Here is a 57,671-nt window from a genome sequence, read left to right as displayed (position 1 = left end):
GCCATGGAACCAGTTATTCAAGAGGTTTTTATTATCGAACAGCATTCCGGGATGTTGATAGGCAGCTACTCCCGGGTGACCTCTGTAGATCAGGATATGGTGGCGGGAATGCTTACCGCAATTAAAAGTTTCGCAAAGGATACTTTTTCCATTGAAGATCAGGAACTTGAGACCATTGAATATGAAAATTATAAAATTGTAATAAAGAATTTCCCCAGATTTTATATTGCAGTTGTAATTTCGGGAATTGTTTCTAAGGTTTTTTTGAACCGACTGGATGATCTTATTTTGGACTTTGTGGACAAAGTGATCAACCAACGCTCTCCAAAAGCCGAAGCAGATTTTATTGAAGAAGAATTTTCTGAGAATTTAAATGACTATTTCATTAAGTTAAACCAGTATGATAAGTAAAAAAGTAGTTTTGATAGGGAAATACGGTGTGGGAAAAACTTCACTCATACAACAGTTTGTACACCAGCGTTTTTCGGAAAAATACCTGACTACCATTGGGGTAAAAATTGACAAAAAAACGGTAAATATTGACGGTACCGAATTGAACATGTTAATCTGGGATATTGCCGGAGAATCTACTAATACCAAAATACCGAAGTCCTATCATTTAGGGGCTCATGGCGCCATTTATGTGTTTGACCTGACCAGGCCATCCACTTATGAGAATATTGTCTCAGAATTGAATAACCTGAAAAAGCTGATTTCTAACGTGCCAATTCAACTAGTGGGCAACAAATCCGACCTACTGGACGAAAAAAATATCCACCAAATTATCAATTCACTACCTTTAGAAATATCCTTTTTAACCAGTGCAAAAACAGGAAAAAATGTGGAATCCATGTTCAGTGCATTGGGAAAAGCTTTACTGAAATGACACTAAAAGAAATAAAGCATCAGTACATCCAATCAAAATCCCAGTTCATCCTTTTCGATGATCAGGGGAAATGTCTGGATTCCTGTGATACTTTATTTCAAATTTCAAAATTAGAAGGTAGTATTTTCTCGCATATTCCTTTTCTTGAAAGTATGGTTGAGGCTTTTCCAACCCTCCCACTTGATGAGGAATTCGATTTCCCCTGTATCAACCTGACTTTAAATGGCATAGAAGGTTATTATGACATCATTCTGAAAAGAATAACTTATGAGAATGATATCGCCAATCTATGTATTTTACAGGATTTCACTCATCATTATGAGCACCTGATTGTGTTGCAACAAGAAAGAAATGAATCTGCCATAAAATCAGAATTTCTGGAAATCAGGGAGCGTGTTTTGAGCCTGGAAAAAGATTTACTAACCTTCCAGAATGAGGAACTCAAACGCATTCAGGAATTTAAAACCACATTTTTTGCTCAGATAAGCCATGAATTAAGAACTCCTTTGAATGGAATTGTTGGCCTGGTCCATTTGCTTGGCTTTCCCTACAACAATACTAAAAAGGAAGAATACCTTCAGGCACTTTCGGCTACTTCTCAGCACCTGGTGGCTATAGTGAATAATATTCTCGATTTATCAAAAATTGAATCCGGAAAGCTTCAATTTGAAGCAGTCGATTTTAATTTGCCTGATTTGGTAAAAGATGTCTGCCAGTCATTTGTATTTTCAGCTCAGGAGAAAAATATATTGCTAGGCCATGAAATTGCAGAACACATTCCTTCTCATTTGAAAGGAGATGAAACCAAGCTGAAGCAGGTTTTATTTAATCTGCTGGGTAATGCCTTAAAATTCACTGATAATGGAACGGTAACATTAAGTATTACCGGGCAGGAAAATGAAGGGAAATGGATGCTGCATTTTATAGTAAAAGATTCTGGAATTGGTATAGAACAGGACAAGCTGGAAAAAATTTTTCAGCCCTTTGAACAGGCGGAAAAAAACACCAGCCGGCTTTATGGAGGTACAGGGTTGGGACTCAGTATTGTAAAACAGCTCATTGAGCTTCAGCATGGGAATATTCATATTAATAGCCAGAAAGGATTGGGAACTGAAATTCACTTTTCAATTCCCTATGACCTGGGCAAGCATGAAGAATCTATTGATTTAATGCATGAAAAAAAATATTTTTTGAATCATGTATTAGTTGCAGAAGACGATTTATTGAGTCAGAAAATTGTAAAGGAATTGCTTCAAAACTGGGGATATAAGGTAGATGTAGTGGCTGATGGACGGGATGTATTGGAAAAAATAAAACACAGCACTTATGATTTGCTTATTATTGACCATCAGATGCCTGTTTTAAATGGAATGGAAACTATAAAAATCATTCGGGAATCTGAATATTTTAACAAACTTCCAATCTTTTTACTTTCTGGCCAGGATATCAATAACAAAATTTTACTGACTGATTGGCAGGTAGAGATATTAAGAAAACCTTTAAACCCTGATGACTTAAATAAATTAATTGGAAAATTAAGTGAACCTGCCGATTTTGAAGTGGTGAACCTGAAATACCTTGAAACCATTACTCAAAATAATAAGATCATTATAAAGGAATTGGTGGAAATATTTATTAACAAAGTGCCTGTAGAACTTGAGGAAATGGGTGAGGCATTGAAAAAGCAGGAAAGGGAAAAATTGCGACTACTAATACATAAAACAAAACCTAATTATAAATATGTAGGACTTAATCAGGCATTTTCCGCTTTGGAAAAATGGGAAGGTGCTATTGAAAAAGACCTGCCGGTGAATAATGAGACTGAATTATTACAAACTATTACCAAAACTGTAAAGGCTGCAATTGCACAATTGTACTCCAAAAACCTAAATTTGGGGATAAAAGAACTGAAACATACCTGAAATGGGCAAAAAACTAACCTGTATAATAGTAGATGATGATCTCATGTCATTGAAAATTATGGAAACCCTAGTGGCCAGAAATACCTCTCTGGACCTGGTAGGGAAATTTGAAAATGCCATTGAAGCGGCCAACATGCTTGCCAACCAGCCGGTAGACCTGATTTTTCTGGATGTGGAAATGCCGGAGATGACCGGACTTGAATTTATCAAAACATTAAATGCTCCCCCACAAATCATTCTCACCACCAGTAAGGAAAAATATGCACTTGAAGCCTTCGAGTATGAAGTAACAGATTATTTACTGAAGCCGATTGAAAATTATGCAAGGTTTCTTAAAGCTGTTCAAAGGGCACAAAAAAATATAGAAGAACAAAATTCAGCTAAGGAAGAAGGAGATAGTCTTTACGTGAAAGTAGAGTCCTTATTGGAGAATATCAAGTTTGTGGATATCGATTTTATTGAAGCCGCTGGGGATTACGTGAAAATTCACACCAGTAAAAGGATGTTGTTAGTTTATACCACCCTTAGAGCAGTGGAGAAAAAGCTTCCTGAAAGTCAGTTCATGCGGATACATCGTTCGTTTATCATCAGGCTCGATCGAATAGAAAATATTGACATTTCCAACCTTCAGATTGGCCGGAGAATAATTCCCATCAGTAATACGTACAAAAATAGTTTGATGGAGAGAATTAAGACTTTGTAAAGAATTTACCCAAACCAGGTCATAAAAAAATCCGTGACAGATAATTGCCACGGATTTTTTGTTGATTTATTTTCAATTTAATCATTGGAAACAATGGCTATTCGGCCATCAATTACCAACTTCTTATTTGAACTTTCTTTTTCATTTTTTTCATTGCTGGTGTCCTCTGTCAACACAACAATTCTGTTTTTTACACGGTCCGGATCTTTCATTTTTTATTAGTTTATGTTTTGCTGATTAAAATAAAGTGAAATTGATTACCAGGAATAAATAAAGGCAATCTTTTACATAAAGACTATCTTAAAGGCAAAAATGTTTTGAATCATTTAGATTTATTTGTAAATCTTTCCATCCCGAGTAAAACCATTAGATAGAATTACTTACCAGCCTCATATTTTGCTTTATACTTTTTATAAAGCCGCTGTTGCATGGCATTTAATTCCACATTTCTTCCCGAAATAAAAGCTTTTTCCACCAGATTTCCCCTCATATCGAGGGCATCACCTCCGGAAATAAAAAGGGTGGCATTTTTTCCACTTTCAATTGAACCAAACTGTTCACTGATCCCTAAAATCTCAGCGGTATTTAAGGAAATCATTTTCAGCGCCTCTTCCTTGGAAAGTCCATAACCAGCAGCAGTTCCAGCGAAAAATGGCAAATTTCTGGAATTGGTTACGCTATTGTAGGTGAGCCCGACTTTTATTCCCTCTTTGTGCAAAAGATAGGGTAATTTATAAGGCATATCCACATCTTCCTCAGGCCTGTTAGGCAACCTGTGCACATCAGAAAGCAAAACCGGGATATTATTTTCCTTTATGATATCCTTTACCAAAAGCGCCTCTTCTCCCCCAACAATTGCTATTTTCTGAATACCATATTTTTTTGTAAACTGGATACTTTCTATTATTCCTTTGGCATCATCCACATGAATGTGCAAAGCCTTTTTCCCATCCAGCAAACCCAACATGGCCTCCAGCTTAAGATTTTCCTTTTTGGCAGATTGACTGGCGTAAGATTGGGCATCGGAAAATAGCTCATTCAATTCCTTCAACTGTTCTTCATACTTGTCATTTTTCACCCTTTTCACTGAAAAATCGGAATAATCAAATTCGTATTTGTACCTGCCGGGCCAATTCAAATGTACAGCATCATCCATTTTAATTACAGCATCTTCCCAGTTCCAGGCATCCAGCCCAACAATTGAAGAAGTTCCGGGAATCCTTCCTCCCACAGGAGTGGTTTGTGCCAATAAAATCCCGTTAAACCGCATAGTGGGAATTATCTCAGAATCAGTATTATAGGCAATTATTGACCGTACATTTGGATTTAAGTTACCAATTTCATTTTGATCAACCGTAGCGTTTACAGCTCCAATTTCCACCAATCCAAGTGTAGTATTAGGAATAATAAAACCAGGGTAAATATGTTTTCCGCTGGCATCTATCACTTCATAGGAGGACTGATCAGCTGAAAAACCAGCAGCTTCGCCTACATAGGTAATTTTCCCCTCCGCAAAAGCCACAGCCCCATTTTCAAATACTTCACCATTTCCCACATGGATGGTTCCCCCTGTTATTAAAATTGGGTTTCCCTGAGCATCAGCAGGAGCTGGTACCTGTGCCATCCCCCAATGAATTGAGCATAACAATAAGGTTATAAAATTTATGAATACTTTCATCTTTAAATGTTTTTAATTTAGAAGTAAAATTTCTTGTGTTGGGAGCGTGTTTAAACTTTATCCTTTAGGCTGCATCACCATGAAAAATAAAACTTAAACAAGCTCTAATGAATTTGCCCAAAGTGCAAATCATCACAATGCCAGAATTGATGCACAGTTGGCTCTACAGATTGGGTTTTTGCTCCATTCTTCTTCGCCTCCTGCATTTTTTGAATCAGCCTTGCTCTTTCCATGGCAATTTCTTCTCTCTTCTTTTCATCTTCCTCTATATCATAATAAATAATACCATCTACCATAGTTTTTTCCGGTTTGGCATAGATGGATAGCGGATGGTCATTCCAAAGTACCAAATCAGCATCCTTGCCCACATTCACACTTCCCATTCTGTCATCCAGGTGAAGCAATTTGGCCGGGTTCAAAGTCACCATTTTCAAAGCATCCTCTTCTGACATACCACCGTATTTTACTGATTTGGCAGCCTCCTGATTAAGTCTTCTGGCCATTTCTGCATCATCAGAATTGATGGCTACAGTTACTCCGGCCATTGCCATAAGCATAGGATTGTAGGGAATGGCATATCTCACTTCAAATTTATAAGCCCACCAGTCGGCAAAAGTGGACCCTCCTGCGCCATGTTCTGCCATTTTATCAGCCACTTTATAGCCTTCCAGAATATGCGTGAAGGTATTGACATTAAAATCAAATTTTTCGGCCACCTTCATCAACATATTAATTTCGGATTGCACATAGGAATGGCAGGTAATAAATCTGTCTTTGTTGATAATTTCTGCCATGGTTTCCAGCATCAGATCCCTTCTTGGAGGGGTAGCATTTGCTTTTGCTGAAGAGGATAAACTATTATAAGCCGCCCATTCTGCATCATAAGTTTTAGCTCGGGTGAATCCATCCATAAAAACTTGTTCCACTCCCATCCTGGTTTGGGGATACCTTACAGAATTACTATTGGAAGAGCGTTTTACATTTTCTCCCAAAGCGAATTTGATGTATTTATCCGCATCTTTAATCAGCATATCATTGGGAGCAGCGCCCCAACGGAATTTTACCAAAGCAGACTGTCCGCCCACCGGATTGGCAGAACCATGAAGTAATTGTGCTGCAGTCACTCCGCCAGCCAGTTGCCTGTAGATATTAATATCATCAGAATCAATCACATCTTCCATACGCACCATTCCCGAATTCGTAGCTACATCATTTACATTATTCAGGGCAATATGGGTATGTTCATCAATAATTCCCGGAGTCAGGTGTTTTCCGGTTCCATCAATCTCCACTGCATTTTTTATTGAAAGGTTCTTCCCTATTTTTTTAATTTTCCCATCTTCTACATACACATCTGTTCCCTCCAAAATTCCATCAGTTTCATTCGTCCAGACAGTGGCATTTTTAATCAGGTAATTTTTTGCAGTTGGTTTTTCTTCATTTCCATAAGGAAGAAATGGGAACAATACTTTTGCAACTTCATCTGCTTCTTTTTCCTCTTCTTTCTTTTCTTCCTCCTCTTTTTCTAATTCTTCTTTATATTCAGCAGTCCATTCCACCCAGGCGCCATCTGGCAACTGGCCTTTACCCTTAAAGTTCTTACCATCCCTCCAGCCCGATAATCGTATATAAGCTTTTTCCTCCTTATTTGGGGTAAAACTTAAAGTAAGCAGTGTTTCTTCGAACTCGGCAGTCGCATCTATTTTTGTACTATCATTAATTACAATTTTAAAAGTGTGTTTATCCGGTTTTCCTGAGATTTCCAGGTTGAAAGTACTGTCCCCAGCTTCAAGTGAATATTTCCCGGAAAGGTCAATTTCATTTTTCTTTTTAATGATAAATTGTTTGCCATTTACCCAGTTTTCCATCAGTTCACTTTCTTCCTCAAACAAATCATCAGAGAAGATGAGGAAGTTGGCCATTTTACCATTTTCCAGGCTGCCTAATGAAGAACCAGCTTCAATAAATTGAGCGGGATTAAAGGAAACGGCTTTTAAAGCGGTAGTTTTTGACAAGCCATTTTTTACAGCCTTTCTCAGGTTCGCAAGGAAATCACTTTTGTTACTTAAGCCATCTGCTGTTAAGGAAAAGTCAATTCCTGCTTTTTCCAATGCTGCAAGGTTGCCAGGAGCCAGTTCCCAATGCATCATATCTGCCAGTTTTATGTTCTGGGTTTCGAATGGATCTTCTACTTCATAAGCATCCGGAAAATTTAATGGCACAATCAACCTGGCATTAGTCGCTTTTATTTCCGCAATTCTTTTGTATTCTTCTCCTCCTCCAATAATGATATATTGCACGCCAAACTCATCCCCAATCTTATCCGCCAGCAAGACTGACTGCCAGTCTTTTGCATCAAAAATCTGTGGCAATTTCTGAGAAGCATTCCAGGCTTCCAGGGAATTATCAAAAAAGCTTTGATTTTTGTTAGAGGAATACCATTTTGCATCCAGATAAGTCTGCCTCAGTACTGCCACACATCCCATTAAAGAAATAGGATAGGATTGTGGGGAGCTGCCTTTTTTAAAGGAATAATGTGCAGCCACATTGGATTGGAGAAGTGCCTCATTTTCCAGTTCATCCAGCAAATTAATTAAGGCGGAAGTTCCCCTGGCAAGCCCATCTCTTTTGGAGGCAAGCACAGTTCCAAAGCCCGCTTTTCGCAAATCTCCTGCTTCCTTGCCGGCAATGTTAAAATCTTCGGCAGCATTGTAACTGGATTTAATCGCATCATTCACATTAAATGCTCCTTTAGTCTGTGGAGAGACCACTTCAGGTGATCCAAAACTAAAAGGTTTCCCTTTTGGTACTTCAGACAAACCATAATCACTGTGCAAATCAATAAAGGCCGGATAAATAAATTTTCCATTTAAATCGATCTCCCTGGCTCCTTTCGGAACAGAAAGGTTTGTGCCAATGGCTTTTACAACCCCATCTTCTATAAGCAGGGAAGCATTTTCCAGTTTGGTTTGGTAATCTTTAAAAATAGTGGCATTTTTTAAAAAGTAGATTTCGGGGCGATTGTCTCTCACATTGTTAACCGGATAAATATCCTCCTGGGCCCAAAGGCCTGAACAATGCAAAAGAACTAGCACGCAAATGGTGTAGATTCTTTTCATGAAATGTTTAAATTGTGTGTAGTTTTATTTTGGGGTGAATTTTATAAAAAAATCGGTAAACTACCTCACTTTTTGTGCAAATGGTTGAAATAATTGTACAAAGGCAAAATCTTATGGCTAATTCTTTAGAATTAAGTGTTTAGAAATCCTCTATCCATTTATTTTTTGCTTATATTTATTACTTCACCTATTAGATCTTTGATTCAATAAATTTGGTCGATTTAAGAGTTAAGTTAAACTTTAACCAACTCTAAAAGAGGATTCTGTTTATGATCAAAAGATTAAATTCTTATACCAATTCAGAATTACAGCCTTATGGAAGAACACATGAATATTGCCGAAAAAAAATCGGTTGAAAATGATAATGAAAAACTGGAATCTTTAATAGAAAAATTCTATCACAAAGAAAAAGCTTTAAAAGATAAAACTTACCTCAGGCAACCACATGGAGACTCCTGGACAACTTATACCTGGGGAGAAGTGGGTAGGCAGGCGCGTTGTATTGCTTCGGCTTTAAAAGCAATGGACCTACCGCCTAAAAGTAATATAGGGATTATTTCAAAAAACTGTGCCCACTGGATCATGAATGATCTGGCCATTATGATGAGTGGACATATTTCTGTGCCGTTTTATCCCAATTTAAATGCCAGCCAGCTGGAGCATGTATTAGAACACGGGCAAATTCAGGTACTTTTTGTGGGTAAGCTGGATAACTGGGATTTGATGAAACCTGGGGTTTTGGGAGATATAAAATGTATTTCCTATCCCAACAGTCCGGCCACTGAATACGAAAACTGGGATGATCTTATCGAAAAACATGAACCCTTAAAGGGAAATCCTGTTCCGGACATTAAAGATATCCTAACCATCATTTATACTTCTGGAACAACCGGGAGGCCAAAAGGGGTAATGGTTACTAATGAGCATAATTCCAGGGTGATGAAATCTGTGGAAAAGATTATTCCCCTTTATGAAAATGAGCAGCGCTTTTTCTCTTACCTGCCACTTTGCCATGTGGCTGAAAGAGGTGTGGTAGAAACCTGTAGCATTTACTCTGGAGGCACTATTTCCTTTGTGGAATCTATTGATACATTCGTAAAAAACCTACAGGATACTCAGCCAACTATTTTCTTTGCAGTTCCCAGAATCTGGACTAAATTCCAATTGGGGGTTTTAGAAAAAATGCCACAAAAGAAACTGGATTTATTAATGAAAATCCCTGTTCTTTCAGGAATAATAAAAAAGAAAATCCTGACCAAACTTGGGTTGGGAAAGGTGATCATGGCTTTTACAGCAGCTGCCCCTACCCCCGTTTCGCTTCATCTTTGGTATCAGAAATTGGGACTAAAATTATTGGAACTTTATGGCATGACAGAAAACATGGGCGCCTGCTCCGTAATGCCTCCCAAAGCTTTTAAACTGGAAACCATTGGCATTCCCTATCCGGGAGTTGAGGTAAAAATTGATAAAGACACAAATGAAATTCTGATGAAATCTGACTGGATAATGAAAGGCTATTACAGAGAACCTGAAATGACCGCAGATGTTTTGAAAAATGGTTACCTGCACACAGGAGACATGGGGGAATTGGATGAAGAGGGTTACCTGAAAATTACCGGAAGAGTGAAAGACATGTTTAAAACAGCCAAAGGAGAATACGTAGTTCCCGGCCCGATAGAATGGGATTTTAGTGCAGATGCCTATATCGAGCAGATTTGTGTAATGGGTACAGGACTCCCTCAGCCTATTGCACTGATACAACTTTCAGAAGTGGGAAAAACAGCCGATAAATCGGCTGTGGAGCATAGTTTTCTATCCTTATTGTCCCTGATAAATGTCAAACTGGTGGATTACCAGAAAGTAAAGAAAATCGTGATTACCAAAGATGAATGGAGCATTGAAAATGATATCATCACACCTACGATGAAAATTAAGCGAAATAAGATTGATGCTTTGTATCTGGATAAAGCTGAGAAGTGGTACAATCGGGAAGATGTTGTGATTTGGGAATAATTCAACATTAACCTGAAAACTGTAATTAGAAATTTCCTTAAAGGCCATGTGCACCATCTTGCAATACAAAAACCAATTGATGTCCATTATTTCCCCTGGCTATCTGCAAGATTTGTTGCCTATTTAAATATTTATTAACAGCTTCAATCTGAAAGGTTTACGTCAAAAAAACACTTTTTTATTAAAAATTTTAAAATAATTCTGGAAATAATACAAGCTTATCCGCTTTTTTATTTCCAGAATTAAATTTTTAAATTAAACTAAATTCCAAATTAGTTAATACAAAATATTGTAATTATATATTTTTATTTCACTCCCCCTTTGTTAAACCTGAGTTAAACAAATCCTAATCAACTCAATATCAAGCGAATACAACAAGTAAAGCACACTTAGAAGCAATAAAGCACTGATGTAATATTCGGCAAGGTTTATGAATGTTTTTAATTATCGATTCTGGTAACTTGCATTAGTTATTCCAGAAAAGAGTATTGAATTTATCATAACCTTTTAACCTAACCTAAAATCATTTAAAATATAATTAAACAACCAGGTAGTCCATTTTTTTGACTTTTAAGGAGTTTAACCTCCTTATCACTTTAACAATTTTTATTAGCTTCTACATGTTCAATTTACACTAAGAATGCCCGGGATTTAGTTCCGGGCTTTTTCTTTTTAAGTAATGATAAAATAATAACATCCACTTTCTACTTGTTCTTTTTGCCCCATACATCTTTGTTTTTTCGTTGCTTAACGCAGCTATGCGCCTCAAAAACGCATCTTCTTGAGTAAAAATAATGGCGTATAAATGCGGGTTTAATTTTTCAACATTACTAAATTACTTACAGACATAAGTGGCCAATACTTTCTGCACATCGTAGATATCTACTTTTTTGCTAAATTTTTTCTCCAAAGGAACAGGATCACTGCCAATCCATATTTTCAGTTCAGCGTCCAGATCGAAGTGACCGGAGGTTTCAATCGAAAACCGGGCAATACTTTTATAAGGAATACTCAAATATTCCATTTTTCTTCCCGTAACGCCTTGTTTATCTACAAGAATTAACCGTTTGTTGGTAAAAATAAAAGTGTCCCGAATAAGTTTAAAGCCAATTTCTACCTCTTCAGTATCCGCAAAAAGTCTCCCGTAATCCTCCTGAATCTCTTCAGGATCCATATATCCGGCATTACCCATTAAACTGGAAAAAAGTCCCATGATTTCTGTTTTTTGGTTTGATTCAATGAATTAATAATCCAGAGGTATGAAGCCAATAAATCATGTGAGATTTCTGGAAAAATATCCAGTTTCTAACTTTCTGCTTCTAGCTTCCAGCCTCTAAAAAAGATTCAAGTTATTAATTTCCCTTCAATTCCACTGTAATTTTCCCCCTATTATTTTCAAAAACATAGGCGGGAATTTTTATCTCAATTCGCTTTAAGCCTTCAATTTTTTTGTCGTAATACAAAGGAGGTGGGTCTAAAGCCACTACAGAAACCTGCAAATCACCAGGGGAAACGATTTTTAAATTTAGAGTCTTTCCGTCCTGAGTGAGAACTGCTCCTTCTGGTTGAGTAGCCACTTCTGCCTGAGTCATCATGGCCCAGGTGACAAATTCATTATTTTCCTCCAGTTCAAAATCATCTTCAATCACTAAAGTCTGATCATCTTTTTTTACAAACTTTCTGGATACCGATTTCAATTGTCCTTTGAAAACCGGTGTTAAATCAAGAATAGCAGTTTTTTCATCTTGATCAGAAGCAAATTCCGTAAACTCGGCAAATCCATCCACCACATGCAATTTATTGTCTACGGTGAGGGTGCTATGACAATAATTATTTTTGGTTACCAAAGACCATCTTTGGCTGTTCTGACTTCTATCCCATAAATTACGGGCCCCCATAATTTGCTCCAGTTCATTGTAACCCTGATTTCCCGGATCAACTGACCAACGCACCCCATTTAATTCAAATATGAAAGAACCAGCGTCCATATTACCATGATTCACGCTTCCAGCTCCCCCTTTTATCCCTAGAAAAAAGGCATCTTTGGATTCACTCCCTGAGCGAATAATGGCAATCGGATTATGTCCATCTGCTTGCCAGGCCAGTGGTAAAGCACTTTTCTTTTCCTCTTCGAATAATGCAAGCCAAATTAATATCGCTCCTCCTAACCTCGAAATTTTTCCCTTGGCCGCAATTTCTTCTTTGGTTTGTTTGATGTATGCCTCTCTATCCAGGTAAAGCGCATCTCCGGTTTTTTGGGCAAACCAGGCTAGATGTCCTCTTGTACTCAGTTTCATATGCGTGTTGTCTCCAGCATCAGAATAATTAAAATAGGCTCCGGAAGGTCCTATTACCAATAATCTATAATCTGCACTTTCCATAAACCCAGAGGCTTGTGAAAGTCTAAAATCAGTTCCAAACGCACTTTCATACATACCCAGGCCAATTAATGAAAAACTTGTGCCGTAATCCCAATAACTTGGACCTTCAGGATAAGCCCCATCCGGAACATAAGCGCTCAATGCCAGAGGAAGTTTTTCAACTGCTCTGGAAATAGCCTTGGCACTTAAGGCAGGATCAACATCCGCCAGCATAATTGCTGCTGCTGAAATTCCCCCATGGCATACCTGATTCCAGTTCATTTTAGCATTCACCCAACCCGTATGGCCTTCTTCAAAACTCACTTTCAGAGCTTTATCCATTAAAGCTTTTTTAGCGGTTTTCACCAATTCATCCGACAGGTAACCATCCCCCCAATCAATTCCTAAGGAAACAGCCAAAGCCATTTCTCCCACATCCAGAAAGTGAGAGGGATTCCAGTCGGAAAAACCACAAACAGCTATAATTTCTTGTTCTAACCTATCCACATATTTCTGATCTGGTTCCAGCCTGTTGACCATCGCCAGTGCCCCAATTCTTCTCAAGGCTTCCCTGGAAACGCCTAACAAACGTCTTCCAATCTGGTCTCTTTCTAAAGGAGGTAACTCCAGCACTTCATCTGCACTCTGTTTCAAAAACTGAAAATAGGTTTGGACCAATTCATCATTTTTTAGTTTTGATTTGATCTTTTTCTCAATGGATTTCGTGAGAATCAGTTTGGGAGAGGATTTCCTGATATTTCGTTTCAGCCAGGCCTGAGTTACAGGATTGTCTGGTTTAAAAAACTCTTCGTGTTCTTGTGCAGACAGGATTCCTGTATAAAAAACACAAAGGAACAGCCATAAGATTGTTTGTTTCATTTTTAATTCAATTTTCATATTTTGAGTAAACCACTATTAGTTTTTGATGAGAAAAAATATTTGGAATCGAAATTCAGCTGGCAAACTACCTGAATTTTCCAATCAATTTCAGTTTTACTTCATTCCCTGAATTACCAAAAAGAAATCTCTAATTGCAAATCAAAAGAGGCTTTTGTAGAATGGAAATCTACCAAATGGGAAATTTTGGGAGTAAGCAGGTATAAAAAAACCGATCGAAATTTTCAATCGGTTTTTCAATTCTTATCGATTACCCTTATTAGGTAATTTTTTAATCATTTTGTGTAAGACTTTATTTTTCCGTTTCCGCTCCAGGTAGACTTTCTTATCCTGACTGGCGTTGAGATAGTCCATTTCCCGTTGGAGTTTTAGGAAGCTGTTGTATCTTGCCACATCCATTTCTCCCTTTTCCAGGGCCGCTAAAACAGCACACCCTTTTTCCACCGTATGGGTGCAATCCTGAAATTTACATGCAGCAGCCAAATCTTCAATTTCAGCAAAAGTTTGCTCAAATCCTTCTTCAGCATTCCATAATTGCAACTCTCTCATTCCTGGAGTATCAATCAAAATCCCTCCGTTTTCCAACAAAATCATTTCCCTTCTGGTAGTGGTATGCCTTCCCCTGGAGTCATCCTCTCTTACTTCCTGAGTTTCCATGATTTCTTCACCGGCTATCCAGTTAATTAAAGTAGATTTCCCCACCCCGGAAGATCCTGTAAAAGCAATGGTTTTTCCCGGATGTACCAGGTTTTTCACTTCCTCCAAGCCTTTTTCGCTGACTACACTCACCGCAAAAACTTTAGTATTCGGAGCTACCTTCCCTATTATTTTTAACTTTTCTTCCACATTTTCACAAAGATCTGCCTTACTCAGGATAACCACAGGTTCCGCCCCACTTTCCCTTGCCAACATTAAATATCGTTCTAATCTTCTGGGGTTGAAATTATGATCCAATCCCTGCACCAGAAAAATAAGGTCAAGATTAGTGGCAATAATTTGTTCTGTAGTGGTACTTCCTGGCAATTTTCGGGAAAATTTGGTTTTCCTTTCCAATACCTCATGAATGATCGCCTTTTTTTCACCATCAAATGGAATAATTAATACCCAGTCGCCAACTTTTGGTAAATCAGAAGGATCATCGGCAGTAAATTGAATTTTCCCAGAAAGTTCTCCCTGCAATTCCCCATTTGGTGAAAAAAGTATATAATTATTTTTGTTTTGAATGGCCACCCTGGCTATTTCAAATCCCTTATTTTCTTCATTAATCTGTTGTTGAAAAAAATTATTCCAACCTAAATTATTCAATGAATATGTATCCATTTTTTTGATTTTTTATAACAGTACAGCAATTCCCCTGTGATAAAAAAGATGCCTAAATAAAGCCTCCGTTTTGGCGAACCAGCATCATCAAAACTTCCTAAGTCTGATCCAAGCAAAGGCTACATCAAAGGCCTTGAATTGCAAAGCATCAGGAATTCATAAGGAATTGCATGCTAAAATTTTAAATATAGAAATTAGTATTCAGCAGAAATACTGAACAAAAACAGGAATTGCGCAATGAAGTTGAATGAGATTATTCAATTTTCATTGCCAAAGCACCATCTCTGGCTTAGAAGGGCGATATGAAATAAAATGTGTTATAAAAAAATGTAATGTATTAATGCAAAGATGAGGGAAGTATGTGGCATTTGCAAATCATTTTTCGGTCATTATCCCGCCAGAATAAAATCCCGGCCCTCCACATAATTCCTGCTATTTAAAAAGTTTCTGATTTCATCCCCTGCCCCACGGTTAGCCACATAAGAGATAATAAATACTTTCCCAGGGGAGGTAATATGCTTAAAAGAAATGCATTTTTTTGTGGAAGTTTTGTCTGCTTTTAAATCTATGAAATACAAGACATTAATACCCAGTTCTTCCAGGAATTTCAGTCTGGCTCTTGATTTTTTTCCGGCTCCCCAAATCACCACATTTGGGAAAAAAGGATTCACTTTTTTGAGGTATTGGAATAGATATCTTGATTTAATTTTAAAAAATGACTCGGTGGAATAACGTGGATCAGTTCTTGTCAGGCGGGTTTCCAGGTCATTCCATTCCATTAATTCTTCTTTCAGCTTGGCTACTTTCACTCCATTTTCCATCCAACGGAGGAACATTTCATAATCTTCGGGGAAATCCCCCTCCTTATAAATTCCATTGTCCTCAGCAACCTTCCTGGGGAACATGATACTGGGATTCACTATGGGAAATTCAATAAACCGGGATAACCCAATGTCTTTTGGTTCCAAAATGGCATTTGACCAGTCTACAAAAAACTGAAATCCTTCCTGATTTCCCTTATATTTCACCCTGGTGGCCAGCAAGCCCACTTCAGGATTTTTTTTCAGGAAATGATATTGTTTAAGTAGTCTATCCGGATGGGCCGTATCATCGGAATCCATTCTGGCAATGTAGGGAGATTGTGCTGCAGCAAAGCCTTTGGCAAAGGCAAATACTACCCCTTTTCTTTTTTCCTGAAGCAACTGAATTCTATGGTCTTTTTCCTGAAAATTTCTGGCAATTTCCCAACTCCTGTCTTCTGAAGCATTATCAACCAGGATAAGTTTAAAATCTGAAAAAGTTTGACTCAACACACTTTCTATTGCCTTTGCTATGGTTGGTTCGGCATTAAAAAAAGGGAGGATAACGGAAATCTCTGCCAATTCACACAGGTTTGATTATTCGTAGGAAACTCTTCTTAGGATACTTCTTCCCAAAGTGATTTCATCGGTAAATTCCAATTCACCACCAATTGGCACACCCCTGGCAATTGAGGTAATTTTCACATCAAAATTTTTCAGCTTTTTGGTGAGGTAAAAAGATGTGGTATCCGCTTCCATTGTGGAATTCAAAGCCAGAATAACTTCCTTCACCTCATTTCCAGCCATTCTTTCCAGCAATGAATCAATATTCAGGTCCGATGGCCCAATGCCTTCAATAGGAGAAATTACACCCCCCAACACATGATAGAGACCATAATACTGTGAAGTGTTTTCAATGGCCATTACATCTGATGAACTTTCCACAATGCAAATCATGGATTTATCCCGGACGGTGCTGGAACAAATAGCACATATATCATCATCAGATATGTTATGACAATGTTTGCAATATTTAATTTCTGCCCTTAATTTAAATAAAGCTTTGGCAAGCAACTCGGTGGTTTGTTCTTCTTCCTTTAACAAGTGAAGGACTAACCTGAGGGCAGTCTTTTTACCAATTCCAGGCAATTTGGAAATCTCGGTTACTGCATCTTCTACAAGCCTGGAGGGGAAATTCATGTGCTCAAAAAATTAGAATGTGGAATTTTAAAAATTTACTTTGGAGCTTTAAAACCATGAGGAAGTTCCAAAATCTAATCTACAAAAAAAGACCAAGTTTCTCATAATTCAAAACCTGGTCATTATATTTATTGAAAGGAGAATTCAGACCACCTCAGCGCTTATTCCCCGGTCACAAATCGAGTTTCTCATGGGAGCCAGTTCATCAAAATCACCTGTTTTCACGGCACATTTTCCTTTATAATGAATAATTAAAGTGCATTGTTCAGCCTGCTCAAGCGTATGATTACATACCTCTATCAAAGTATTGATCACATGCTCGAAAGTATTTACATCATCATTATAGACGATCAGAGTATGTTCTTTCTCGGAATCAATATCAGTCTCTTCAATTTCGAGAACTTCCGGTGTTTCCTCTAAATTAAGTCTCATAACAAGCCAACTATTTTGTGCTAATTTAGTTTTCCTTTTTAACCCAACTGACGGGGTAGAAGTTTCAAATACAAATATAAGGACCAGGGACGATTACTCCTGACTATTGATTAAACAAGTTGTCGAGTGCAGTAAGATCCAGCATCGTTATAATTTTTTCTCCGTCTACATTATAATTCGGATTGGAAGTAGAAAATAGTTGTTCAATCAATGCATCCCTTTCCATGCTATCCAGGTATTGCCCTACTTTTATACTTACCCTTTTTGCCAATGCTTTTGCAATACTTTCTGTAGTATTGAGCCCCAACTCAGCCTTGTTTATTTTAATTTGTTCAATTAATTTTTCAACTAATTCCTTCTCATTTGGTTTATTTATTTCAGAAGGAATCCCGTTTAAGATAATGGCATTCTGGCCAAATTCCTCGAAATCGAAACCCAATTTTAAAACCTCTTCCTTTATTTCCCCCAGCAAGGTAAAGTCAACAGGATTGAGCTCCACAGTAACCGGGAAAACCAGTTTTTGAGAAACACCAGAGCTATTTTCAAGATCCCCTAAAAATCGCTCGAATAAAATTCTTTCATGGGCGGCCTGCTGATGAATCAGCATGATTCCTGATTTTACCTGAGCCAGAATATATTTATTTCTTACCTGAATGGTTTTTTGTTTCTTTACTTTTTCCTCAGGAACAGGATTTTCCACCGATTGTTCGGATTGCATTTCATTGGCTGCACTACTGAAGGTTATCTCCATGGATTTTTGCTCTTCGTCTTTGATATGCTCCTGATCAAACTGCCTCATCCATTTTTCTGAATCATTGGAAGGCATCAAGCTATCCCAATGCTGCTGGTTAGATTCCCTTCTTTTGTGTTCGGGATCATCAAGCGGATTTTCCGGACTTTTATAATCATTTTCGGTATAACTACTTTTCTGATTTCCTATGTTATCCGGGTATTGTGCAAAATTTACATTATAGTCAAAATCCAGAGAGGGCGATACCCCCTGGCTGGCTAAAGCCTGCCGCACAGCCGCCCTTACTACAGCATAAATTGTCCGTTCGTCATCAAACTTTACCTCCGTCTTGGTAGGATGTACATTGATATCCACATGGACCGGGTCTATGTAAATTTTAAGTACATAAAATGGGAAATTTCCTTCAGGAAGCAGTCCTTCAAAAGCATTCATCACCGCATGATGAAGATAGGGATGCTTGATGAACCGGTCATTTACAAAAAAGAATTGTTCCCCTCTGGTCTTTTTCGAAAATTCTGGTTTCCCGATATAGCCATTCACTTGCACATGTTGCACATCCTCCTTGCAAGCAATCAGTTGTGTTTGGTAATTCTTTCCAAAGATGGAAACAATTCGCTTGGCCAGCTTTCCTTCTTTAAGGGAATAAACCTCCAAATCATCCTGATAAAGGGCCATGTTTATTTTGGGATGAGCTAGAGCCACCCGCTGAAATTCATCAAAAATATGCTTGGTTTCTACCGGGTTGGATTTCAGGAAATTCCTCCTTGCAGGCACATTAAAAAACAGGTTTTTCACCGCAATGGAGGTTCCATCATTGCAGGCCACTGGTTCCTGAGTTTTGATTTCTGACCCCTCAATTAAAATTCTGGTCCCAATTTCCTCTTCTTTGGTTTTGGATTTCAGATCAACCTGCGCTACAGCAGCTATGGAAGCCATGGCTTCTCCACGAAAGCCAAAAGTCATTATTTTAAATAAATCCTCCGTTGTTTCAATTTTAGAGGTGGCATGCCTTTCAAAACACATTCTTGCATCCCTTTCCGACATACCAATTCCATCATCACTAACCTGAACCAGGGACTTACCTGCATCCTTAATGATTAGAGTTATATGTTCACTCTTCGCATCAATGGCATTTTCGATCAATTCCTTCACCACAGAGGCAGGCCGCTGAACGACCTCTCCGGCAGCGATCTGATTTGCCAATGATTCAGGAAGTAGTTTTATAACATCCTGCATAGGTTAAAGCTCCTGTTTATTAATATTTTCTCTTCTTAGTGCCTGCACATTTTCTAAATATTAAGCAACCACACCTCAATATCAATCCATTGAATGCCACTCCGAATGGCAAATGAAGTGGTTGTCATTGCAGTCCTAACACTTACTAATTTAATAAAAAAACTGCTACCTGAATAATTCTCTTTCACAATTCTGCTAATTAAAAATCATCCAGGTATTTGTCTGTAAAACTATTGCAATTTTTTGTATTTTATCCTTTTAGGCGTAAGATCTCCCAGCTGGGCTCTTCTTTTTTCTTCGTATTCGGTGAAATTTCCTTCAAAGAAACTCACCTGAGAATCGCCTTCAAAAGCCAGAATGTGGGTGGAAATTCTATCCAGGAACCAACGGTCGTGAGAAATCACCACAGCACAGCCTCCAAAACTTTCCAAAGCATCTTCCAGCGCCCTTAATGTATTTACATCCAGGTCATTTGTAGGTTCATCCAATAACAATAAATTGGCATTCTGCTTGAGCGTCATGGCCAGGTGCACTCGATTCCTTTCCCCTCCCGATAAAACTCCAATCTTTTTCTGCTGGTCATTTCCAGAGAAATTAAATCGACTTACATATGCTCTTGAATTAACCTCCCTGTTTCCAAGATTTATCAATTCATTTCCTTCAGAAATAGTCTCCCACACTGTTTTATTTGGATCAAGATTTACATGTTCCTGATCTACATAAGCAATCTCTACGGTAGAGCCTATGGTAAAACTCCCTTTGTCGGGCTGATCTCTTCCGGTAATCAGGTTAAATAAGGTGGTTTTTCCCGCACCGTTTGGCCCGATCACGCCAACAATACCCCCCTGAGGAAGGGAAAAAGTAAGGTCTTCATATAATAATTTATCTCCGAAGGATTTGGAGACTCCTTTCGCCTCAATTACCTGAGAACCCAACCGTGGACCAGCCGGAATAAACAATTCCATCTTTTCCTCTCTGGCTTTGGCTTCCTCACCAAGTAATTTTTCATAAGAATTGATTCTGGCTTTTTGTTTGGCTTGTCGTGCTTTAGGCGCCATTTTTATCCAATCCAATTCCCGTTGTAAAGTTTTCTGTCTTTTGGATTCAGTTTTTTCCTCACTAGCCAATCGATTTTGTTTTTGTTCCAGCCAGGAAGAATAATTACCTTTCCAGGGAATACCTTCTCCCCTGTCCAGTTCTAAAATCCAGCCAGCTACATTGTCCAGGAAATACCGGTCGTGTGTCACCGCAATCACAGTACCCTTATACTGCTGGAGATGTTGTTCCAACCAATAAACTGATTCGGCATCCAGGTGGTTGGTAGGCTCATCCAAAAGTAAGACATCAGGTTCCTGAAGTAGTAACCGGCAAAGGGCCACTCTCCTTTTTTCCCCACCTGATAAATTTCCTACAATAGCATCTTCTGGAGGACACCTCAGAGCATCCATCGCTTTTTCCAGCCGATTATCCAGTTCCCAGGCATTTAAATTATCCAATTGTTCCTGAACAACCCCCTGTCTTTCAATGAGTTTATTCATCTCATCATCTGACATAGGGTTGGCAAATGCCATGTTGATCTCATCAAATTCTTTTAGGAGCGAAACTACTTCGTGTACGCCTTCTTCCACAATTTCTCTTACCGTTTTTTCTTTGTCCAATGCAGGCTCCTGCTCCAGATAACCCACAGAGTATCCCGGAGAGAAAACGACCTCACCAAGACAGTCTTTGTCGATTCCGGCTATAATTTTTAAAAGGGAGGATTTTCCTGAGCCATTCAATCCAAGAATTCCGATTTTAGCTCCATAAAAAAAGGACAGATGAATATCCTTTAATACTTGTTTTTTGGGAGGGTAAATTTTACTTACCCTGTTCATTGAAAAAATTATAGTCTCATTTCCCATCGATATAGGTATTTCTTTGTCTTATATTGATTTAAAAAAAGGGAAATTAAAATCTGTTTTTAAAGAAATTTTCCTGAATTATAGCCAAATTCACAGGAATTCAGCAATTTACTTATTCGGGCTTTTAAATTTTCAGATTTATTTCCTACAAGAATTGCGAATTTACACATTAATGTTAAAATTTACATTACCATTTTTTTAGTGGGAATACCGAATTATGGTTATTTTTAAATCTTTTAATTTATTAGCCTTATAGGGTTTCAATAAAATTTTGATAAGTGTTCATTAAAAGATAATATTACATTTTGATAAATGTTCTTGAATATTTATTAAATTTCGTTTTTGTAACTATCTTAAATAATTAGAGCACTAACTTTTAACCAAACAGACAAATCAATAATAACAATGTCAAGTACAGAAAAGAAAGAATATCCCGAAATCTCAGAATTCGGGTATATTAAAGACGACAAGGTATACCTCAAAGGCTATTTTGAATTTAAGGACAGAGAAATTGGAGTTGTCCGGGAAAGTGAGGAAGAAAGTATAAAATACTTTGTGAATCGCTTCGAAATGGTAAAGAAAAAAGTGGAGGCTGTAAAAGAATCCATCGCTACCTCAGAAAACAAAGGTTCTTTTTTAATGAAGTTGATTCATATGAGAACCTACCTGGCACAGTACAACGGTTTAGGTAATTTCATATCCCTTTATGACGAAATCAATGACATGGAAGATGATATCCGTGTATATATTGAGCAAAACAGGGAAAAGAACTATGAAATTAAATCAGCACTGCTTACAGAAGCTAAAAGCCTGAAAGGCAGCACTGACTGGAGAAACACAGGAGACAAGTTCAAGGAGTTAAAATTGAAATGGATAAAAACCGGAAGTGCACACAAAGAAGTGGACGACCAGCTTACCAAAGATTTTAACGATGCACTCGAATACTTCTTTGAAAACCGAAGATCCTATTTTGCAGAGCAAGCCAGAATTACTGAAGAGAAAATGGCCAAGTTCAGGCAATTGAACTACCAAATCCAGGCTATTTTGAAAGCTGGAGGAGATCCCAAGGACATTCAAAGGGTAAAAAACATTCAGAAAGAATGGAAAGCACTAGGACGGATTTCGCATAAAAACTTCAGGTATACGAGTAATAATTTCAGGAAAAATATGGATGCCTATTTTAATGGGTTGAAATATAAAGCTGCTACTCAAAACAAATCTGTAATTGAAATTAAGCGGGATTTATATAAAGAAATTGAAGACATTTTGAATGAAAGGCGACCATTCCAAATGAATGAGGTGAAACAAATTCAAATGAAATGGAAACAACTGGGCAAACAACCAAATCTTGATGATAAGGAAATAAACTTAAAATTCAGGATTGCTTGTAATGAATTGTTTGAAGGGCATTTTCTTGAAAAATCCACTAAATATTTCCATCCCGATTATTTCAAGAAGTCTCCAAAAGAGCAGGTTGAATTGAAAATTAACGTGCTAAATGAGTCCATTAAAAAGGATGAAAAAGAGTTGGAAGATTACCAGAAAAAACATGCATTTGAACTGGCTCAGGGCACTCGAACCAGTGCAAATTCAGCAATTTTTCAAGAAAGGAATAATTTTGTAAATAAATTAAAGACCAAGGGCCGTATTCTTTCAAAACTGGAAGAAAAGTATGAAAGACTTTAATTGGACCTGATTTATAGAGACAAAAAAAATCCCGGCAAGCCGGGATTTTTTTTGTCTCTATATTTTTAAGCTACACGCTATTTTTCTATTCATTAAAAGACCCCATTTTAGAAAATTTCTCGATTCTTTTTTCAATTCTTTTCTCAGGAGTAAGCTTCATTAGTTTCTTGGTTTCCTTCACAATTAAATCCTTCACCCTACCGATAATTAAATTAAAATCCTTGTGAGCACCGCCAAGAGGTTCTTCAACAATATCATCAATTAAATTTAATTTTTTCATATCGTTTGCAGTAAGCTTTAAGGCTTCTGCAGCCTGTTCTTTCTGATCCCAACTTCTCCAAAGAATTGATGAACAAGACTCGGGAGAAATCACCGAATACCAGGTATTTTCCAACATCACCACTTTATCACCAATGGCAATTCCCAATGCACCACCCGAAGCACCTTCTCCAATAATGATACAAATCACAGGAACCTTTAGCATAAACATTTCTTTCAGGTTTCTGGCAATTGCCTCAGCCTGTCCTCTTTCTTCTGCTTCAATTCCGGGATAAGCTCCGATGGTATCAATAAAACAAACAATTGGCTTATCAAATTTTTCGGCCAACTTCATCAATCTCAGTGCTTTTCTATAACCTGAAGGATTTGGCATCCCGAAGTTTCGCATTTGCCTTTGCTTGGTATTCCTCCCCTTTTGCTGACCGATAAGCATAAAGCTCATTCCGTCAATAGATCCAAAACCACCCACCATTGCTTTGTCATCCTTCACATTTCTATCTCCATGCAATTCAATAAAATCGGTAGTCATTTCATAGATATAATCCAGCGCATAAGGCCGGTCAGGATGACGAGAAAGCTGAACAATTTGCCATCTGGTCAGGTGCTTAAAGGTATCCACCTTAAGTTTTTCTATTTTTTCTTCCAAAGCCTTAATTTCGGTCGTTACGTCCACTTCATTATTTTCAGCCAAAGCCTTCATATCAGAAAGTTTCTCTTCCAACTCTACAATTGGCTTTTCAAATTCTAAGATCGTTGCCATTTTATATTTTAATGCTTCTAAATGTTTCTTTAATACCAGAAGGATAAATTCACTTCCAATTGTTATAGAATCTGTACAAAGGCAGCAAAGTTAAAGATTAATTCAAATTTGCCTGCCAAATTTAATGAAAAGTTGGTATTTAGCTAATACAATTCTAAATGGATTACCAAATTAACTTTAGAGGTTGATTAAGTATTAAGTCAACTCTTAGGCCTGCAGCTGGGCCAGTAATACCACCAAAATGATACTCACCACCAGACCAATTAATACTTTCCCAAAATCAGAAGCAACAAGCCTCAATACCGAGCTGGTTTTATTAATGGACAACTGATAGGAAATGGCAAATTCTCTACCCGCCAGAAGCCCTACAAAAACCCAGGTAGTACTCATGGGCAGGTTACTCAATTCTTTAAAAAAGAGTAAAATAATTCCATAAATAAAATCAATAATGGTGGCTGATCTAATGTCAGTGGTGTTGGTTTTGGAAGTTACAATCTTTTGAATATTTCCCCCTCTGTTGTAAAAAATATAGGCCAAAAGCCCCATCAGTAAGATAAGTGCAGGGACAAAATACTGAAGGGTCAACTCCTCCTTTCTGGGTAAAAAAACAAATATATTGGCCAGGTCCTGAATAAGCCACTGGGTCCATAAAAAACCTGTTGAAATCCATTGCAAAACAGTCCATTTGGTATCCGCTTCACTGGGCTTGCTTTCAATAAAATATTTCTCAATTGATTTACTAATCACAAAGTAAACAAGCAAACCTACCCCCATAGCCACCAGATAACCTGTTACGGATTTCAACAGCATTTTTCCAATAATTGCAGAAGAGGAAAAAACACTGAGGATTAAAAATGTGGTACTTACAGGAATCCCAAATCGGGTTATAATTAAAAGGATTAGCGGAGGTAAAACGTAATACCATCTGAAGGGGTCGGGAAGTGATATTTTATCCAGCCTTCCATAGGAGACATCACCATTTTCAAAGAACCAACCGTAAATTAATACCAAGGCTAAAATAGACCCGGTATACAACCACAAAACCCACCATGATTTGTCCCTGTTTGAGCTTAAAAAAGTTCCCAGTGTCTGGATTACATCATTAGCCACTACGGAATATGCAGCAAATGTAAATCCGGCAATCATCAAGATAATTTCCATCTAAGTTTAAAGGATATGCTTTAGAAAAAATTCAATTATTGAGTTGAAAAATATTCCCTTAGTCATTTTCACCCGCAAAGTATGTAAATTGAATGATGATTAAACAATATTGGAATTATTATTTACCCTAAATCACCAAAATTTAATAATTAATTATCTTTGCGCTTATGTTGGCGAAAAATTTAAAACAAGTAGATATAAGAAAAGTGGATTTGGAATCCCTTTCAAAGTTTCTGGTGGATAACGGGGAGAAGGCTTTTAAAGCAAAACAAGTGATGGAATGGCTATGGAAAAAATCTGCCACCTCCTTCGACCAAATGACGAATCTTTCTCTCAGTACGAGAGAACTCCTTGCCCAGCATTATGTAATTAATCCTGTAAGTGTTGATAATACCCAAATTAGTAATGATGGCACTATAAAATCAGCATTCAGGCTTTATGACAGCCATTTGGTAGAGGGTGTTTTAATTCCCACCACCTCCAGGATGACTGCCTGCATTTCTTCGCAAGTGGGCTGTTCACTTACCTGTAAATTTTGTGCTACCGGCTACATGGACAGAAAGCGAAATCTTGATCCGGGTGAAATTTATGATCAGGTTGTGCAAATCAAAAAGCAATCTGAGGAGAATTTTAATCAGCCATTAACCAATATTGTTTACATGGGGATGGGAGAACCCTTACTCAATTATAAAAATGTATTGGAATCTGTAGAACTGATTACGTCTCCCAAGGGATTAGGCATGTCTCCTAAAAGAATAACTGTTTCCACCGCAGGAATTGCAAAAATGATCAAAAAACTGGCTGATGATCAGGTAAAATTTAACCTTGCCTTGTCCCTTCATGCGGCCAATGACATTAAGCGAAACCAGATTATGCCAATTAATGAGCAAAACTCCCTGGAAGCACTGAGAGATGCCTTAAAGTATTACTATGCAGCCACTAAAAACACCGTAACCTATGAGTATATTGTATTCAATAATTTTAATGATAATTTAAGCGATGCTGAGGAGCTTTATCAGTTTACCAGGCATTTACCCTGCAAAGTAAACATCATTGAATACAACCCTATCTCTGAGGCAGATTTCACCAACACCGGGGAGGATAAACTGGATAAATTCAGCAATTATCTTTCAAAAAAAGGAGTGAATGTAAGAGTGAGAAGAAGCCGTGGAAAAGATATTGATGCCGCATGCGGGCAATTGGCTAATAAAAATAAATAATACAAAAGCCGGTTTCTGAATATTCAAAAACCGGCTTTCCTTTTTCTTATAATTTAATTTCTCCCTATTTCTGTTCTATCAGTAAATGAGTGAAATAATAAGCCCCATTTCCACTTTTTTTCATGGCAATTCCACCATGAGTAAACTTTGGATTTTCAATATTTTTTCGATGGCCCTCACTATCCATCCATTGGTCAAATACTTTTTCAGCCGGTTTATTGCTAAAGTTGTAAGCTACATTTTCCCCAACAGTCCCGATCGACAGTTTTTCCCTGATTAAGCTTACCCTTTCAGAAAATCCATCATGGCCAAAATCAGTTTCCCCACTTGCCATACTTTCTGAATGAGTTTTTGCCTGGATATAAACCAAATCATTATGGGAAAGAGCTTCCAGGCCTATCATTATTCTATGATTATTTATCAGTTTAAAAACTTCCATCTCAACCACATCCATGGAAACAGATTCTTCTTCGGTAGTTTGGATGGGATCAATATTTTCCTCTTCTGTGCAGCTGAAACTAAAAAATAATAGGGACAGGATTAATATCGAAAAAATTTTCATGAGTAGCAAGGTTAAATTAACATTTTGATATTTAACCCCATTACTCAAAAATTATTCAAATTATCATTGCTTCAAATAAATGGAAGTAAGAAAAATGCTTATTTTCTAACCGGGAATTTCATTTTATAATCGTGCTTCACCTTTCCTTTGCTAATATTCACCAACTTACCCTTAAGCAGCCTCTTTTTGAAAGCACTTAAATGATCGGTAAATAAAATCCCATCTATGTGGTCATATTCATGCTGAATTACCCTGGCAGCCAATCCATCAAATTCTTCGGTATGTTCTTCCCAATTCTCGTCAAAGTAATTAATCTTAACTTTCTCAGGGCGAATAACTTCTTCCCGAATGTTTGGAATACTCAGGCAACCTTCTTCAAAGCCCCAGTCATCTCCAGTCTCCTCCAGAATTTGAGCATTGATAAAAACCTTTTTAAACCCCTGAAGGTTTTCTTCATCCATAGGTTCTGCATCTACCACAAAAATTCTCAAATCAAGCCCTATCTGGGGGCCGGCAAGTCCAACTCCACTGGCAGCGTACATGGTTTCGAACATATCTTCAGCCAATTGTTTTACGTCAACATCTCCATCTTTTTCAATATCGCGAGCTTCTTTCTTCAAAACAGGCGACCCGTATGCGTAAATCGGATATATCATTTCTCTCTTTTCTCTTTTTTTATTTCCTTGATTTAAAACGTTCTACTCTCTAAAAAGGATTGTAGAATAATGGTGGCACTTATTTTATCGATATTTTCCTTTTTCCTTCTATCCTTTTTTTTCATTCCTCCAGTTACCATGGCATTCATGGCCATTTTAGAGGTGAATCTTTCATCCACTAAATGTATTTCTTTTTCCGGGAACTCCTTTTGTAATAAAAGATGGAATTTTTCAACCATTTTGGTAGCATCTGTGGCAGTATTGTCCAGGTTTTTGGGCATTCCCAATACTATTCCTTCCACATTTTCTTTCGTAAAATATTCCTTTAAAAACCTGATTACCTCCTGTTGAGGAATTGTGTCAAGTGCATTTGCAATGATTTTCAGCTCATCGGTCACTGCAAGTCCAACCCGTTTTCCTCCATAATCTATAGCCAATATTCTTCCCATGCTGCAAAAATACAGTTTTTCAATTTCAGTACTATAGAATGAGGAAATTAATTAAAACCTTTGGTCTTGATGAAGGGAAATTTACTTTTCAAAAGTTTCTTCAGTTTATTTTATGGATAAAAAATAATTTTCGTTTCTACTGGTCTTTTTACCCACTACTTCTTTGTTTTTTCTACTTTACTAAGACAGTTCCTGCTTTACAGCCTCAATATTCTTTTTGGAGTTACCAATAAATATTTTGCCATCGATGATAAACACGGGCCGTTTTAGAAAAGTATACTCATCCAAAATATAATTCTTATAATCTTCTTCGCTCAATTGCTTTTCCTTTAAATTAAGGGCTTTATACTTTCGGGCAACTCTGCTAAATAGTGCTTCATAGCTTCCTGCCAACCCTGCCATTTCTTCTAACTGCTCTTCAGTAATTTTTTCCGTTTTTATATCCTGCATTATAAACTCGTCTCCAGGTTTCACTTCCTTTATAATTCTCTGGCAAGTATTGCATGTAGAAAGGTGATATATTTTTCTCATCAATTTTTATTCTTTAATTTCTTTATTTCTGCGGAAAGCGCTTCTATTTGTTTTTGCATTTCCTTATTTCCAATTCCATCAATTTTTATCATATCCGGATCACTGGCGATCATTTCCAGATTTTCCATTCTTTTCCTCAATTCCCCATTTTCCTTTAATAATCTTTCTACCAAAGCTTTATCCTCCGCCTTTAATTCTGATTGCTGAAGCTTATATTTTTGATACTTTAGGAAGGCATCAGTAAGGATAGCAACTATTGGGATAGTTATGCCCAACATTATTATTTGGATTACCATTACAAAAAAATTTTATCTTTCAAATAAAATGATAGTCTAAGTTATTTCCCAAAAATTACAAAATCACTCTGGTTTTCCTTTTTTTGTGACCGATCTGTACCCAGTTACCAACCATCGGAAAACATTATAATAAAGCGTGACATAAAGCATAATAGTCATCACCCAAATCATAATGACATTGAAGGTAAGCGTAGGCACGAAATTACCCATCATATATTTGGAAGGCGCATAAAAATGTGCATAGAAGGCAAAGTCATATTTCCCGGGAAGAGGGTCCTGATAAACAGGATAAATCTTTTGAATAAGTCGCCCTTCATATTCAATAATCCGCTGCTCGGCCTGAGCATTCGTTACTATCAGGGTTATGCTTTCATTTCTATAATTATTAATTTTTTCATTGTATTTTTGTTTTCCTTCTTCAGTCCTAATCATCAAAGAAATTTTCTTGTCTTTTTCTCTGCTGGCCTTATTATAAATATCGATATAATATTTCTTCAGGCGATCCAGGTATGCCTGGGTGGCATCGGCAATTTTTGGAGAAAATCTTTCCGGGTCAAGTTTTTCCAGGTAATCAAAGGAAACCTCATCATGAGTTAAGGCCATTTCCTTGAAAATTTCATTTCTCAGCACGCTTAAATTTTTCTCATATTCCTCCTCGAACTCTATATCTTCCCGCAACCTTTGGGCATTATCAAGTTTTGACTGTAAGGTGGGGATATAGTAAATCTTTTTATAATCTGCACCCGCTTTCAGTTTATCATACAGATAAAAATCTTTTTCGTATTCATTATCGGTAAACTGACTTACCATCAGGGCTTCCAAGGCCCATCTGGCTGCAATTCCTTCAGCTATCAGGGGAACATGCCCCTCCCTACTCGCTAAAAAGGGATTAATTTCATCAAATTTAACCACCACCCCTCCAAGCAATAATTGGGGTATAAGCAGCAGGGGAATTAAAATATAAATGGTGATGACGGAATTGAAAGTAGCAGAAATATTTAATCCCAGCATATTGGCAAAACACGAACAGGAAAAAAGCACAATCCAATAGTTCAGGGTCATGTCGCGAATTTCCAAAATCCAATTGCCAACAAGCACATAGGAAATAGTTTGAATAGCTGAAAAAGTAAATAAAATTAAAATTTTGGAAAGTAGATAACTGTATCGGCTTAACTCCAGGTAGGCTTCCCTTTTTAATATTTTTGCATCTTTAATGATTTCTTCAGCACTAATGGTGAGCCCCATAAATAAGGCTACAATAATACTCATGAAAATATAAGCTGGCATATTTACATTTTCACTAAATAAATATCCACCAGTTCCGGTTAATTCATCTACCTGATAATACCGGACAATGAAAGCCAGAATAAAAGCCAACAAAGGGGCCTGTAAAAGATTGATAATCAAATACTGACGGTTATGAAGCTTGGCTAAAACATCCCGTGTAATAAAGGTCTGGATTTGTTTTAGTCGATTAGGAATATCAAGTGAATTGGGTGGTTTGGTGAGCACTTTCTCTACTTCGGGGATTTTTGCCTGATTCTTAAAAAACTCGTACCAGCTTGCGGGCCCTACTTTCCGATAATCCGTATCATTCCCATATTCATCAACTACCTTATTTTCAATAATTTTGAAAACCTCCTCCACCTTCACATTTCCACAGGTGGGACATGCACTTTCTTCTTCCCGGTCAATATGATTCACAAGTGTTCTGAAGTAAACCAGTGATTCCAATGGATTTCCATAATAAATCTGATATCCGCCTACATCCAGTAAAACCAGCTTATCAAACATCTTAAAAATGTCGGATGAAGGTTGGTGAATCACCACAAAAATTAACTTTCCCCGCAATGAAAGCCCTCTAAGCAAATCAATAATGTTCTCAGAATCTCTGGAAGACAAACCGGAAGTCGGTTCATCGATAAACAAAATAGAGGGTTCTCTTAAAAGTTCTAACCCGATATTTAGCCGTTTCCTTTGGCCGCCACTAATTGTTTTATCCAACACATTCCCAACCCTTAAATCCTTGGCTTCCAATAACCCCAGGGATTTTAGGGTATCTGTAACCCTTTTGTCCAGTTCATCAGCAGTAGCCTGTCCAAAACATAATTGAGCAGAAAAATATAAATTTTGGTAAACAGTAAGTTCCTCAATGAGAAGATCATCTTGTGGAATGTAACCAATTACCCCTCTTATTTCCTCTCTATAGCGATAAATATCAATTCCGTTGATTTTTACAGTTCCTTTTTGGGGTGCTTCATTTCCGTTAAGTACATTGAGTAAAGTAGATTTCCCCGAGCCACTAGCTCCCATTAAGGCCACGAGTTTTCCTGACTCTTCTGCCACAGAGATATCGTGTAATCCCCTGTCCCCATTCGGAAAGAAATAGGAAATTTTATCTGCTTCAAAGGAGATTTTGGCCCCATTGGATTCTGATAAAAACTTGCTTACAATTTCGCTATAATATAAAGGGTCCATTTTAGAACCCTTTATTGCTGCCCCAACTGACAATGGGTAAATATATTCCCAACTCAGCTGATCACCATTCATAAAAAGATCTTTGGTAGGCAAAATCAGGCGCATGAAATACATTTCCACTTCAGGCATCCTGAGCACGGCCAAAGTGGTATCCAGATTTTCGTGATGATGATGCTTAACCTGATAAACAGAGGAATCTTCTCTGGAATTGATGAGTAAGATATTTTCCGATTTTAATTCAGTAGCATCATTTTGCTGCTGAAACTCAATGATGTCCTTAAATTTAGACTTACTGATTTTCAAGGCTTCACAAACCGTGTTCATAAATCCTTCTTCGGTATCAGATAATTCCTGATCAGCAAGCACCAGTTCTGTCAGATGGACCAGAATAATGATTTTCTGTTTAAGAGAAAGTTCCTTATTTAGCCCTTTGGCCACTTTATAGGCTTCTTTAAGACCGGCATCAGCCGCAAAAGCCCTATACTCATCAAAAAGATAGAGACTTTTTTGCACCTCAAACTGTCCCACATGTGAGCGTAGAAACTTTTCAATAATTCCCCGCTTATCCCCGGCACTATCCTCAATATTGGCAATGATTGCCAGTAGTTTAATAATTACCTCAAGTACCTGTTCGTTCATATATCTTTAATACACATACCAGCCATAAATCAACGTCCAATTTATAAATAAATCGAGCATTTACAAAGGCTAGTAGCTGAGGATCGTACTAAAATTTCTTTGAATTATAATATTGAGTATGAATATAGGTAAATCTATTTCAGGTAAAGAATGGCCGGATTAGCTTTTTACCAAGTTTTTCGACCTACCTTCATGAATTTTTATTAAATAAAAAATCAGGTTTTCACACTTTATAATTCTAACCTTTATTCGAGTTTCAGGACTTTTAATACACTAAATTTTTTCTGGTGGGAAATTCTTAAGAGATATAACCCTGAGGGTATCTCTTCTAGATTAAGAGGTTGATCCATATTAAATTCCTTCTTAAAAAAGGTGTCACTTTTTACTACCTTTCCCAAGTTGTTTACCAGTGCCCAGTCGAATCTTCCAGTATTGTTGTTGTCTATTTTTAAATGATAATTTTCCCTCACGGGGTTAGGATAGCCCAAAATCCCTTCTATTTCGGAATGATCGGAATTACCGGTTACCACCAATGTTTTTTGAACCAGCCCTTTACAATTATTGGTATCAGTCACTATCAGGGAAATTTCAAAAGCCCCTTCCTCTACAAAATTAGCAGTTGGGTTTTGCAAATCACTGGTTTCTCCATTGTCAAAATCCCATTGCCAGGCAATCGCGTTTTCACTTAAATCCGTAAAAGCCAGCGAGGTCCCTACATTTAAAGGAAGGGTGTCCAGTGCCATTGAAAAATCTGCAACAGGTGCTGGAATTGTGGTTACAATAAAAGTATCAGAAACATTGGTACATCCATTTATTTCATCGGAAACAGTCACAAAATATTCACCAGCTTCCTTTATAAGAATAGCCTGCGTAGTATCACCGGTGTTCCATAAATAACTGTCAGCCTCTTTTACAGTTAGGGTAAGGGAGTCATTTTCACAAAATGTTGATCCATTATTGGAAGAAATTACCGGATTGGCCAATAGAGATATTTCAATTTTTTTCCGTCTACTTTCCCGGGCCTCACCGGCATTGGTAATATAAATTACAGAATCTGCCAATAAAGCTGTAGTGGTATAAGAATTCCCCTGAAAAAATGGATTCTCAGCTTCAAGAGAAGTATACCAGTTATAAGCAGTTCCTCCTGAAGCTGTTAAGGTCGCCTTTTCTCCCAAGCATGTAGGGCTAACTGTCACCTCAGGCTGGGGAATTTGAAGAATAAAATTATACATGGTGTCTGCACTAATGGCAGATTTTTTTAATTCCTCAAATGAACTGGCTGCATGTAGCGCAAATGCTATTCGAATAGAATCGCTAACTCCCAAAGCATAAGGACCCGCACTAACGGTGTGGCTTACATCATTTGAAAAACTGTTCGGATTAAATTCTGCATCTGTCTTTTCCAAACCATTGGAAAGTGAGGTGTATTTCTCAGAATTAGAAAACCCATCATAAATCCCAAAACTATTTCCTTGTAAATCAGGATCATTATTAATTGGATAATAGTTAGGGTTTCCTCTCAGGACTTGAATTGCCGTATAAATTGTATCTGAAGCACCAGTATTATAAACAAAACCCATATTCAGGTCATCATCCCAGGAAGCCCTGTCGTTATTGGAAATATCCCAATCAGCAAAAAGGCCGGCATAAAAGTCTTTTAAACTATCGGTGGAACTATTTTTAATAATATATTCCATAATTATGAACTGATCATTTTCCGGCTCAGTATAGGCCATTGCCCTAAACTTAATGTCCAAATCCATTCCCAACCTGGAGGTATCTAAACTGTTATCTATCTCCCCAACTATATCCAGGGAGGAAAATTTTCCAGGCGAAAACTCCTTGAGTGATGATACCGGATTAAAGTGATCGTGAAACTGTAGTTCATTGTCTGCTGTATCTGCCCTTACCGAACTGGAAAGCTGATTCTCAGATACGCCAAGCATCAAACCCATTTCAAAAAGAAAATTTTCTTCTTCAAATATAAACCCCAGACCTTTTTCCTGATCAGTGTCCCCGAAACCAATACGTCCGTTATTGGCTACTGAAGTAGAAACTAAATTTTCCTGTACATTGATTATGGATGGATTAATATTGACTTCAAAAAATTGTTTATCCCGGTAGCCGTTTCCATTAAAACTTAGCTCCAGGATAATGGTAGTGTCATCAGGAGAATCAGGGTCGGCCAGCAATAAAAATGGATTGGAATCATTACTCACCACTTCATCCTGTCCCAATTTCCCTAAGTTAAAACTATTATTTAAAATAGAAATAAAAGGGCTTGATGTACTCACCCTGGCAATAATATCTTCCTCAGGCTGCCACAGGTAATTGATGAATTCTGAAGTAAAAACAATGGTATCTCCACTGATTATATTTAAACTTCCCTGCGAGTTTTTAATTTGAGGATTGATTAAGCTGATTCCCGGAACCTTTTCGGTTAAGGCATTCTGAATATTTAATAAACCATTCCCCAGATTACCCTCAATATTTTCCGGTAAATCAAAAATACTGGTATCAGCTGTTACCCTCAGGAGTTCACTTACCTGCTTGGCAGTCAGGTCTGGGAAATGAGCGCGAATTAACCCTGCTGCACCAGCTACTATGGGAGAGGAAAAAGAAGTTCCATTGGTGGTGGTAAATTTTCCATCAAAATCTGTAGTAAAAATTCCTACACCCGGGGCTGCCAGATCAATAGTAGTTCCACTTGTGGAAAAAGAGGCTTTTTTGTTATCCTTATCTAAAGCGGCAACAGAAATAACGTGTTCATAAGCTGCAGGATATTCAAGGCTTAAATCCCCGGAATTACCCGCTGCAGCTACCACCACAATATCTTCTTCCAAAACAGCCAAATCGAATAAATCCTGCAAGATTTCGCTTCTGAAAGAACCACCAAAGGACAAATTCATCACATCAACTTTTTGAGCAATCATAAAAGCCACTCCTGCATATGCATTATAAACACTTGGATCATCTTCCCGCTGGTTGTCAAAAGAGTGTTTTGTTGCAATAAATTTACAATTATAGCCTACCCCAGCCATTCCAAAATTGTTATTTGTAGCAGCTACTGCGCATCCTGCTACATTAACTCCATGTGCATTTGTTCCTCCCACTATCAATTGCGCATCATTATCTTCACTGGGGTTTAGGGTATCTGCCCCGGCAAAATCCCATCCACTTATATTGTCAATATATCCATCATTGTCATCATCGATGCCATTATCAGGAATTTCATTCGGATTATAAAAAACCTTCTCCATCAAATCAGGATGGTTAAAATCAATACCTGAATCAACAATGCCAATAATCACATTAGAATCTCCCTTAGTGATCTCCCAGGCTTCAAAGGCCTTTATATTTTCTAAATAATATTGATTGGAGATGAGAGAATCGTTTGGTTCTAAAGAGGTTTTATAGATATAAGAAGGCTCAATTAATTCGGCAAAACCAAGTGTATATAATTCATTAATTACCAGTTCGATATTCTCACCTTTTTTATAATTTAAGGTGTAGAATAAACCGGGGTTAACCGTTGGTTTCCCAAAGGATTTCCTGCTTTTACTTTCTGCGATATAATTGGAGGGAAATACACTACTTTGAGGTGCTATTTCATACTTTTCAAATACTGATTGAGTTTTTTCATTGATTGATTTACGTAAAAAGAACTTTTCATACTCAGGTTTCAACTTAACAATCAATTTTCCCGACATATAATCCTTAGTGGTAATATCATTAGGCAATTGAAAAACAGGTTGTTGCTGAGCGACCGAATATTGATTGATTAATAAAAACAAAAGGGCAAGCAGGGAGTATTGAATGTTTACCATTTGAGGATTATGTTTTTGCATGAAGAAGAGGTATAAGTTTAAAAAGCTGGTTCACTAAAAATACAGGTTATATTAAATAAACCCTTCCTTCTATCAGATATTTTTAAGGGATAAAATTACTTTAATGCATTAAAAAAGGGGTTGACAACTCAACCCCTTTTTATTAAAACTTTTTTCTATCTATTAATAACCATCGTTTTGAACCAGGCTCTGATTCAAATCGACCTCTCTTTGAGGAACAGGTAAAATAGTTTTTGGTTTACCTGGCATTGAATCCTCCATCTTTGGATCATCTGCCGGTCTTAATGCTAATCCTCTTCTCAATAAATCCATTCTTCTGTGACCTTCGAAAGCCAATTCTTTTCTTCTTTCATTGGCAATAGCATCAAGGAAAGCATCATTTGATCCAAACTGGCCAGTAGTCCAATCAGCTAAACCCGCTCTGTCTCTTAAATCATTGATTAAATCAACAGATGCTTGATTAACACCATTCAATTCAGCTAAAGCCTCAGCTCTGTTCAGGTACATCTCTGTAATTCTAATGAGAGGAACATTATCAGAATTATTTACAGGATCAGGAAACTTAGTGGTATAAGTTGCTTCATTTGCCCCTACCTGAGTAAGATCTGAAAATCGTTTATCTCCGGCTTCTTCAGCATAAGCATCCAAAAGATCCTGAGAAAACGGACAATCTCCTCTGGCACCTGCTTCAGCAGGGTTATAAAAACTTGCCCAGCCTCCTGAACCAGTTCTGCCATTATCAGTAGCAGAGTTTTGTAAGCTAAATACTTCTTCCGGAGTATTTTGGCTGTAAAAGTTATATCCTGCAGCCAATTGGTAAACTGAACTGTTGATTACCTTATCCGCATAATCAGCAGCACCTTGCCAATCTTCTGTATACAAAGCAATTCTTGACAGCAATGCATTAGCAGATCCTTTTGTAGCCCGTCCTAAAGTTAATGCTAAATCAGACCCATGCGTTTCAGGAAGGTCAGCTTCCGCTGCAACTAAATCAGTTTTAATCTGATCGTAAATTTGTTTTACAGTAGCTCTTTCTGGAAAAGTAACATCTCCCTCAAAAGGGTCTAAGACCATAGGGATAGCCAGACTTGCACCATTATCCAATGTATACGGATCCCCAAATAGATTAGCCATTTGGAAAAACACATAATAGGATCTTACAAACTTTGCTTCAGCCACATACTGCGCTTTTTCCTCAGCAGAAAAACCAGGGTCATCTACATCTGGCACATTTTTTATCACTGCGTTAGCCGCAAAAATGGCTCTGTAATTATCTCTCCAAATCGTTTCAATAGAACTATTATCAGATAATGTCACAAAATTATTTACATCCTGTAAAGTAGGGAAAGAACCAATAAAACTCACATTATCCGACTGGTAATCAGCAATAATTTGAGGCATAGACCCAAAAACCTCCAGGTCCTGCGTTCTACTGTAAACCCCCATTAGTGAACCTAAGGATGCCTGCTCATTTGAAAAGGCTAAATCGGTTGATAAAGATTGTTGAGGATCAATATTCAATTCGTCCTCACATGCAAACAGTCCTAAAAACAAGACTGATAAGAATATATATTTATATGATTTCATATCTTTTTATATTTTTAAATTAAAAACCAAGACTTACACCAAGCGTAATTGTTTTTGGCATTGGAGGAGTAAAGAAACCTTCACCCTGAATCTGGTTGTCAGTTCCGTTACCGTTGAGTTCTGGCTCTAAGTCTGTTTTAGCAAAAGTTAGTAAATTCTGAGCCATAGCATAGATCCTGGCTCTTGATAATATTTTTGTTTTACCTAAAATGCTGGAAGGCAGATTATAGCCTAAAGTTAGGTTTCTTAATCTTACATAAGAACCATCCTCTAACTGAAGTGTGGATCTTTGAGCAAAGATTGGTGCAGTAGAACTACTTAAAGCAGGAGCAAAGGAATTATCACCAGGTTGTGTCCAGTAATCCAGTAATTCTGTAGATTTATTAAATGATGAACCCATGTTTTCAGTAAATCTTCTGCCACCTCTAAATACTTTGTTTCCCTGAACAAAGGTGAAAAAGATATTTAAATCAAAACCTTTATATTTTAGGGTATTTGAAAACCCTCCTGTTAAATCAGGAATAGCAGAACCTACTATTACCCTATCAGATGCTGTAGGACTATTGGTGATTTCACCATCTCTGGTTAACCATTCTGCATCCCCAGTTTCAGAGTTAATTCCACTATACCTTATTAGGTAGAATGTATTCACTGAATGACCAACGATGGCTCTTTGTGAAGCAGATCCTTCTAAGAAATCACCTTCAGGTGAAGTATTTTCTGGTAAGGACAATACCTTGTTTTTCACAAAACCCATATTCAAATTGGCCGTCCAAGAAAAATCATTTCCCTGAATAATATCCCCATTAATCATCAAATCAACTCCTCTGTTTTCCATTTTCCCAATATTTTGGCTGATACTTGCGAACCCTGTAGTATAAGGAAGAGGTACATCAAATAACATTCCGTCAGTGGTTTTTACATAATAGTTAAAATCAACGGATAGTCTACTGTTTAATATGGCAGTAGATAAACCAATATCCACTTGAGAAGATTCCTCCCATCCAAGTAGAGGATTAGCAGCCTGAGTTGGTCTGATACCCGCAATTCCAGCATAATCGGAATCCACACCACCTTCATAAAGTCCCAGAGAAGCGAAGTTATCTACCCTATCATTACCCGCTGTTCCATAACTTGCAGTCAGTTTCAACTGATCAAAGAAATCTAGATTCTTAATAAAATCCTCTTCTGATAATCTCCATCCAGCTGAAAGCGCCCAGAAAGTACCCCATTTGTTATCCATACCAAACCTTGAGGATCCATCTCTACGTAATGAACCTTCAACAATATATTTGTCCTTGTATCGGTAATTAACCCTTGAAAACTGGGAAGATAATGCCCATTGGGTTCCAGTAGCGGAAGTGAGACTTGGCGTGGCGGCAGAACCTACATTCGGTAACTTATCACTTACAAATCCAGAACCTTCTACAGCCATATTATTTCTGTTGGAAGTTTCAAAACTCGCCCCTACTAATACGTCTACAGTATGCACTCCAAAGGATTTGTTATAATTTAAAGTATTGGTAGTTAACCATTTGTTATCCTGAATAATCCTTTTGTAACCATAACCTCCTGGAGATACAATTTCAGGATCTCTAATTGTTTCCTCAGTCTGTACACCATCAATTCCCCAGTCAGTTTTAAACATTAAGCCCTCTGCAATGTCTATTTCGGCAAATATATTTCCTGTTGTCCTTCTAGAAATCAGTTTTCTTGTACTCAAAGCTTCAATGGCTAAAACATTGGCAATGAAACCAGTGTTGGTAAAAGTACCATCTTCATTATAAGGCTGAACATATGGAAATTGTAGATATGAAGAAGTTAAAGGAGCAAAAGTACTGTTGTCTGAATTGATCCTGTCATTATCCAAGTAAGAAATTGCTGTATTTAAACCAATTCTTACTCTTTTACTAATGTCATGATTTAAATTAATCCTTCCATTCAATTTATCAAGGCTGTTACCTATTGTGAAAGCCTTGTTTTTCATATAAGTCATACCCATATAGAACTTGGTAGACTCATTTCCTCCAGAAGCAGAAATATTGAAATTATCCACACTTCCAGTTTGAACAACAGCACCAGGCCAATCAAATCCGCCTTCCGGATAATTGTTTGGAGCTAATCCTTGTGCCACCCTGTAATCATTAACAAAAGTTTTATATTGCTCAGCATTCATCATGCTTATCAAGCTGGTAGGTTCTGACCAACCTTTGTAATAATCAGCATTAATTTTGGTTTTGCCAGCCTTTCCTTTTTTGGTGGTAATCATAATTACCCCGTTGGCACCTCTGGACCCGTAAATGGCAACTGCAGCAGCATCTTTTAATACAGAGATATCCTCAATATCATTAGGGTTTAAATCCTGAAGAGGGTTAAGGGCAACAGCACCCTGATCATTTGAATATCCGGTAGATCCAGATGCATCATTCAAAGGTACCCCATCAATAACAAATAATGGCTCACCTCCTGCTGAAATAGAGGCTACACCTCTAATTCTAATGTTTGCCTGAGAACCAATTACACCTGATGTTCCTACCATTTGTACACCAGCGGCTCTACCCTGAATAAGCTCTTGAGGGTTTACAATAGGCTGATTTTCAAACTGCTCTTTACTAACTTTGGAAACAGACTGCAAGGTTACACTTTCACTTTGAGTACCATAACCTACTACAATAACTTCTTGCAAGACTTCATCATCAGGCATTAAAACCACATTAAAATTGGATTGACTTCCAATTTCAACTTCCTGATTTAAAAAACCAACGTAACTGAATACCAAAGCCTGAGCTCCTTCAGGGGCATTCAATTTAAAATTACCATCAATATCCGTAATTGTTCCCTGACTGGTACCCTTGATGAGTACGTTAACTCCGGGTAGTGGAGAATTATCGTCTTCTCCAGATGTGACTGTTCCTGTTAAGGTTCGATCCTGTGCATATGCAGAAAAAATACATAGCACAAGAGCGACATTCATAAGTAGAAATCGCTTCATGATTTTCGTAATTTAAATAATTGAGTTAATAATAAATCCAATTTACCTGTATTAAACACACTAAACAACCCCCCAAATTGGGTTAAAAAATATGTTATGCATGCAGATAATTGATCATATTTGGCAAATATAAATCAACTCATAAACAAACAAGCGAAATTTTTGTTCATTTTTTTTTATCAACCCTTTAAACCTTATTGATTCCAGCCATAATCACTTGCCACAAAAAATAAAAAAAGGGACTCTCAAAATTTGAGAATCCCTTTGATCTAAAAAATATTATTTACTACAATTACTCAGTTTCAGCCTTTGTAGCCTTTTTGATCTTGAGGTTAAGTTCACCGGATTTTCCATCATAGTCCGCCACTAAAGTATCGCCTTCAGTTATTTCATTTTTCAATAACTCTTCGGCAATAGGATCTTCCAGGAATTTCTGGATTGCCCTGTTCAATGGCCTTGCTCCATATTGAGGATCATATCCTTTTTCCGCTAAGAAATCTTTAGCTTTTTCAGATAACTTGATATGGTATCCAAGAATTTTTAGCCTTTCAAAAAGTTTACCCAGAGAAATATCAATAATCTTATGAATATGCTCTCTTTCCAGTGAGTTGAATACGATCACATCATCCAACCTATTTAAGAATTCAGGAGAAAATGCCTTTTTCAGCGCATTCTGGATAGTTCCTTTCATAATTTCATCCTGATTTCCAACCTTTGTTTTGGTGGCAAAACCAATGCCTGCACCAAAATCTTTCAGGTCCTTTACTCCTATATTTGAAGTCATGATGATAATGGTATTTCTGAAGTCCACTCTTCTTCCAAGTCCATCTGTTAAAATACCATCATCCAATACCTGAAGCAATAAGTTAAATACATCAGGGTGAGCTTTTTCGATCTCATCCAAAAGCACTACACTATATGGCTTTCTTCTAATCTTCTCGGTAAGTTGTCCACCTTCCTCATAACCCACATATCCCGGAGGTGCTCCAACTAACCTGGATACAGAGAATTTCTCCATATATTCACTCATATCTATTCTTACAAGAGAATCCTCTTTATCAAACAAATGAGTAGCCAGCACTTTGGCTAATTCAGTTTTACCAACTCCGGTAGGTCCTAAGAAGATAAAGGATCCAATAGGTTTTTGAGGATCTTTTAAACCAACCCTGGTTCTCTGAATTGATTTCACCAGTTTATCAATTGCCTGATTTTGCCCAATCACTTTTGCCTTAAGTTCATCACCCATTCCCAGCAACTTCAGACTTTCATTCTGAGCAAGTCTGTTTACAGGGATTCCAGTCATCATGGCAATTACTTCCGCTACATTTTCTTCCTCCACCGGATACACCGTTTCGTTGGTTTCCTTTTCCCATCTCACCTTGGCTGCTTCCAACTGATCAATAAGTTTCTTTTCCTTATCTCTCAACTGAGCGGCTTCTTCATATTTCTGACTTTTGACTACTTTATTCTTTTCTTTCTTCACATTTTCAATCTGCTCCTCCAACTTCACAATATCATCAGGCACATGGATATTGTTAATGTGAACTCTTGCCCCCGCTTCATCCAAAACGTCAATTGCTTTGTCTGGTAAAAACCGATCACTTATATACCGATCAGATAATTTCACACAAGCTTCTATGGCATCAGGTGTATAATCCACTCTATGGTGGTCTTCGTATTTGCCTTTTATGTTGTTCAGGATTTCAACAGTTTCTTCAGGTGTAGTAGCATCTACCATTACCATTTGGAAACGCCTTGCCAATGCACCATCCTTCTCAATATATTGTCTGTACTCGTCTAGAGTAGTGGCACCAATACATTGTATATCACCTCTGGCAAGCGCTGGCTTAAACATATTACTGGCATCCAGTGAACCGGAAGCTCCTCCTGCACCAACAATGGTATGAATTTCATCAATGAATAGGATCACCTCAGGGGCTTTTTCCAATTCATTCATTACAGCCTTCATTCTTTCTTCGAACTGACCTCTGTATTTTGTACCAGCTACCAGTGAAGCAAGATCAAGCGTAACCACTCTTTTTCCGAACAGTACCCTTGATACCTTTTTTTGTACAATTCTAAGAGCAAGCCCTTCCGCTATTGCGGTTTTACCTACTCCAGGTTCCCCAATTAGAATTGGATTATTTTTCTTTCTTCTACTTAGAATTTGCGCAACCCTTTCAATCTCGTTTTCCCTACCAACAATAGGATCAAGTTTATCATCTTCAGCATATTTAGTTAAATCTCTGCCGAAGTTATCCAAAACAGGAGTTCTGGACTTTTCAGATCCTTTGCCTTCCCTTCCTGAACTTCCACCACCAAACATTCTGCTTGGTTCATCATCCGGATCATCTGTTTCTGACGGACCAGAAACCGGATTATCAGTATGATATTCAAGAAGTTCTTTGATCACTTCATAGGTTACATCAAATTTATGTAATATCTGAGTGGCCAAATTATCTTCATCTCTAAGAATTGACAACAACAAGTGTTCAGTTCCTATTAATTGAGCTTTAAAGATTTTAGCCTCCAGGTATGTAATTTTCAGAACTTTCTCTGATTGTCTTGTTAAGGGTATATTTGCTAAGTTTTTTACATTATGACTAGCAGTTCCTCTTGTAGCTTGCTCAATAGTAGCCCGAAGTTCCTCCAAGGAAATTCCAAGCTTTTTTAACAGTGCCACAGCAATTCCCTCACCTTCGCGAATCATTCCTAGTAATAGGTGTTCCGTTCCAATGTAATCATGCCCCAGCCGCAATGCCTCTTCTCTGCTTAATGAAATTACTTCTTTTACCCTATTTGAAAATTTAGCTTCCATAGCCATGGGTGTTAGATAATTATAGATGAATTATAAAATTAACGTTCGCTATAGTTAAATAAAAACAATTTATTGAAATATTACTAATAATACTCTAATGTTTTTTGCTTTATTCAACTACAATGTTTAAAAAATTAAATTTTTTGCTTGTTGATCAATAATTACTGAGGAATTTTGTCCCTCATTAAACAACAAATCAATAATACTTAAATTCTCTGTAAAATCAGAACCAAATATCTGGTTATAAAATTGTACATTTTTAATACCACTTTCCTTTTTGGGATGAATAACTGACCTAAAGTCGGCTATATTTTCCGGAACTTCATGATAGTAGGTGTCAGTATGGCGAATATCAACCTTTATGTTTAGCATTTTTAGACACAATGTCAGTAAATCCATATTCAAATCGTAGAGATATTGATGTTGAGCATAGATAATTTCCTCAAAATAATCTCCATAAAACTCGAAAAAAGGAGTTTTGGCATAAGCCGATTTTAATGCCCTCCAATGCCGGTTTTGCCATTTTTGTACATAATCAATTTCCACCTTTCGTGTTTTTAAACCGTTTTTGTACTTTACCGGCACTGTTAATCTATCGATTTTATTGGAAGTTAAAATGTAACAACGGTTTCTATAGCTTTGTTTGATATACGACTCCTCCGATTCCAGGTAAATTATTTTATATTTTTTCAGTAAAGAAAAATAGGAAATACATGGAAGATGTTGTAAATCAATTAAAAGCGCTTCCTGCCCACTTTCAATATTCATCGAGTTGTTTTTTAGTTAATCTACAATTAATCCAATTATCAAAGAATTTGGTTCCATTTTTCTTATAAAAATTAATAGCGGGTTCGTTCCAGTCAAGGACCTGCCACATGAGACGGTTTGTATTTTCCTCCCTTGTAATCTCTACAATTCTATCAAATAACTTCTGACCTATGCCCTTCCCTCTCCAACTTTCTGATACTACCAAATCCTCCAGGTAAAGGCATCTGCCTTTCCAGGTTGAATACGCTATATAATATAAGGCCATTCCGATAATCTCATTGCCCGACTCGGCAATAATAAATTTATAGATAGAGTTTTCCCCAAATCCATCTGCTAACATTTCTTCTTCAGAATTCTCCAGTTCATGAATAGATTTTTCATAATCAGCTAATTCTTTGATAAGTCCAAAAACAGCTTTTATATCCTTTTCATTCCCTTTTCTAATCTTAATTTCCACTTTTCTTTAGTTTTCAAATTTGAATTTCAAATAATTTATCTTAAATCCTTTTTCGGAAAACATGTTTTCATACCTGGTTTTTATCCCGAAATGTTCTTCAAGCAAATCTGAATTATACAAATCCTTTGTGTATGTCAGATCTTTAATTCGGGTTTCTTCAAGTACTTCCAGGGTATATTCAAACAATGGCAGACTATCCGTTTTAAATCGAATCCAACTATCTTCTTTCAGGATATTTTCATATATATTCAGATATCGGGGGTGGGTAAGTCGTCTTTTCTCATCTCTTGACCGGGGCCTTGGGTCGGGAAAAACAATCCAGATTTCATCCACCTCATTTTCCTCAAAGAAATTTTGTAGTGTCAATATCTGACATCTTAGAAAAGCTACATTATTTAAATTGTTATTAATGGCCACCGTACTTCCATTAAAAATTCTATCTCCTTTTACATCTACACCAATGAAGTTTTTTTCAGGAAAAACATTGGCCATTCCCGTAGAATATTCCCCATTTCCACAAGCCAGCTCTAATACTATTGGATTATCGTTATTAAAAACCTTATTATTCCAATTGCCTTTCACCTGTTCATATATAGGCTTTCCCGGCTCAATAACATTATTTCGTTTATTATTCTCTTCAAATTTGGCTAACTTTCTTCTGCTCATCTAATATTAAAATTCTAATCCTTCTTAATCATTTACTTTTTTATCCTGTAAATCCCGATAAACTTGACAAAAATACCTGTTTTTACCGAAATCCATTATTCCCAAGGAAACCATTACAGGAATTCCGCCATACAAACTGATATTTTGTCAGTAAAAGATGGCAGCGCCTTATTTTTGTATTAAATTTCATTAAAAAATTCAGTTGAATAAATAAGGCAAATGGTAACCGAAGAAAATAAATTGAGTAAAATCATTGTGGTAGGAGATCGTGTATTGATAAAGCCTAAAACTCCTACTGATAAAACCAAATCAGGACTATTTCTTCCTCCTGGTGTACATGAAAAAGAAAAAATACAAAGTGGCTATGTGATTAAAGTAGGGCCTGGTTATCCGCTTCCTCCACCATCCGATGAAATGGATGAACCATGGAAAGCTAACAATGAAAAATTAAAATATATGCCTTTACAGGTGGAAGAGGGCGATTTGGCCATATTTTTACAAAAAGGTGCATTCGAAGTGATTTATGAGGGAGAAAAATATTTTATTGTTCCTCAACATACTATTCTGATGGTAGAACGCGACCCTGAATTGTTTAGCTAAAATTTCCGGATTCAAATCTTTTTATTTCAATAAAAAAATCCCAAAGCCTTTTAATGGTTTTGGGATTTTTTACACAGGTTGACCCTGGGTAACCAAAGGCAATTCCAAAAGAAATGTTGTTCCGGAGCTTTCTTTACTTTCAAACCCGATTTTCCCATTTATTTTTTCAGTAAGCAAACGTACAATATAAAGGCCTAATCCAGTGGAGGGTTCGCCTGCGGTTGGCTGAGCGGATAATTTCTGAAATTTACCAAAAACCTTCTCCTTATCACTTTCTTTAATGCCAGGACCACTATCAATTACTGCTATGGTCAAGGTGTTGTGATTTCGATTTGTTTTAATTTTGACTTCTGAATTGGGAAAACTAAACTTGATGGCATTGGAAATTAGGTTATCAAGAATTCTTGTCAGGATATCTTTGTCTGTAAAAATTTCATTATCACCATGGGTGTGCAACGCAATTTTTATTTTTTTCACAGAGGCTACCTGTTCAAATGAAGCAGCAATACTTTTCAAAAATTGTTCAACTGATAAAGCCTCCTGCTTAATCTGAATATCTTTATTTTCAAGAATATTCATCTCCAACAAATCATTTATCAAATGATCTCCCCGTGACACTACCTGTTTAATTTTTTCAATATAATTTGAAAAGCTTTTCTCTGAATGGCCTTCAATAGAGATTAATTCTACCAAACCTTTTATCTGATTTAAAGGAGCCCGGAGGTCATGCGCCACAATATGCATAAGCGTATCCTTTTCTCGGTTAAGGTTGGAAAGAGCTTCATTTCTGGCAAATAACTCAGCATTTTGATCACCTATCTCTTCACTTTGCATTTCGAGTTCTTCCTTCTGACTTTGGATTAATTTGTTTTTAGCCAGCAAAACCTTATTAAACCGATGCTCCCTTTTGTTAACTTTTAGTAGAAAAAAAATAAAAATTCCTACTAAAATTAAAATGGATACGCCCGCAAAAACCGTTACCCTCTGTCTCTTAATTTGTTCATCTTTATAAAGGTTTTCCTGCTTGAGCCTGTTATTTTCCATTTCTGATTGTGCCAATTGAAATTCTGTTTCCAGTTTTTCAATTTTTCTAGCCTGTTCTTCACCAAGCAAACTGTCGTTATAAATGAAATAAAAGCCCTGGTATTCCAAAGCTTTTTGATAATTGCCAACTCCTTTATAGGCTTTATTCAGCACTCCACTTGCCCCGGCAATAAGTTGATTACTACTCAACTGTTTCGCCTGTAAATAACCTTTTTCCGCAACTTCAATGGCTTTTCTATATTGCTCCATTTTCAGAAAATAATTTCCCAGGTCAATATTAGTGGAACACTCACCCCACAAATAATTTATTTCAAGGGAATACTCTAAAGCTTCATTTAAATACAAAAGAGCCTCATCCATTTTCCCCTTCAATATGGACACTTTCGAAATCGAATTAAGAGCATACACTAGACCTTTTAAATTCCCCACTTCCATTTGGATCTGGTAACTCTGCATAAACTCACTCAAGGCCCTTTCAATATCATTTTTTTCCATATAAATCCTCCCGAGGGAATTCTTTATATACCCCATTCCTTCTTTATTGCCAATCCTGGATTGCATATCATAGGCCTTCAAATAATATTTTTCTGATTCTTCATAATTCTTAAAATTAAAATGAACAAGCGCAATATTGGTATAGGCATCTGCTACTCCCCATTCATCCTGTATTTGCTCACTATAATCCAAAAATTTTTGTTGACATTTGAGTGCACTTGAAAGTTCCCCCTCATATATATAAACCAATCCCAGGTAGTTATTCGACTTTGCAAGACCAAAGATATAATCCTTTTCTTCACTTTGAGAAAGGCCTTTTTTAATTAACTCCATACCCTCCAAATGATCTCCGAAAAGGTATAAATTGAATCCTTTGACCAAATTCACCCTTATTTCTCCTATGAAATAATTACTTTCCCGGCTAATTGCCATAGAAAAATCCGCATACCTCACAAAGGAATCTTTGTAACTATTCTGATATAATTCGGCAATTTTTAAATAAAGATCAGCTTTCAGGCTATCGAATGGAGCATTTTCAACTTTACCAAGCAAGTCTTTTTTACTTGACTCAATAAAATCTGGCTGAGAGAATCCGGGAATTCCCTGAAGATAAATAAGGATAAAAAATAGCTTAAAAACATCTTTTGGCATACTTCAAACTACAAGTGATATTTGAGAAAAGCAAAAAGAGTTTAAAGAATTTCCCACTAAAAAACTTTCCATTAAGCATTTCATTTTCACTGAAAAAATCATGAGCAAAGGTCCTGTTTGAAAGCCGAAAATTTGGACGAAATTCAACAGCAAAAAACTCTATTTGATCTTTCTCCACATAAATATAGGTAAATTAGAGAAATTATTTTTTCCCAGTTTCATGATTTCTGTTCTGCTCACTGAGTATAATATTTACATATAAATTATACATGGAAAACTCATGAAATTTTATTTTGAGCTACATGGCCTTTTCAAACTTTTTTTTCCTCCTAAGAAGAATTCATATCCCAAAATAGAAAAAAGGATTAAAATAGAATTTCTCCAGAAATTTTAATTTTTTGGAATCAAAATAAGCCTATTTCCTTTTTCCAATTACTTTCATAATAACTACCTTTGAATTATCACCTAATCGGTGAGAAAAAAATCCTGCAGGTTAGACTAAACTTTTTAACACTTTAACCTGAATACTTAACTTATAGAAAGGGCTGAAAATTGGATCTGCTGAGAATAGAAAATGTAACAAAAAGATATGCCGGCCATACCGCACTGAAAAATATCAATATTTCAATTCCTGAAAAAAGTATATTTGGTTTACTGGGACCTAATGGAGCTGGAAAAACATCATTAATCCGGATAATTACCCAAATTACCGGTGCGGATGAAGGAGAGATTTTCTTCAGAGAAGAAAAATTGCACCCCAGGCATGGTTTAAAAATTGGTTATTTGCCAGAAGAACGGGGGCTTTATAAAAAAATGAAAGTTGGGGAACAATTGATTTACCTTTCAAGACTAAAAGGATTATCTCTGGCAGAGGTAAAGCAAAAACTACCCTATTGGATTGAGAAATTTGAAATAAAATCCTGGTTAAATAAAAAGATTGAAGACTTATCGAAGGGAATGCAACAAAAGGTTCAATTTATTGCCACGGTACTTCATCAACCAGAATTAATCATTCTTGATGAACCATTTTCAGGATTTGATCCCATCAATGCCAACCTGATTAAGGATGAAATTCTCCAGCTGAGGGAAAAAGGCTGCACCATTATTTTCTCCACTCACCGAATGGAAACAGTTGAAGAACTTTGCGACCATCTGGCCTTAATCAACAAGGCGGAGAAAGTGTTGGATGGAAAAAAATCAGAGATAAAAACCCAATACAAAACCAATTTATTTGAGGTGGAAACCAACCAGCCAGTTCTGGAAATGGATTTATCAAATTCCTTTTCGTTACAGAGTTCCGAACAAAACGAAATTGGCTGGTACAAAAGCCTGATCAGAATAAATGGAAGCAGCTCTAACGAACTGATCAATAGCCTTATACCCAAATTCGAAATCCATTCCATAAAAGAAATCATTCCCTCCATCAATGATATATTCATAAAAATGGTGAAGGAAGGTAATGGAAATTCTTTAAACTCCTGAAGAATTATTCCCAGCTCCTAAAATGAGTTCAGCCAGCATAGGAGACTTTTTATTCTGGTAATCTTTCATCATACTTAAAATATGATTGAGCATTTTGATAGCATCCACTATATGTGCGCCTTTATTTAACATCACACACTCCGCTCTTTGGGACATGGCCGCATCTGAAATTTCAGCCCTGGAAGGCAACCCTTTTTTGGCAAGGCTCTCCAAAACCTGAGTAGCCCAGACCACCGGAACATGGGCGGCCTGGCAGAGAGAGAGAATCTCTTCCTGTATCCTGGCCATATTTTCCCAACCACATTCTATAGCCAAATCTCCCCTGGCGATCATCACACCAAGTGGATAAAACTGCATGGCAGTCAGTAAAATTTCAGTAAGATTATTGAAGCCAGCCTGAGTTTCTATTTTTAAAATGATGCCCAGTTTATCTTTGGCATTCAACTTTTCAAGTTCTGCAATTAATTCCTCTACATCTGCTTTAGAATTTACAAAGGAAAGGTTAACCACATCAGCATGCTCAGCTACAAAAGGCAAATCAGATTTATCTTTAGCAGTCAGCCCACTGATTTTCAAATCACTATCGGGTAAATTTATACCTTTATCTGCCTTTAGTTTTGCTCCGCCTTCTTTAGCATAGGTAATTTTCACCACCAGCTTTTCAGCATTCGCCTGGTGAATAATTCCTTCGATCTTTCCATCGTCAAAAAGGATTCGCTCTCCTTCTTTCACAAAATCAAATACTTCTTCTGAAGTACAGGAAATATGAGCATTTTTTAACAGGTTGCCATCTTCATCAAATTCCGCAGGTTTACCGGGAATTTTCTCTTTGTGAATAATAAATAAATCTCCAATATTTAAAAGGATTTTTTGCTGAATTGGAGGAAGTTCTCCCACCTGTGTTTCCGAAACTTCATCATTCTTCTCCAAAAAAAGAAGGGTTCCTGTTTCAATGTAGGCAGCATCGTAACAATTGGCAAGCTTCCACAAACCGGAAGTTCCTACAATTTTCAGTTGTCTTTTTTTATTTCTTGTATCCGTAAAAACAACCTTATCGTTTTCTTCGAGATTTTTTAGCCATTCCTCATTTACTAAAATAAAGTTTTCGGTTTCTTCTGGCAAGTCATGCCCTTCGGGAATTAACCATATCTGCGCGGGATTAATCACCCTACCATAGTCATCCCTTTCTGGCTGGCATTTAATCACCTTGGGACCTGGAAGAATTTCTCCGGTTCTAATTTTTGGGCCTCCCAAATCCATACAAACCTTGCATTTTCTCCGCACTTTAGCAGAAGCCTCTCGTACATTTTCAATCATTTGTGCCCATTCCACCTCTGAGTCGTGTGCACAATTTACACGAGCACTGTTCATGCCCAGTTCAACAAATTTTCTCACCAAATCGGGATGCTGTGCGGCTTCGCTAGGCTGGGTGACCATTATCCTTACCCTTCGTCCTTTTGTTCGATACCCCAAAAGATTTTTAGTATTCCTATTGAGATACTTATTCCCCTTTTTTATGGATATTCTTGATTTTACTGATTTTAATTTCTTTTTTTTAATGAAACTTTCCAACACCCTTTTGATAATGTCAATACTGGCCATCACATGAGCTTCAGCCTTGCCAAGCCTCGACAAACCAAGGTGAGCAAGTTTTTCCTGTAGTTCCCTGATGTCATTTTGTCGCAAGGCTCTGTAATGCAATAGATTTAAAGCGCTTTCTTTAAAGGAGGGATGGACTTTTTCCAGATAGGGTTTATACTTTTCTTCTAAAATCTCGGCTTGTTCCCGGATATTATCCAGTTGCTCAAGCATCCATAAAATTTCTAGCTTTTTAATTTTCATGCCCCGGAAAGGTTGGTCTTTTTTCGAAACCGAAAATTAAATATTTTACGACATAATTAAGATGGAAATGTAAAAACTTTAGATTAAATTTTGCAGTCCTAAGGGCAACCTAGGAACTATTTTTAGATAAAATCGAATAAACTTTTCACTGCCAAGGGTTTTGAAATAGTAAACCCTTCAGCAAGTTCAACTCCCACATGCTGCCCATATTCTTTGGCTCTGGCTTTAATAAATTCCATAAACCCCGGAGTGGAAATAAAGGTCTGGTCACCAGAAACTTGCTCTCCTTCCTGATGAAACTGACTTTTAAAAGCCATTATAGCCGCTTTTTTCTGTTCCCAAAAAGCGGAAATATCTACCACAAAATCAGGCTTTATGTAATTGCTTTGGATATAATGAAAAACATTGGAAGGCCTCCAGGCTTTCTGAATTTCTCCTTCCAGCTCAGTTTCTATTTTTTTCAACCCGCTTAAAAATATGGCATCATTAGCCAGCTTTGCTGCCCGACCATGATCGGGATGACGGTCTTCAATGGCATTGGCTAAAATTATATCTGGCTGATATTTTCTTATTCTTTTTATGATTTCCAACTGATGAGCCTTATTATTCTCAAAAAAGCCATCAGCAAAACCAAGATTTTCCCGACAAGACAAGCCCATAATTTTAGCTGCCTCTGCAGCCTCCTTCATTCTTAATTCAGCGTTTCCCCTGGTACCTAATTCTCCTTTGGTAAAATCCACTATACCCACTTTTTTACCCTGATGAATATGTGATAAAATAGTTCCTGAACAGGACAACTCTGCATCATCCGGGTGAACTGCTAAAACAAGTATATCTAATTTCATTTTGACTGGCTAATTAAATTTTTAGGCGCAAATTCCACTGCTATGGATTATAAAATCAGGATAATAAAAAAGGGTATTATTTAATTCCTTTAAATAGTTAACAATTGTAAACCCAACTGTTCTATTTTGTTAATTTTTGCTTATTTCACGCATAGCAATTTTTATTGCCTAATTTGGTTTATTTGATAAAGCTCTATCTGTTATGATAGAGCTTTTTTTATAAAATCTCAGGAAAATTTTTTATTAAATTCCTTTTCAATAATATCAATTTTTTTAATAGAGGTTCTGGCCCACCTCACTTTCAAATCCAGGATTTCTTCCTCGGTTAATTTCCAGTCTACTTCCGAATCCTTTAATTTATTCATCAGATAATAAAGCGAAATACCAGCACTTACGGAAATATTGAAGCTTTCTGTGAATCCACACATGGGAATGGTCACCGTATAATCAACTTCATCAAAAACTTCCTGGCTTATTCCATTGAGTTCATTTCCAAAAACAAGAGCGATTTTGTGATCAAGAGGAAGATCGTGAAGGCTAATACTTGATTGACCAGGTGAAGTAGCAGCAATTTTATAACCTTTCTTTTTGACTGCAGAAAGGGCTTCTTTAGTGGTGGAGAATCGGTGTAAATCCACCCATTTGGATGCCCCCATCACTACATTTTTATTTACCTTATACCGAGTGCTTTCCTCAATCACATACAAATCCTGAACTCCCAGGCATTCGCAAGATCTCATTACCGCACTGGCATTTTGAGATTGAAATATATTGTCCAGAATAACAGTCAGGTATCTCGTTCTTTCCGATAACACAGAAAGTATACCTTCCTTTCTGTGTTCAGTAAGATATCCAGAGAGGTAATCATATAAGGCTTGGTTTTTCCGGAAATCTGGCATTAAAACTACTTTTCTCCAATTAATATATTTCTTTCTTTTGGTTTATTCACTATCTCCAGAATGCCATTTTTCAGACGCACTATTGGAACAAAGCTATTGTCATTACCATCCTGAAAATTAAAGCCATAAGAAACGGCACCCCTTATAAATTGCTCATCGTGAATCCCATTGGGTAAACCTGTTCCGTATTTCTGCAACATTTTACCAAAAAGCGAAATAGATTCAAAACCTAAATAGGCATAAATAGAAGGTATAAAATTCAACTTTTCCACATAATCACTCTGAAACATTTTTGCCTTTATGCTGTCTTTATCAAAATATCTAGGATAACTGAAAAAGACTTTCATTAATTCCAACTGCTTATAGCTCAGTTGTTCTATTTCCAGCAGATCATTGAAAACCAAAATAGGATTTCTTGATTTTATACTTTGCAAGGCACTTATGGCATTTACACTTACCGCTTTATCCACGGAACTTAAAAACACATGGGGGACACTATCAGAGGCAAGTGGCCCCAGCTTTTCCAGCAGATTTTCAAAAAACTCCGGTGTATATTCAAAAGATTGCACCAATTGCACTACTCCTCCCCTTTCTTCAAGATATTCCTTATATTCCCTGGCTAGTCTTTCATCACTGCTTTTTAATCCATGCAGAATATAGGCCGTTTTACTTTCTAATGAATCTATTGCAAAATCTGCAAGGGCCTTCACTTCGGTGGAAGGAGTAGCCTGAGTAAGGAAAGCAAAAGGGTTTCCGGCAATAAACTTCTTATTGGATGAAACAGGATTGACTATGATTTTTTTGAAAACGCCAGCATAATCAGCTACTAATGGAATGGTATTCGGATATAATGGGCCAAAAATCATATCCATTTCCTCAAAAGAAGGATCACTCAAGATTTTTACAGTGGTTAAACTATCCCTTTTGGTATCGAAAGCAAAAAGATTGAGTTTAATGCCTTGGTCTTTTAATTTTTCAGCTCCAATTTTAATTCCTTCATAGAGGTCTAATACCCGCTGCACATTTACAGGAATGGAATCCATGGTAAAATCCCCCTCCATAAAAGGGAGTAAAACCGCTACGTTATAACTATCTTTATAAACAGGCTCCACTAAAAGGGAATCCTCACTGTTAGCAACTTCGCCATATAAAGGGCTCAACTCTTCAAACAGGGTTTGGTAAGTAGGATAAACCTGAATAGTTAAAAGTTTTTTATAAATTTTTTCTCCAATGATATCATCCTCAAATTTTCTGTATAAAAACTCCAACTCCTCAATAGATTGATCATCAAGCCTGGTTATTAAGAGTTCATTAATATCCTCTTCATATTGCGTACCTTTTATTTTATTGAAATATTCCAAACCACTGTTGAAGGAATTATTATCAAATTCAATCAGTCCAACCAAAAAGTTGACATCATCCATATTTTCCCAGGTAGGATTTTTCCGGATCAACTCAAATAGCGCATCCCTTGATTCTGATTTATTACCATTTTTATAGGCAGAATAAGCATATAAATAAAGCGCATAATCTCTGTAACTATTCCCCTCCTGCACAGCCGCCACCGACTTAAAAACTTCCTTAGCTTGCCCATACTGATGGTTATTCAGGAAAGTTTTGCCATATTCATATTTTTTATAAAGTGCTTTGGATGTTTTGGACTGCCCCAAAACCAGGGACGATATCAGTCCCAATACAGCAATAAGAAGGATTCTTTTAATCATATTATCAGAAAAAAACTTGACTCAGAAAAAATTCATTACAATAGTGCTATAAAAAATTGAGTCAATAAAATAAATTGGACAAAGGCATCATATCTCTGTTAAATATCTCGGCCTGAATACCCAATATTATTCAAATATAAAAATTTTTGCTTCATTGCATCCCAAACCATTGAATCTTCAACAGGTTACAGCAAGAAAAAGCATTATAAAAAACATGAAAAAACCTAACAGGAATTTGCCTATATCCAAATTCCTGTTAGGTTTTGAGAAGCTTACATTATTCCCATTCTATAGTGGCAGGTGGTTTGGAACTAATATCGTATACCACTCTGTTCACACCTTTTACCTGATTAATAATTTTGTTACTAATCTCCGCCAAAAATTTATAAGGTAAATGTACCCAATCAGCTGTCATTCCATCCAGACTGGTTACTGCCCTCAAACTTACTACCTGCTCATAAGTTCTCTCATCTCCCATCACCCCAACCGACTGAACAGGTAATAGCATAGCTCCTGCCTGCCATACATCATCATATAACTTATGGTCTTTTAATCCTTTTATAAAAATGTAATCCACATCCTGTAGAATACGTACTTTTTCACTGGTAATATCACCCAGTATCCTGATTCCTAATCCAGGCCCCGGGAATGGATGCCTTCCCAAAATTTCCTGCTTCACATCCATTTCCTTCCCGACTCTTCTCACCTCATCTTTAAATAGCGTATTCAGTGGTTCTACCACTTTTAACTTCATAAAATCGGGTAATCCTCCAACATTATGGTGAGATTTAATAGTAGCTGAAGGACCTTTTACTGAAACTGACTCAATCACATCAGGATAAATAGTGCCTTGTCCCAACCATTTTACATCCGATATTTGATGAGCCTCATCATCAAAAACCTCAATAAAGGTTTTGCCAATCGCTTTTCTTTTTGCTTCAGGATCCTTTATCCCTTTTAAAGCCTCATAAAATCTGTCCTTTGCATCCACCCCTTTCACATTCAATCCCATATCCTGATAGGAATGTAACACTTCTTCAAACTCATACTTTCTGAGCAGACCGTTGTCTACAAAAATGCAATAAAGATTCTTGCCAATGGCTTTGTGTAACAATACGGCTGCAACTGAAGAGTCAACTCCTCCTGAAAGCCCCATGACTACTTTATCATTTCCTAATTTTTCCTTAAGTTCAGCAACCGTGGAATCTACATAGTGAGCTGGTGTCCAGTCCTGTTCACAACCACAAATATCAACCAGGAAATTTTTAAGAACTGTAAGTCCCTCTTCTGAATGGGTAACTTCCGGATGGAACTGAATTCCATAAGTTTGTTCCTCTTCCACCTGGAAAGCGGCAATTTCCACACTTTCTGTACTTGCAATTTTTTTGAATTCAGGAGGAAGCTCCCGAATGGTATCTCCATGAGACATCCAAACCTGAGAGTTTGCGGTAATATGTCTTAATAGAGGATTTGTATCATTAATAAAACTGAGGTTAGCCCTTCCGTACTCCCTTATTTCAGAAGGAAGAACTTTTCCGCCTGCTTCATGTGCGGTGAGTTGAGCTCCGTAGCAAATACCCAATACAGGTAATTCACCCCGAATAGAGTCCAGTTCAATACTGGGTGCTTCCTTGTCAAATACAGAATGGGGACTACCAGATAGGATAATTCCCTTCACATCCTGATCAATAATGGGTAGATGATTGTAAGGATGAATTTCGCAATAAACATTTAACTCTCTTACCCTTCTGGCGATAAGTTGAGTATACTGCGAGCCAAAGTCGAAAATGTAAATTTTTTCTGCCATGCGCAAAATTAAAAAATTACCTTAAAGTCGGTAATAAAATTTTAATTAAGGCAGAAATAAATATTCAATTCGCTAAATCATTCAGGGCTTCATCGATTTTTTCGTATTGGAAATGATACCCATCTTTCAGAAGCCTGGTAGGAATAACTCTTCTGCTTTTTAGAATTAATTCAGCTTCCGTGCTCATCAAAAATACTCCGATCTTCACCATCCATTCCATAGCCGGGATTCCGATTTTTTGCCGAAAGGCAGCTCTAAATGCGCTCATAAATTCTTTATTAGGAACAGGGTTCGGACTGGAACAATTGTAAATACCCGTGGCCGAGTCATTTTGAATCATCCAATTAATAATCTCTGCAAAATCTTTTTCATGTAACCAACTCATATATTGTGTTCCTTTTCCCTGATGTCCACCCAAGCCTAGTTTTACCAGGTTTTTGAAGGGAACAATCACTCCTCCCGTTTTTCCAAATACCATAGCCAGCCTCATTAAAACCTTTCTGGTTCTTGGAGTATTAATTTGATTAAAAACCGCTTCCCACTTTTCACATACATCTACCGAAAATCCGGTACCAATCTCTCCTGTTATTTCATCCATTGGTCTGTCTTCAGCATGGCGGTAAATAGTAGCAGATGCTGCGTTAATCCAGACTTTTGGAGGCTTTTCACAAGCCAGGATCGCTTTCCCTAAAACAGCTGTTGAGTTTAATCTGGAATCATAAATCTCCTTTTTATTTTTTTCATTGTAGCGACAATCCACTGATTTGCCTGCCAGATTTACAACTGCTAGGGCATTTTCTAATTCTTTTGCCCAATCATCCAAATTCACACCATCCCAATACACATATCTTAAATTTCCATTTGTAGCCTGGGACTTTCTTGATAAAACAACCACCTCCATCCCTTTCCTTAGATAATATTGGATAAGCACCTGCCCTAAAAATGTAAAATATTACGATACTGACCCGTGTAATTACGATAGTGATCCACCCTTTTTTAGCAGCTCTGTAGTTTAGGTTAAAAAATTAGGCTGAGGTTTAACAAATTTACATAAATCATTTCATTTTTCTTTTTCTCAAAGATTCTCCTTTTAATTCGATACGATGGGCAGTATGTATCATTCTATCAAGTAGTGCATCGGCCACGGTACTATCCCCTATGATATCATACCAATTTGCCACTGGGAGTTGTGAACTGATGATGGTGGACCT

43 protein-coding genes (1 of these 43 running past the window's edge) are annotated in these 57,671 nt (G+C 37.1%); 9 read left to right on the top strand and 34 right to left on the bottom strand.

The window, feature by feature from the left end:
• The 4 genes in view from A3EM_RS0112535 to A3EM_RS0112520 are tightly spaced (at most 1 nt apart) and all read left to right on the top strand, a layout consistent with a single transcriptional unit that may run on beyond the window.
• On the top strand, positions 1 to 411 hold the 3' portion of the coding sequence (locus A3EM_RS0112535) for a cell envelope biogenesis protein OmpA (protein ID WP_169513353.1). It extends 405 nt beyond the left edge of the window; the window shows 411 of its 816 coding nt (coding positions 406-816); its start codon lies beyond the left edge, outside the window; its stop codon occupies positions 409 to 411.
• A complete protein-coding gene (locus A3EM_RS0112530) occupies positions 401 to 886 on the top strand; it encodes a Rab family GTPase (protein ID WP_020528563.1) in 486 nt (161 codons plus the stop codon). Before A3EM_RS0112535 ends, A3EM_RS0112530 begins: the two co-directional genes overlap by 11 nt.
• Entirely contained in the window at positions 883 to 2,808 is a 1,926-nt protein-coding gene (locus tag A3EM_RS0112525; RefSeq protein ID WP_020528562.1) for a hybrid sensor histidine kinase/response regulator, read from the top strand. Before A3EM_RS0112530 ends, A3EM_RS0112525 begins: the two co-directional genes overlap by 4 nt.
• Before the next feature lies 1 nt (position 2,809).
• Complete coding sequence (locus A3EM_RS0112520; RefSeq protein WP_020528561.1) at positions 2,810 to 3,511, top strand: LytR/AlgR family response regulator transcription factor; 702 nt, start codon at positions 2,810 to 2,812, stop codon at positions 3,509 to 3,511.
• Positions 3,512 to 3,588: 77 nt separating this feature from the next.
• Here the strand turns inward: A3EM_RS0112520 and A3EM_RS48320 are convergent, their stop codons facing one another.
• The 3 genes from A3EM_RS48320 to A3EM_RS0112505 form a co-directional block, all read right to left on the bottom strand.
• Positions 3,589 to 3,723: a hypothetical protein gene (locus A3EM_RS48320; RefSeq protein WP_020528560.1), complete on the bottom strand. Its 135-nt coding sequence runs from the start codon at positions 3,721 to 3,723 to the stop codon at positions 3,589 to 3,591.
• Between the two features lie 164 nt (positions 3,724 to 3,887).
• Complete coding sequence (locus A3EM_RS0112510) at positions 3,888 to 5,135, bottom strand: amidohydrolase family protein (RefSeq protein WP_020528559.1); 1,248 nt, start codon at positions 5,133 to 5,135, stop codon at positions 3,888 to 3,890.
• 158 nt (positions 5,136 to 5,293) lie between these two features.
• Positions 5,294 to 8,308 (bottom strand): amidohydrolase family protein, encoded by a 3,015-nt coding sequence (locus tag A3EM_RS0112505; protein ID WP_020528558.1) that lies wholly within the window; start codon positions 8,306 to 8,308, stop codon positions 5,294 to 5,296.
• 315 nt (positions 8,309 to 8,623) lie between these two features.
• On the opposite strand from A3EM_RS0112505, the gene A3EM_RS0112500 reads away from it, so the two are divergent.
• Positions 8,624 to 10,321, top strand: coding sequence for an AMP-binding protein (locus A3EM_RS0112500; RefSeq protein WP_020528557.1), 1,698 nt, complete (start codon positions 8,624 to 8,626; stop codon positions 10,319 to 10,321).
• Between the two features lie 835 nt (positions 10,322 to 11,156).
• On the opposite strand, the gene A3EM_RS0112495 is transcribed toward A3EM_RS0112500, so the two are convergent.
• The 8 genes from A3EM_RS0112495 to ettA all read right to left on the bottom strand — a co-directional run bounded on the left by A3EM_RS0112495 (position 11,157) and on the right by ettA (position 21,218).
• Positions 11,157 to 11,534 (bottom strand): PH domain-containing protein, encoded by a 378-nt coding sequence (locus tag A3EM_RS0112495; protein WP_020528556.1) that lies wholly within the window; start codon positions 11,532 to 11,534, stop codon positions 11,157 to 11,159.
• A gap of 139 nt (positions 11,535 to 11,673) precedes the next feature.
• Complete coding sequence (locus tag A3EM_RS0112490) at positions 11,674 to 13,560, bottom strand: heparinase II/III domain-containing protein (protein ID WP_245576502.1); 1,887 nt, start codon at positions 13,558 to 13,560, stop codon at positions 11,674 to 11,676.
• 261 nt (positions 13,561 to 13,821) lie between these two features.
• On the bottom strand, positions 13,822 to 14,898 hold the full coding sequence (rsgA, locus tag A3EM_RS0112480) for a ribosome small subunit-dependent GTPase A (RefSeq protein ID WP_020528554.1): 1,077 nt from the start codon (positions 14,896 to 14,898) through the stop codon (positions 13,822 to 13,824).
• Positions 14,899 to 15,287: 389 nt separating this feature from the next.
• A complete protein-coding gene (locus tag A3EM_RS0112475) occupies positions 15,288 to 16,280 on the bottom strand; it encodes a glycosyltransferase family 2 protein (RefSeq protein WP_020528553.1) in 993 nt (330 codons plus the stop codon).
• A gap of 15 nt (positions 16,281 to 16,295) precedes the next feature.
• Positions 16,296 to 16,898, bottom strand: coding sequence for a recombination mediator RecR (recR, locus tag A3EM_RS0112470; protein ID WP_020528552.1), 603 nt, complete (start codon positions 16,896 to 16,898; stop codon positions 16,296 to 16,298).
• A gap of 144 nt (positions 16,899 to 17,042) precedes the next feature.
• Positions 17,043 to 17,330 carry an ATP-dependent Clp protease adaptor ClpS gene (locus tag A3EM_RS0112465; RefSeq protein WP_020528551.1) on the bottom strand — a complete coding sequence of 96 codons (288 nt, stop codon included), beginning with the start codon at positions 17,328 to 17,330 and terminating at the stop codon, positions 17,043 to 17,045.
• Positions 17,331 to 17,433: 103 nt separating this feature from the next.
• Positions 17,434 to 19,317, bottom strand: coding sequence for a DNA mismatch repair endonuclease MutL (mutL, locus tag A3EM_RS0112460; protein WP_020528550.1), 1,884 nt, complete (start codon positions 19,315 to 19,317; stop codon positions 17,434 to 17,436).
• Positions 19,318 to 19,547: 230 nt separating this feature from the next.
• Positions 19,548 to 21,218, bottom strand: coding sequence for an energy-dependent translational throttle protein EttA (gene ettA / locus A3EM_RS0112455; protein ID WP_020528549.1), 1,671 nt, complete (start codon positions 21,216 to 21,218; stop codon positions 19,548 to 19,550).
• Between the two features lie 405 nt (positions 21,219 to 21,623).
• Between ettA and A3EM_RS45780 the strand changes: the two genes are divergently transcribed.
• Complete coding sequence (locus A3EM_RS45780) at positions 21,624 to 22,904, top strand: DUF349 domain-containing protein (protein WP_020528547.1); 1,281 nt, start codon at positions 21,624 to 21,626, stop codon at positions 22,902 to 22,904.
• Between the two features lie 85 nt (positions 22,905 to 22,989).
• On the opposite strand, the gene A3EM_RS0112440 is transcribed toward A3EM_RS45780, so the two are convergent.
• Both A3EM_RS0112440 and A3EM_RS0112435 read right to left on the bottom strand, forming a co-directional pair.
• The gene (locus A3EM_RS0112440; protein ID WP_020528546.1) at positions 22,990 to 23,943 is read right to left on the bottom strand and encodes an acetyl-CoA carboxylase carboxyltransferase subunit alpha; all 954 of its coding nucleotides are present in this window, start codon (positions 23,941 to 23,943) and stop codon (positions 22,990 to 22,992) included.
• 207 nt (positions 23,944 to 24,150) lie between these two features.
• Entirely contained in the window at positions 24,151 to 25,104 is a 954-nt protein-coding gene (locus tag A3EM_RS0112435; RefSeq protein ID WP_020528545.1) for a hypothetical protein, read from the bottom strand.
• Between the two features lie 167 nt (positions 25,105 to 25,271).
• On the opposite strand from A3EM_RS0112435, the gene rlmN reads away from it, so the two are divergent.
• Positions 25,272 to 26,324, top strand: a complete 1,053-nt coding sequence (gene rlmN / locus A3EM_RS0112430; RefSeq protein WP_020528544.1) for a dual-specificity RNA methyltransferase RlmN — start codon at positions 25,272 to 25,274, stop codon at positions 26,322 to 26,324.
• A 64-nt stretch (positions 26,325 to 26,388) separates the two neighbouring features.
• Here the strand turns inward: rlmN and A3EM_RS42220 are convergent, their stop codons facing one another.
• From A3EM_RS42220 to trmB, 13 genes are all read right to left on the bottom strand, one after another.
• Entirely contained in the window at positions 26,389 to 26,886 is a 498-nt protein-coding gene (locus tag A3EM_RS42220; protein WP_020528543.1) for a CAP domain-containing protein, read from the bottom strand.
• 98 nt (positions 26,887 to 26,984) lie between these two features.
• Positions 26,985 to 27,542: a peptide deformylase gene (gene def, locus A3EM_RS0112420; RefSeq protein WP_026210261.1), complete on the bottom strand. Its 558-nt coding sequence runs from the start codon at positions 27,540 to 27,542 to the stop codon at positions 26,985 to 26,987.
• A gap of 32 nt (positions 27,543 to 27,574) precedes the next feature.
• Positions 27,575 to 27,991 carry a Holliday junction resolvase RuvX gene (gene ruvX / locus A3EM_RS0112415; RefSeq protein WP_020528541.1) on the bottom strand — a complete coding sequence of 139 codons (417 nt, stop codon included), beginning with the start codon at positions 27,989 to 27,991 and terminating at the stop codon, positions 27,575 to 27,577.
• A 180-nt stretch (positions 27,992 to 28,171) separates the two neighbouring features.
• Complete coding sequence (locus tag A3EM_RS0112410; RefSeq protein WP_020528540.1) at positions 28,172 to 28,522, bottom strand: arsenate reductase family protein; 351 nt, start codon at positions 28,520 to 28,522, stop codon at positions 28,172 to 28,174.
• The gene (locus A3EM_RS0112405) at positions 28,522 to 28,818 is read right to left on the bottom strand and encodes a hypothetical protein (RefSeq protein WP_157637858.1); all 297 of its coding nucleotides are present in this window, start codon (positions 28,816 to 28,818) and stop codon (positions 28,522 to 28,524) included. The genes A3EM_RS0112410 and A3EM_RS0112405 overlap by 1 nt, the downstream gene beginning before the upstream one ends.
• 63 nt (positions 28,819 to 28,881) lie before the next feature.
• Positions 28,882 to 31,935, bottom strand: a complete 3,054-nt coding sequence (locus A3EM_RS0112400; RefSeq protein WP_020528538.1) for an ATP-binding cassette domain-containing protein — start codon at positions 31,933 to 31,935, stop codon at positions 28,882 to 28,884.
• Positions 31,936 to 32,180: 245 nt separating this feature from the next.
• Complete coding sequence (locus A3EM_RS0112395; RefSeq protein ID WP_020528537.1) at positions 32,181 to 35,783, bottom strand: S8 family serine peptidase; 3,603 nt, start codon at positions 35,781 to 35,783, stop codon at positions 32,181 to 32,183.
• Positions 35,784 to 35,945: 162 nt separating this feature from the next.
• Positions 35,946 to 37,370, bottom strand: coding sequence for a RagB/SusD family nutrient uptake outer membrane protein (locus A3EM_RS0112390; protein WP_020528536.1), 1,425 nt, complete (start codon positions 37,368 to 37,370; stop codon positions 35,946 to 35,948).
• A 19-nt stretch (positions 37,371 to 37,389) separates the two neighbouring features.
• Entirely contained in the window at positions 37,390 to 40,362 is a 2,973-nt protein-coding gene (locus A3EM_RS0112385; protein ID WP_157637857.1) for a SusC/RagA family TonB-linked outer membrane protein, read from the bottom strand.
• Between the two features lie 292 nt (positions 40,363 to 40,654).
• Entirely contained in the window at positions 40,655 to 43,180 is a 2,526-nt protein-coding gene (locus A3EM_RS0112380) for an ATP-dependent Clp protease ATP-binding subunit (protein ID WP_026210260.1), read from the bottom strand.
• Between the two features lie 126 nt (positions 43,181 to 43,306).
• Positions 43,307 to 43,948, bottom strand: a complete 642-nt coding sequence (locus A3EM_RS0112375) for a WbqC family protein (protein ID WP_020528533.1) — start codon at positions 43,946 to 43,948, stop codon at positions 43,307 to 43,309.
• Entirely contained in the window at positions 43,938 to 44,405 is a 468-nt protein-coding gene (locus tag A3EM_RS0112370; RefSeq protein ID WP_020528532.1) for a GNAT family N-acetyltransferase, read from the bottom strand. The genes A3EM_RS0112375 and A3EM_RS0112370 overlap by 11 nt, the downstream gene beginning before the upstream one ends.
• Before the next feature lie 6 nt (positions 44,406 to 44,411).
• A complete protein-coding gene (trmB, locus tag A3EM_RS0112365; RefSeq protein WP_020528531.1) occupies positions 44,412 to 45,071 on the bottom strand; it encodes a tRNA (guanosine(46)-N7)-methyltransferase TrmB in 660 nt (219 codons plus the stop codon).
• 219 nt (positions 45,072 to 45,290) lie between these two features.
• Between trmB and A3EM_RS0112355 the strand changes: the two genes are divergently transcribed.
• Positions 45,291 to 45,671, top strand: coding sequence for a co-chaperone GroES (locus A3EM_RS0112355; protein WP_020528529.1), 381 nt, complete (start codon positions 45,291 to 45,293; stop codon positions 45,669 to 45,671).
• Between the two features lie 69 nt (positions 45,672 to 45,740).
• On the opposite strand, the gene A3EM_RS0112350 is transcribed toward A3EM_RS0112355, so the two are convergent.
• Positions 45,741 to 47,861, bottom strand: a complete 2,121-nt coding sequence (locus tag A3EM_RS0112350) for a tetratricopeptide repeat-containing sensor histidine kinase (protein ID WP_020528528.1) — start codon at positions 47,859 to 47,861, stop codon at positions 45,741 to 45,743.
• 552 nt (positions 47,862 to 48,413) lie between these two features.
• On the opposite strand from A3EM_RS0112350, the gene A3EM_RS0112335 reads away from it, so the two are divergent.
• The gene (locus A3EM_RS0112335) at positions 48,414 to 49,343 is read left to right on the top strand and encodes an ABC transporter ATP-binding protein (RefSeq protein ID WP_020528525.1); all 930 of its coding nucleotides are present in this window, start codon (positions 48,414 to 48,416) and stop codon (positions 49,341 to 49,343) included.
• Here A3EM_RS0112335 and A3EM_RS0112330 read toward each other — a convergent pair.
• The 7 genes from A3EM_RS0112330 to A3EM_RS42210 form a co-directional block, all read right to left on the bottom strand.
• A complete protein-coding gene (locus A3EM_RS0112330; protein WP_020528524.1) occupies positions 49,332 to 51,185 on the bottom strand; it encodes a pyruvate kinase in 1,854 nt (617 codons plus the stop codon). The two genes, A3EM_RS0112335 and A3EM_RS0112330, sit on opposite strands and share 12 nt — an antisense overlap.
• 122 nt (positions 51,186 to 51,307) lie before the next feature.
• Positions 51,308 to 52,030, bottom strand: a complete 723-nt coding sequence (bshB1, locus tag A3EM_RS0112325) for a bacillithiol biosynthesis deacetylase BshB1 (RefSeq protein ID WP_020528523.1) — start codon at positions 52,028 to 52,030, stop codon at positions 51,308 to 51,310.
• A gap of 227 nt (positions 52,031 to 52,257) precedes the next feature.
• Entirely contained in the window at positions 52,258 to 52,929 is a 672-nt protein-coding gene (locus A3EM_RS0112320) for a TrmH family RNA methyltransferase (protein WP_020528522.1), read from the bottom strand.
• A 5-nt stretch (positions 52,930 to 52,934) separates the two neighbouring features.
• Positions 52,935 to 54,653 (bottom strand): ABC transporter substrate-binding protein, encoded by a 1,719-nt coding sequence (locus A3EM_RS0112315; protein WP_020528521.1) that lies wholly within the window; start codon positions 54,651 to 54,653, stop codon positions 52,935 to 52,937.
• Positions 54,654 to 54,930: 277 nt separating this feature from the next.
• Positions 54,931 to 56,460 (bottom strand): glutamine-hydrolyzing GMP synthase, encoded by a 1,530-nt coding sequence (gene guaA / locus A3EM_RS0112310; RefSeq protein ID WP_020528520.1) that lies wholly within the window; start codon positions 56,458 to 56,460, stop codon positions 54,931 to 54,933.
• 64 nt (positions 56,461 to 56,524) lie between these two features.
• Positions 56,525 to 57,391: a TIGR01777 family oxidoreductase gene (locus A3EM_RS42215; RefSeq protein ID WP_044238248.1), complete on the bottom strand. Its 867-nt coding sequence runs from the start codon at positions 57,389 to 57,391 to the stop codon at positions 56,525 to 56,527.
• Between the two features lie 124 nt (positions 57,392 to 57,515).
• A partial coding sequence (locus tag A3EM_RS42210; RefSeq protein ID WP_020528518.1) for an ATP-binding protein occupies positions 57,516 to 57,671 on the bottom strand: 156 nt, incomplete at its 5' end.

It is taken from the genome of Flexithrix dorotheae DSM 6795 (assembly GCF_000379765.1).
Lineage (GTDB): Bacteria > Bacteroidota > Bacteroidia > Cytophagales > Flammeovirgaceae > Flexithrix > Flexithrix dorotheae.
The sequence above is the reverse complement of the archived record's forward strand: the minus strand, read 5'-3'. Positions and strand labels throughout refer to the sequence as shown.

Coding starts and splice junctions, on each gene's coding strand:
- A3EM_RS0112530 (WP_020528563.1), top strand. CDS start 401: ATGATAAGTAAAAAAGTAGTTTTGATAGGGAAATACGGTGTGGGAAAA.
- A3EM_RS0112525 (WP_020528562.1), top strand. CDS start 883: ATGACACTAAAAGAAATAAAGCATCAGTACATCCAATCAAAATCCCAG.
- A3EM_RS0112520 (WP_020528561.1), top strand. CDS start 2,810: ATGGGCAAAAAACTAACCTGTATAATAGTAGATGATGATCTCATGTCA.
- A3EM_RS48320 (WP_020528560.1), bottom strand. CDS start 3,723: ATGAAAGATCCGGACCGTGTAAAAAACAGAATTGTTGTGTTGACAGAG.
- A3EM_RS0112510 (WP_020528559.1), bottom strand. CDS start 5,135: ATGGCACAGGTACCAGCTCCTGCTGATGCTCAGGGAAACCCAATTTTA.
- A3EM_RS0112505 (WP_020528558.1), bottom strand. CDS start 8,308: ATGAAAAGAATCTACACCATTTGCGTGCTAGTTCTTTTGCATTGTTCA.
- A3EM_RS0112500 (WP_020528557.1), top strand. CDS start 8,624: ATGGAAGAACACATGAATATTGCCGAAAAAAAATCGGTTGAAAATGAT.
- A3EM_RS0112495 (WP_020528556.1), bottom strand. CDS start 11,534: ATGGGACTTTTTTCCAGTTTAATGGGTAATGCCGGATATATGGATCCT.
- A3EM_RS0112490 (WP_245576502.1), bottom strand. CDS start 13,560: ATGAAACAAACAATCTTATGGCTGTTCCTTTGTGTTTTTTATACAGGA.
- rsgA (WP_020528554.1), bottom strand. CDS start 14,898: ATGGATACATATTCATTGAATAATTTAGGTTGGAATAATTTTTTTCAA.
- recR (WP_020528552.1), bottom strand. CDS start 16,898: ATGAATTTCCCCTCCAGGCTTGTAGAAGATGCAGTAACCGAGATTTCC.
- A3EM_RS0112465 (WP_020528551.1), bottom strand. CDS start 17,330: ATGAGACTTAATTTAGAGGAAACACCGGAAGTTCTCGAAATTGAAGAG.
- mutL (WP_020528550.1), bottom strand. CDS start 19,317: ATGCAGGATGTTATAAAACTACTTCCTGAATCATTGGCAAATCAGATC.
- ettA (WP_020528549.1), bottom strand. CDS start 21,218: ATGGGAAATGAGACTATAATTTTTTCAATGAACAGGGTAAGTAAAATT.
- A3EM_RS45780 (WP_020528547.1), top strand. CDS start 21,624: ATGTCAAGTACAGAAAAGAAAGAATATCCCGAAATCTCAGAATTCGGG.
- A3EM_RS0112440 (WP_020528546.1), bottom strand. CDS start 23,943: ATGGCAACGATCTTAGAATTTGAAAAGCCAATTGTAGAGTTGGAAGAG.
- A3EM_RS0112435 (WP_020528545.1), bottom strand. CDS start 25,104: ATGGAAATTATCTTGATGATTGCCGGATTTACATTTGCTGCATATTCC.
- rlmN (WP_020528544.1), top strand. CDS start 25,272: ATGTTGGCGAAAAATTTAAAACAAGTAGATATAAGAAAAGTGGATTTG.
- A3EM_RS42220 (WP_020528543.1), bottom strand. CDS start 26,886: ATGAAAATTTTTTCGATATTAATCCTGTCCCTATTATTTTTTAGTTTC.
- def (WP_026210261.1), bottom strand. CDS start 27,542: ATGATATATCCGATTTACGCATACGGGTCGCCTGTTTTGAAGAAAGAA.
- ruvX (WP_020528541.1), bottom strand. CDS start 27,991: ATGGGAAGAATATTGGCTATAGATTATGGAGGAAAACGGGTTGGACTT.
- A3EM_RS0112410 (WP_020528540.1), bottom strand. CDS start 28,522: ATGAGAAAAATATATCACCTTTCTACATGCAATACTTGCCAGAGAATT.
- A3EM_RS0112405 (WP_157637858.1), bottom strand. CDS start 28,818: ATGGTAATCCAAATAATAATGTTGGGCATAACTATCCCAATAGTTGCT.
- A3EM_RS0112400 (WP_020528538.1), bottom strand. CDS start 31,935: ATGAACGAACAGGTACTTGAGGTAATTATTAAACTACTGGCAATCATT.
- A3EM_RS0112395 (WP_020528537.1), bottom strand. CDS start 35,783: ATGCAAAAACATAATCCTCAAATGGTAAACATTCAATACTCCCTGCTT.
- A3EM_RS0112390 (WP_020528536.1), bottom strand. CDS start 37,370: ATGAAATCATATAAATATATATTCTTATCAGTCTTGTTTTTAGGACTG.
- A3EM_RS0112385 (WP_157637857.1), bottom strand. CDS start 40,362: ATGAAGCGATTTCTACTTATGAATGTCGCTCTTGTGCTATGTATTTTT.
- A3EM_RS0112380 (WP_026210260.1), bottom strand. CDS start 43,180: ATGGAAGCTAAATTTTCAAATAGGGTAAAAGAAGTAATTTCATTAAGC.
- A3EM_RS0112375 (WP_020528533.1), bottom strand. CDS start 43,948: ATGAATATTGAAAGTGGGCAGGAAGCGCTTTTAATTGATTTACAACAT.
- trmB (WP_020528531.1), bottom strand. CDS start 45,071: ATGAGCAGAAGAAAGTTAGCCAAATTTGAAGAGAATAATAAACGAAAT.
- A3EM_RS0112355 (WP_020528529.1), top strand. CDS start 45,291: ATGGTAACCGAAGAAAATAAATTGAGTAAAATCATTGTGGTAGGAGAT.
- A3EM_RS0112350 (WP_020528528.1), bottom strand. CDS start 47,861: ATGCCAAAAGATGTTTTTAAGCTATTTTTTATCCTTATTTATCTTCAG.
- A3EM_RS0112330 (WP_020528524.1), bottom strand. CDS start 51,185: ATGAAAATTAAAAAGCTAGAAATTTTATGGATGCTTGAGCAACTGGAT.
- bshB1 (WP_020528523.1), bottom strand. CDS start 52,030: ATGAAATTAGATATACTTGTTTTAGCAGTTCACCCGGATGATGCAGAG.
- A3EM_RS0112320 (WP_020528522.1), bottom strand. CDS start 52,929: ATGCCAGATTTCCGGAAAAACCAAGCCTTATATGATTACCTCTCTGGA.
- A3EM_RS0112315 (WP_020528521.1), bottom strand. CDS start 54,653: ATGATTAAAAGAATCCTTCTTATTGCTGTATTGGGACTGATATCGTCC.
- guaA (WP_020528520.1), bottom strand. CDS start 56,460: ATGGCAGAAAAAATTTACATTTTCGACTTTGGCTCGCAGTATACTCAA.